Annotated in this window: 48 protein-coding genes (2 of these 48 cut by a window edge); 27 read left to right on the forward strand and 21 right to left on the reverse strand. The window is 58.2% G+C overall.

The genetic code is table 11. The annotated features are described in order from the left end of the window. Positions 1-796 carry the 5' portion of a DMT family transporter gene (locus tag CYR55_RS06585; protein ID WP_101815359.1) on the reverse strand. Its footprint begins 74 nt before the window's first position, so only the first 796 of its 870 coding nucleotides appear in the window; the start codon lies at positions 794-796; its stop codon lies beyond the left edge, outside the window. 395 nt (positions 797-1,191) lie between these two features. Here CYR55_RS06585 and CYR55_RS06590 point away from each other — a divergent pair, with 395 nt between their 5' ends. Next, the gene (locus CYR55_RS06590) at positions 1,192-2,136 is read left to right on the forward strand and encodes an ABC transporter substrate-binding protein (protein ID WP_101815360.1); all 945 of its coding nucleotides are present in this window, start codon (positions 1,192-1,194) and stop codon (positions 2,134-2,136) included. Between the two features lie 159 nt (positions 2,137-2,295). After that, positions 2,296-3,012: a YnfC family lipoprotein gene (locus CYR55_RS06595; protein WP_101815361.1), complete on the forward strand. Its 717-nt coding sequence runs from the start codon at positions 2,296-2,298 to the stop codon at positions 3,010-3,012. On the opposite strand, the gene CYR55_RS06600 is transcribed toward CYR55_RS06595, so the two are convergent. Both CYR55_RS06600 and CYR55_RS06605 read right to left on the reverse strand, forming a co-directional pair. Beyond that, entirely contained in the window at positions 3,006-3,581 is a 576-nt protein-coding gene (locus tag CYR55_RS06600) for a nucleotidyltransferase family protein (RefSeq protein WP_146000959.1), read from the reverse strand. The two genes, CYR55_RS06595 and CYR55_RS06600, sit on opposite strands and share 7 nt — an antisense overlap. Before the next feature lie 163 nt (positions 3,582-3,744). Then, positions 3,745-4,500, reverse strand: a complete 756-nt coding sequence (locus tag CYR55_RS06605; RefSeq protein WP_101815363.1) for a MerR family transcriptional regulator — start codon at positions 4,498-4,500, stop codon at positions 3,745-3,747. A 528-nt stretch (positions 4,501-5,028) separates the two neighbouring features. Here CYR55_RS06605 and CYR55_RS06610 point away from each other — a divergent pair. Next, on the forward strand, positions 5,029-7,161 hold the full coding sequence (locus CYR55_RS06610; RefSeq protein WP_101815565.1) for a TonB-dependent siderophore receptor: 2,133 nt from the start codon (positions 5,029-5,031) through the stop codon (positions 7,159-7,161). Positions 7,162-7,212: 51 nt separating this feature from the next. On the opposite strand, the gene CYR55_RS06615 is transcribed toward CYR55_RS06610, so the two are convergent. Beyond that, a complete protein-coding gene (locus CYR55_RS06615) occupies positions 7,213-9,597 on the reverse strand; it encodes a glycoside hydrolase family 3 N-terminal domain-containing protein (RefSeq protein ID WP_101815364.1) in 2,385 nt (794 codons plus the stop codon). A gap of 11 nt (positions 9,598-9,608) precedes the next feature. Next, positions 9,609-11,003: an MFS transporter gene (locus tag CYR55_RS06620; RefSeq protein WP_101815365.1), complete on the reverse strand. Its 1,395-nt coding sequence runs from the start codon at positions 11,001-11,003 to the stop codon at positions 9,609-9,611. A 536-nt stretch (positions 11,004-11,539) separates the two neighbouring features. On the opposite strand from CYR55_RS06620, the gene CYR55_RS06625 reads away from it, so the two are divergent. The 7 genes from CYR55_RS06625 to CYR55_RS06655 all read left to right on the forward strand — a co-directional run bounded on the left by CYR55_RS06625 (position 11,540) and on the right by CYR55_RS06655 (position 21,031). Then, positions 11,540-12,616: a L,D-transpeptidase family protein gene (locus tag CYR55_RS06625; RefSeq protein WP_101815366.1), complete on the forward strand. Its 1,077-nt coding sequence runs from the start codon at positions 11,540-11,542 to the stop codon at positions 12,614-12,616. Between the two features lie 122 nt (positions 12,617-12,738). Next, entirely contained in the window at positions 12,739-13,188 is a 450-nt protein-coding gene (locus CYR55_RS06630; RefSeq protein WP_101815367.1) for a DUF4385 domain-containing protein, read from the forward strand. A 719-nt stretch (positions 13,189-13,907) separates the two neighbouring features. Beyond that, positions 13,908-14,318, forward strand: a complete 411-nt coding sequence (locus CYR55_RS06635) for an H-NS family histone-like protein (protein ID WP_101815368.1) — start codon at positions 13,908-13,910, stop codon at positions 14,316-14,318. A gap of 949 nt (positions 14,319-15,267) precedes the next feature. Next, positions 15,268-16,428, forward strand: coding sequence for a M20 aminoacylase family protein (locus CYR55_RS06640; protein ID WP_101815369.1), 1,161 nt, complete (start codon positions 15,268-15,270; stop codon positions 16,426-16,428). A gap of 1,419 nt (positions 16,429-17,847) precedes the next feature. Continuing rightward, positions 17,848-18,474, forward strand: a complete 627-nt coding sequence (gene parA / locus CYR55_RS06645) for a ParA family partition ATPase (RefSeq protein ID WP_101815370.1) — start codon at positions 17,848-17,850, stop codon at positions 18,472-18,474. Between the two features lie 2 nt (positions 18,475-18,476). Then, positions 18,477-18,677 carry a plasmid partition protein ParG gene (locus tag CYR55_RS06650; protein WP_241522107.1) on the forward strand — a complete coding sequence of 67 codons (201 nt, stop codon included), beginning with the start codon at positions 18,477-18,479 and terminating at the stop codon, positions 18,675-18,677. A 1,361-nt stretch (positions 18,678-20,038) separates the two neighbouring features. Next, positions 20,039-21,031: a replication initiation protein gene (locus tag CYR55_RS06655; RefSeq protein ID WP_101815372.1), complete on the forward strand. Its 993-nt coding sequence runs from the start codon at positions 20,039-20,041 to the stop codon at positions 21,029-21,031. A gap of 190 nt (positions 21,032-21,221) precedes the next feature. Here CYR55_RS06655 and CYR55_RS06660 read toward each other — a convergent pair whose 3' ends face one another. Together CYR55_RS06660 and CYR55_RS06665 are read right to left on the reverse strand one after the other, a co-directional pair. Beyond that, positions 21,222-21,854: a LysE family translocator gene (locus CYR55_RS06660; RefSeq protein WP_101815373.1), complete on the reverse strand. Its 633-nt coding sequence runs from the start codon at positions 21,852-21,854 to the stop codon at positions 21,222-21,224. A gap of 125 nt (positions 21,855-21,979) precedes the next feature. Further along, positions 21,980-23,152 (reverse strand): YbfB/YjiJ family MFS transporter, encoded by a 1,173-nt coding sequence (locus CYR55_RS06665; RefSeq protein WP_241522101.1) that lies wholly within the window; start codon positions 23,150-23,152, stop codon positions 21,980-21,982. Positions 23,153-23,248: 96 nt separating this feature from the next. Between CYR55_RS06665 and CYR55_RS06670 the strand changes: the two genes are divergently transcribed. Together CYR55_RS06670 and CYR55_RS06675 are read left to right on the forward strand one after the other, a co-directional pair. After that, a complete protein-coding gene (locus CYR55_RS06670; protein WP_101815374.1) occupies positions 23,249-24,121 on the forward strand; it encodes a LysR family transcriptional regulator in 873 nt (290 codons plus the stop codon). A gap of 270 nt (positions 24,122-24,391) precedes the next feature. Then, complete coding sequence (locus CYR55_RS06675; RefSeq protein ID WP_101815375.1) at positions 24,392-25,291, forward strand: alpha/beta hydrolase; 900 nt, start codon at positions 24,392-24,394, stop codon at positions 25,289-25,291. Positions 25,292-25,299: 8 nt separating this feature from the next. On the opposite strand, the gene CYR55_RS06680 is transcribed toward CYR55_RS06675, so the two are convergent. Genes CYR55_RS06680 through CYR55_RS06705 form a run of 6 tightly spaced genes read right to left on the reverse strand, consistent with a single transcriptional unit; the run spans position 25,300 to position 30,714 of the window. Continuing rightward, on the reverse strand, positions 25,300-26,238 hold the full coding sequence (locus CYR55_RS06680) for an HpcH/HpaI aldolase/citrate lyase family protein (RefSeq protein ID WP_101815376.1): 939 nt from the start codon (positions 26,236-26,238) through the stop codon (positions 25,300-25,302). A gap of 12 nt (positions 26,239-26,250) precedes the next feature. Next, positions 26,251-27,330: a cysteine protease StiP domain-containing protein gene (locus CYR55_RS06685; protein ID WP_101815377.1), complete on the reverse strand. Its 1,080-nt coding sequence runs from the start codon at positions 27,328-27,330 to the stop codon at positions 26,251-26,253. A gap of 9 nt (positions 27,331-27,339) precedes the next feature. Beyond that, a complete protein-coding gene (locus CYR55_RS06690) occupies positions 27,340-28,152 on the reverse strand; it encodes an HAD family hydrolase (RefSeq protein ID WP_101815378.1) in 813 nt (270 codons plus the stop codon). Between the two features lies 1 nt (position 28,153). Continuing rightward, positions 28,154-29,284 carry a phosphoribosyltransferase domain-containing protein gene (locus CYR55_RS06695; RefSeq protein WP_101815379.1) on the reverse strand — a complete coding sequence of 377 codons (1,131 nt, stop codon included), beginning with the start codon at positions 29,282-29,284 and terminating at the stop codon, positions 28,154-28,156. After that, positions 29,277-30,311, reverse strand: a complete 1,035-nt coding sequence (locus CYR55_RS06700) for an ATP-grasp domain-containing protein (protein ID WP_165699539.1) — start codon at positions 30,309-30,311, stop codon at positions 29,277-29,279. The genes CYR55_RS06695 and CYR55_RS06700 overlap by 8 nt, the downstream gene beginning before the upstream one ends. 16 nt (positions 30,312-30,327) lie before the next feature. After that, positions 30,328-30,714: a transposase gene (locus CYR55_RS06705; RefSeq protein ID WP_101815381.1), complete on the reverse strand. Its 387-nt coding sequence runs from the start codon at positions 30,712-30,714 to the stop codon at positions 30,328-30,330. Positions 30,715-31,385: 671 nt separating this feature from the next. Between CYR55_RS06705 and CYR55_RS06710 the strand changes: the two genes are divergently transcribed. The 14 genes from CYR55_RS06710 (at position 31,386) to CYR55_RS06775 (ending at position 43,636) form a co-directional block, all read left to right on the forward strand. Beyond that, on the forward strand, positions 31,386-31,970 hold the full coding sequence (locus tag CYR55_RS06710) for a TerD family protein (protein WP_101815382.1): 585 nt from the start codon (positions 31,386-31,388) through the stop codon (positions 31,968-31,970). Positions 31,971-31,972: 2 nt separating this feature from the next. Beyond that, positions 31,973-33,142 carry a TerD family protein gene (locus tag CYR55_RS06715; protein WP_101815383.1) on the forward strand — a complete coding sequence of 390 codons (1,170 nt, stop codon included), beginning with the start codon at positions 31,973-31,975 and terminating at the stop codon, positions 33,140-33,142. A gap of 69 nt (positions 33,143-33,211) precedes the next feature. Further along, the gene (locus CYR55_RS06720; RefSeq protein WP_101815384.1) at positions 33,212-33,658 is read left to right on the forward strand and encodes a tellurite resistance TerB family protein; all 447 of its coding nucleotides are present in this window, start codon (positions 33,212-33,214) and stop codon (positions 33,656-33,658) included. 13 nt (positions 33,659-33,671) lie between these two features. Then, entirely contained in the window at positions 33,672-34,712 is a 1,041-nt protein-coding gene (locus CYR55_RS06725) for a TerC/Alx family metal homeostasis membrane protein (RefSeq protein ID WP_101815567.1), read from the forward strand. Positions 34,713-34,778: 66 nt separating this feature from the next. Beyond that, positions 34,779-35,357 carry a TerD family protein gene (locus tag CYR55_RS06730; RefSeq protein ID WP_101815385.1) on the forward strand — a complete coding sequence of 193 codons (579 nt, stop codon included), beginning with the start codon at positions 34,779-34,781 and terminating at the stop codon, positions 35,355-35,357. 72 nt (positions 35,358-35,429) lie between these two features. Then, positions 35,430-36,005 carry a TerD family protein gene (locus CYR55_RS06735; protein WP_101815568.1) on the forward strand — a complete coding sequence of 192 codons (576 nt, stop codon included), beginning with the start codon at positions 35,430-35,432 and terminating at the stop codon, positions 36,003-36,005. Positions 36,006-36,194: 189 nt separating this feature from the next. Next, the gene (yhfZ, locus tag CYR55_RS06740; protein WP_101815386.1) at positions 36,195-37,100 is read left to right on the forward strand and encodes a GntR family transcriptional regulator YhfZ; all 906 of its coding nucleotides are present in this window, start codon (positions 36,195-36,197) and stop codon (positions 37,098-37,100) included. A gap of 18 nt (positions 37,101-37,118) precedes the next feature. Beyond that, positions 37,119-37,475: a PRD domain-containing protein gene (locus CYR55_RS06745; RefSeq protein WP_101815387.1), complete on the forward strand. Its 357-nt coding sequence runs from the start codon at positions 37,119-37,121 to the stop codon at positions 37,473-37,475. Positions 37,476-37,554: 79 nt separating this feature from the next. After that, positions 37,555-38,730 carry a YhfX family PLP-dependent enzyme gene (locus CYR55_RS06750; protein ID WP_101815388.1) on the forward strand — a complete coding sequence of 392 codons (1,176 nt, stop codon included), beginning with the start codon at positions 37,555-37,557 and terminating at the stop codon, positions 38,728-38,730. After that, entirely contained in the window at positions 38,723-39,964 is a 1,242-nt protein-coding gene (locus CYR55_RS06755) for a phosphopentomutase (protein WP_101815389.1), read from the forward strand. Before CYR55_RS06750 ends, CYR55_RS06755 begins: the two co-directional genes overlap by 8 nt. Further along, positions 39,957-40,847, forward strand: a complete 891-nt coding sequence (locus CYR55_RS06760) for a phosphotriesterase-related protein (RefSeq protein WP_101815390.1) — start codon at positions 39,957-39,959, stop codon at positions 40,845-40,847. The genes CYR55_RS06755 and CYR55_RS06760 overlap by 8 nt, the downstream gene beginning before the upstream one ends. A 9-nt stretch (positions 40,848-40,856) precedes the next feature. Next, positions 40,857-41,210: a DUF2620 domain-containing protein gene (locus CYR55_RS06765; RefSeq protein ID WP_101815391.1), complete on the forward strand. Its 354-nt coding sequence runs from the start codon at positions 40,857-40,859 to the stop codon at positions 41,208-41,210. An 11-nt stretch (positions 41,211-41,221) separates the two neighbouring features. Next, entirely contained in the window at positions 41,222-42,526 is a 1,305-nt protein-coding gene (locus CYR55_RS06770; protein ID WP_101815392.1) for a YhfT family protein, read from the forward strand. Between the two features lie 24 nt (positions 42,527-42,550). Beyond that, the gene (locus CYR55_RS06775) at positions 42,551-43,636 is read left to right on the forward strand and encodes an aminotransferase class I/II-fold pyridoxal phosphate-dependent enzyme (RefSeq protein WP_101815393.1); all 1,086 of its coding nucleotides are present in this window, start codon (positions 42,551-42,553) and stop codon (positions 43,634-43,636) included. A gap of 5 nt (positions 43,637-43,641) precedes the next feature. Here CYR55_RS06775 and CYR55_RS06780 read toward each other — a convergent pair whose 3' ends face one another. The 8 genes from CYR55_RS06780 to CYR55_RS06815 are packed head-to-tail and all read right to left on the reverse strand — an operon-like array spanning position 43,642 to position 56,332. Continuing rightward, positions 43,642-44,820, reverse strand: coding sequence for an alpha/beta hydrolase (locus tag CYR55_RS06780; protein ID WP_101815394.1), 1,179 nt, complete (start codon positions 44,818-44,820; stop codon positions 43,642-43,644). Next, positions 44,817-47,033 (reverse strand): glycoside hydrolase family 2 protein, encoded by a 2,217-nt coding sequence (locus CYR55_RS06785; protein ID WP_101815395.1) that lies wholly within the window; start codon positions 47,031-47,033, stop codon positions 44,817-44,819. The genes CYR55_RS06780 and CYR55_RS06785 overlap by 4 nt, the downstream gene beginning before the upstream one ends. Beyond that, positions 47,030-49,747 carry a hybrid sensor histidine kinase/response regulator gene (locus CYR55_RS06790; protein WP_101815396.1) on the reverse strand — a complete coding sequence of 906 codons (2,718 nt, stop codon included), beginning with the start codon at positions 49,745-49,747 and terminating at the stop codon, positions 47,030-47,032. Before CYR55_RS06790 ends, CYR55_RS06785 begins: the two co-directional genes overlap by 4 nt. Then, entirely contained in the window at positions 49,744-50,193 is a 450-nt protein-coding gene (locus tag CYR55_RS06795) for a Globin (RefSeq protein ID WP_101815397.1), read from the reverse strand. Before CYR55_RS06795 ends, CYR55_RS06790 begins: the two co-directional genes overlap by 4 nt. Beyond that, a complete protein-coding gene (locus CYR55_RS06800) occupies positions 50,190-51,590 on the reverse strand; it encodes a DUF3131 domain-containing protein (protein WP_101815398.1) in 1,401 nt (466 codons plus the stop codon). The genes CYR55_RS06795 and CYR55_RS06800 overlap by 4 nt, the downstream gene beginning before the upstream one ends. Further along, the gene (locus CYR55_RS06805; protein ID WP_101815399.1) at positions 51,575-53,149 is read right to left on the reverse strand and encodes a DUF3131 domain-containing protein; all 1,575 of its coding nucleotides are present in this window, start codon (positions 53,147-53,149) and stop codon (positions 51,575-51,577) included. Before CYR55_RS06805 ends, CYR55_RS06800 begins: the two co-directional genes overlap by 16 nt. Then, complete coding sequence (locus tag CYR55_RS06810) at positions 53,146-54,507, reverse strand: DUF3131 domain-containing protein (RefSeq protein WP_101815400.1); 1,362 nt, start codon at positions 54,505-54,507, stop codon at positions 53,146-53,148. The genes CYR55_RS06805 and CYR55_RS06810 overlap by 4 nt, the downstream gene beginning before the upstream one ends. A 1-nt stretch (position 54,508) precedes the next feature. Further along, entirely contained in the window at positions 54,509-56,332 is a 1,824-nt protein-coding gene (locus CYR55_RS06815; RefSeq protein WP_101815401.1) for a glycosyltransferase family 2 protein, read from the reverse strand. 389 nt (positions 56,333-56,721) lie between these two features. On the opposite strand from CYR55_RS06815, the gene opgC reads away from it, so the two are divergent. Then, a protein-coding gene (gene opgC / locus CYR55_RS06820; protein WP_101815402.1) for an OpgC domain-containing protein crosses the window boundary here: on the forward strand, positions 56,722-57,671 show its 5' portion. It continues 262 nt past the right edge of the window; the window shows 950 of its 1,212 coding nt (coding positions 1-950); it begins with the start codon at positions 56,722-56,724; the stop codon falls past the right edge of the window.

Here is a 57,671-nt window from a genome sequence, read left to right on the forward strand (position 1 = left end):
CTGACCACGGCAGCGCATTCCCCAGCAACAGGTAATCCAGTGCGGCGGTGATCACCGGCACCAGATAGAACAGGCTGGTCACGTTCACAATGCTCCCGGCACTGAGCAGGCGGTAAAGGAGCAACTGGGCCACCACTGAGATCAGCACCCCCAGAAACAGCACCGAGAGCAAAAACTCGCGGTTCAGCGTGACGTGCAGGCTGCCTGTGGGGAGCAACAGCAGGCACAGCAACAAACTGACGCCATATTGCAGCGGCAGTACGTCAGCCGGTGCCTGCGGGGTTTTCTTCTGCATGATGGCCCCGAAGGTCATGAACAGCAGGGCGGCCAGCGCAAAGAGTATGCCGGACACCGGCAAATGCGAGGCCGCCAGGCTGCGCCAGACCAGCAGAATCAGGCCGGAAAGCGCCACCAGCAGGCCCAGCAGCCGGGTGCCCTGCATCCTGCGCTCCACCAGGCAGAGCGTCAGGATCGGCTGGATGCCCATGATAGTGGCAATCAGGCCCGGCGTGATGCCCTGCGCCATCGCCTGAAAATAGCAGACCGAATAGCCGCCAATCAGCAGCAGGCCGGTCAGCGCCACCTGTTTGCGGGTACCCTGCCTGGGCAGCCAGCGGCGGCGGAAACAACCCACGATCAGCAGTGCCGCCAGCGCAATCACAAAGCGGCATACCAACAACATAATGGGTGAGGCGTTATCCAGCCCCAGACGGGTAAAAATAGCGGCGCTGCCCCAGAGCAGCACAAAGCCGGACGTCGCGCCCTGCGACGCCAGCGTGGAACGGGTAAAAGACATAACACTCTCCGGAATACCAGAATCTGCGTGTAACCGGCACAGGGATGCACCGCGCAAAAAATGCGCCGGGCGAAGGCCGGTTAATAAAGGAAGCTATCAGCCCTTAACGGGCACAATTCCGGGAGGTGGAGGCGGCGGGCAGGTGACGGCGTAAACAGGATGCAATGATGGCGCAGCGCAGCCTACCGGAGAACCGGTATCCACGTCAGCCTGCATAAAAGTCATCATCATCTGTTCAGCCTGTAAAAGGATCGTCCGTAAAAGTTATCAAAATGTGTATTTATTGTCATGTTTTTTATCCGGATCGCCGGTTTCCTCAAAAGCACATGCAAGATTGTTATTTCCCCCGGGCATAACCGCTTTGCCATAGTGGGCTAACTCCCCTGACAGGATGCATGCCCTTGAAAACCTTTACCCTGAGTACCCTGCTGCTGGCGCTGTCGTTTGGCGCAGCCCAGGCAGCACCCGCGCGCATTGATCTGGCGGCCAACCAGCAGGTTATCCATACCGCCAAAAACAGCGCAGCGGTGGCGCTGTTGCCGCCCGGCTTTACCTTTGCCGTGCCGGGCAAACTTACGGTGGTGGTCAGCGCGCTGAACTCCCCGCCGCTTTCCGTGCTGGCGGAGGATAACCGCACCCGCATCGGCAGTGATATTGACATCGCGCGCCTGCTGGCAGACAGCCTGGGGCTGGATCTGAACCTGGTGCCCGCCTCCTGGGAGCAGTGGCCGCTGGGGATTGCCTCCGGCAAATATGATGTGGCGCTGTTTAATATCGCCGTGACGCGGGAGCGCAAAACCCGGTTTGATTTCGCTACCTACCGCACCGACACGCTGAGCTTCTCGGTGCGCAGCCACAGCCCGGTTCAGACGATCAACAAACCCGCGGATGTCGCCGGGCTGAAGGTGATTGTCGGCTCCGGCACCAATCAGGAGAACATCCTGCTGACCTGGGACAAACAGAACCGCGCGCAGGGCCTGCCGGCGGCGTTGCCGGTGTATGTCACGGATGACGCGGCGGCCAGCCTGGCGCTGCAATCCGGGCGGGTGGACGCTTTTTTTGGCCCCCACTCCACCGCCGTGTATAAAGCGGCGCTCACCGGCACCACCCGCGTGGTGGGCAACGGGCCGCGCACCGCCTGGGTTGCGGCCACCACCCGCAAAGGAAACGGGCTGGCGGCCGCGCTGAGCGAGGCGATTAACGGGACGATACGCAGCGGGGAGTATGCGCGGGTACTGGCGCGCTGGGGGGAAAGTGATGAACAGGTAACGCAGTCACAGGTGAATCCGCCCGGCATGGGCGACGGCCCGGCCGATGCCTTGCCGGATAAATCGGGCTGAAAATTTTGCTTAACAGCGGACAAACCCAAGCCTTAACAGCAATTTTCTGGTAATGATTTTTTCTGATTGAAAAATAAAAACCTGCTCAAAAGATACGCTACGTGCCTGAAATTCCGCATGTTATGATGCGCGACGCTCTCTTTTGAAAAGGACAGGAACGTGAATAAGGCTGTACTTCTGATCGCTGCCGCGAGCGCGCTGGTGGCCTGTGACGCCCGCGGGCCGGAGCCGGTCAATCCCTCACTGGCAAGCCTGGCCAATATTTTTGGTTTTGATGCACTGCGCGGCAAGGTAAAGCACTTCACCCAGACCCAGAAAGAGGAGAGCGGCAAGATCTCCGCACAGGTCAGCGTCACGCTGGATAAACAGGGCTGCGTACAGCAACTGCGCTCATTCCAGCCGGCGATGAAAGTGGATGTCGATCTGGTTAAAGAGGGCGATTACTTCGTTGACCGCACCAGCCGCAAAAAAATGTACCAGCTGGATGCGCAATGCCGGCTGGAGCGCACCGTGGACGGCAGCCTGCGCTATAAAAAAGATGCCCAGGGCTTTATTACGGATGTGATAAGTACCGAAACGGATGACGCCTTTGCCGGCTACCGTTACGACGCGCTCGGTTACCCGCGCCACACCCTGTTCCAAAATGCGCAGGGCAAAACCGAGATCGACGTGAAAGAGGATGCCCCGGACACCCGGAGAACGGATGCCACCCTTGAAGCCAGGGTAGACGGCAGGCTGGCCGGGATCACCAAAACCCGCTGCCATTATGATGCCCATTTCAACCCGGTGCAGTGCGCCGCGGCCGTGGTCGCTGAAGGGGATTACGGCAGCGCCACCCTGAATTACACCCAGACCTATCAGACCACCTACTACTGAGCCGGGCGCGGCAACTGCTCCGGCAGGTCGATGTCCCACACACAACCGGGGTCATCCACCGGCACCGGGTGCGGCGGTGTGCTTAGCAACAGCGCCCGCGCGCCCTGGTCGCCGCTCAGCGCACAGAGCGCCTGCCTCATCTCCGCCCGGAACCCCACCGGATGCCCGGCCTGTTCACCGTACACCGCCCGTGCGCACGCCGCGTGCATGAGCGCTGCATTCACCTGAAGGTAAGTCTCCGGTTTCAGCAGCGGCATATCCGCCAGCGCCACCAGCCAGCCCGGCCATGTGGCTGTGGCCGCGACCCCGGCCGCAATCGACTCGCCCAGCCCCCCACTTGCCACACAGTGAAACGCCGCCCCGGCGCGCGCGGCCAGCGCCTGTAACCCGGCATCTTCCGGCCGCAAAATCACCATCACCTGCAGGCCGCTCTGCTGCGCATGGCGCAGACTCTGCTCAAAGACCGTGCTGCCGCCCGGCAGCAGGCCGGATAATTTATGCTGCCCGCCCGATGCAGCGCGGTAGCGGCGGCTCAGCCCGGCGGCCATCAATAAAATGCCTGCGTTCAACAGAGGTGCTCCCGTTCTTGAGGGGTATTACGCCAGTGTACGCGGGGTGGCAGAGAAAAAGAAAATTCAGGCACGCTACCGGCCGCCCGTGGGCCAGGAGCCAGGGAAAAGAGGGGATAGTGGAAAGCAGGGGAAATAGCCGCAGGGTGGCCGGTGAGCAGGCTTAATTCCTGGAAGGGGGATATTCCTGGGTATCCGTGCCGCACAGCATGACCGGATAGTCCTGGTCGAGCTTGCGTTTAAAATACTGCTTCATATCGCGGCTGATGCCCGCGCCGCACCAGACCAGATGGTGCTCATATTTTCGCGTCGGTTCTGCCGGTACCTGGGTGACATTGGGTGAGATTTCTACCCGGCAGCCCTGGCCGGTCAACCTGATGGCTTCCAGCCAGATTTCAGTCTCATTGGTGGTGCTGGCCGTCTCCAGAAAAATCGGCACACTTTTCTGCCGTTCTGATAACGCCATGACGCGCCCGGCATGCTGAAGCACGGCCGCATGAAAGCGGGCCAGGCGGAACACGGCGCCGGGGCTGTTATCACTTCTCAGCCACAGGTTCAGCGGCCTGAGCAGGTAATTGACGAACGCTTCACCACTGTAATGGGTACCCAAAGTACGCAGCAGCCGGTTCAGCTCCTCGGTTGAGCGGGGGCCAAGCTGTGTGAGCACTTCGTCAGTACGGCATTGCCAGCCACTGCGGCGATAGCGATGCGGGGCGTTCAGCAACCGGTGGATCTCGGGCAGCGTATCGCCCGCATTGGTGAGATCCAGCACATAACGCACGCGGTCGAAGGTCTGGCTGCTATACGTGCCTTCACTGTTCGCAGTATGAGGCACCAGCCCCGCACGCCGCCAGCTGCGCAGGGTCGCCGGCAGAATGCCGATCATCGCGCACAGGGTTTCCGTTGTATAAAGCGTCATACATGTCCCATTTAGAAAATATCATCCTGATAATTTGGGGTAGTGAAGAGATAGCCTGCGCGCTAGCGTTGAAAAAAGATACTTTTTTCCCGTAAAGATTTATCAAGGCCATAACATCTGGCAGCGGGAGAAAAGCAGGCAATTGTTATCCTGAAAGAAAGGGCCCCATGGCACTTACCCCTCTTTTTTATTTCCCTCCTCTTCAGAAAATGGTTTAGCGCTTTTTATCAAAGACTATTGTGGGGACAGCATGAGCCTTGCCAGAATGGCACTTTTCCTTAACTTTTATTTAACAATGGAAATTATCCTTTTTTCATCATGCGGATAAGCCACGGTTTTCTCCGGCAATATCTTGATACATGCTCTTGAACCGAACTAACAATAATGATAATAATTATCATTAGATTTACACTACGTGACTTTATCTCATCTTCCAGGCGTAAAAAGGCCGGCAGATGAGATTTTTGTATGGCTCACACGCGTTGCTCTTTCTCTTAACTGTAAAAGATTTTTATAGGGATTATGAATATGTTGTCGGCTTTTAACCTGAAGCGCTCCAGCCTGCTGTGTTCCCTTGCGCTGTTTGTTCCCCTCGCTTCCCTTGCTGAAGATACCGTAGTCGTCACTGCCCAGCCGGCAGAAACAGCCGATACGCCGACCCAGGGCTACAGCGCCAAAACCAGCCGGAGCGCCACCAAAACCGACCAGCCTCTGATCACCACCGGCCAGGCGGTGTCTGTGATTACCCGCCAGCAGATGGATGACCAGAACGCCACTACCGTCAACGCGGCGCTGAACTACACGCCGGGCGTGTTCACCAACTTCGCCGGCGGCGCGACCCGCTACGACACCGTCTCCCTGCGCGGTTTCCACGGCGGCGATGTGAATAACACCTTCCTGGATGGCCTGCGCCTGTTAAGCGACGGCAGCAGCTATAACGCCCTGCAGGTTGACCCGTGGTTCCTGGAGCGCATTGATGTGCTGAAAGGCCCCTCCTCTGCGCTGTATGGCCAGGGCATCCCCGGCGGTGTGGTGATTGAGAGCACCAAGCGCCCGCAGTTCGCCCCTGAAGGCCATGTGCGCCTCTCCGGCGGCAACTTCAACACCAAGGGCGGCGCGTTTGACTACACCGACGCGATCAATGACCAGTGGGCCTACCGCATCACCGGCATGACCCGCAGCAGCGACACCCAGTACGACAACCAGCGCGAAGAGCGTTACGCCATCTCTCCGCAATTGCTGTGGCAGCCGGATGAGAACACCTCGCTGCTGTTGCGCGCGTACCTGCAAAAAGATCCGTCCGGCGGCTACCACTCAGCGGTACCGGCTGACGGCAGCCTGTATGGCGATCGCCTGAGCCGCGGCTTCTTCGACGGCGAAAGCAGCCACAACGTCTTCAAACGCTGGGAGCAGATCTACAGCTATGAATTCCAGCACGCGTTTAACGAAACCTGGTCATTCCGCCAGAACGCCAGCTACACCCACTCCAACACCAAGCTGGAGCAGGTGTACGGCATTGGCTGGAATGCCGACCGCAGCGAGATGAGCCGTTACTACTCCGGGGAAGACTCCTCGCTGAACGCCTTCGCGATTGATAACCAGCTCGAGGCCGATTTCGCCACCGGGATGCTGGAGCATAAGGTGGTGGTGGGCTTTGACTTCCAGCACTTCACCAATGACACCTCGTCTGAGAGCGGCTACGCCACCAACCTTGATCCGTATACCGGCGCAACCGGCGGCGATACGCTCTACCAGGACGGCGCATTCACTATCCCCGGCGTGTTCGGCAGCCACGTTAAACGCAAGTACACCCAGACCGGCGGGTATTTGCAGGATGATATGAAGCTCGACAAGTGGCACCTGACCCTGTCCGGCCGCTATGACAACCTGAAGTCCAAGGCCACCACCTATGAAACCGACGTGACCGATGAGCGCAGCGACGATCATGTGACCGGCCGCGCCTCGCTGTTGTACGCGTTCGATAACGGTATTTCGCCGTACATGAGTTACAGCACCGCCGTGACCCCGGCGACGTTGACGGACATAAACGGCAACCTGCTGAAGCCGACCACCAGCGAGCAGTATGAAGTGGGCGTGAAATACCAGCCGGTGGGCAGTGCTTCGCTGTACTCCGCCGCGCTGTATGACCTGACCCAAAAGGATGTGGCTAACCGCATCGTTCAGGGCAGCTACTATGTCCCGGCCGGGAAAGTCCATTCCCAGGGGCTGGAACTGGAAGCACGCACGCCGATTACCAAACGTTTCAACGTGATTGCCGGGTACACCTATAACAAGGTGAAATTCAAAGACGCGGTTGACGGCAACGACGGCAACACCCCGTACGTGACGCCGAAGCAGATGGCGTCCCTGTGGGGCCAGTACAACTCCGCGATTGGGGTGGATCTGGGCGCGGGCGTGCGTTACATCGGCACCCAGTGGGCGGATAACGAAAACACCCTGCACATGCCGTCCGCCACGCTGTTTGACGCCTCCTTGCGCATGAACCTGGCGCAGTTCAGCCCGGAGCTGAAAGGGGCCTTCGTGCAGCTTAACGTCAACAACCTGACCGACAAGAAGTACGTCGCTGCCTGCTACGGCACCGGTTACTGCTACTGGGGCCAGGAGCGCACCGTGGTCGCAACCGTCGGTTACGATTTCTGATTGTCACTCCCTGACAAAAAGCCCGGCCTCTGCCGGGCTTTTTTATGCGCGTCAGTCACGCCCCATCGTGACCTCACACCCGCTTTCCATCCGCCAGTATTTGGGCAGCACCCAAAGCGGGCCGGTGACGTTTGCCACCACGCGGGCGCGGATGTCCGCGCTTGACGCCCCTACCTGAATCTCAAACTCGCCCGGCTCCACCACCCGGCGGCCCTGCGCGTCAGTAAAGTTCAGCATGTCCGTGGGCAGCGAGAACGTCAGCCGGGCCGTTTCGCCGGGTTGCAGCGTCACGCGCTGGAACGCTTTCAGCTCATGAACCGGCCGCACCAGCGAGGCCAGCCGGTCTTTGACATACAGCTGCACCACCTCACTGCCTGCCCGGTCACCGCTGTTGGTAATGCGGACGTGCACCACCAGTGTGCCGTTCTCGCCGGGCACCGCCGGTTCCGCCAGGTGCAGATCGTCATAGCGGAACGTCGTGCCGCTCAGGCCATAACCAAAGGGGTAACGCGCGCCGAATGAGAAGGCGATCGGCGTGCCGCCGCTTTTCAGTTTATGGTTGTAGTAGTAAGGCATCGCCCCGGCGCTGTTCGGCACCGACAGCACCAGGCGGCCTGACGGCGGCTCGCGCCCGCTGAGGATGTCGGCAATGGCGCGCCCGCCCTCCTGCCCCGGCGCAAACGCCACCAGATAACCCGCCAGTTCCTCTTCCAGCCCGTTCAGGAAGTAAGGGCGGCCGCCGGTCAGGATGGCGATGGTCGGGGTGCCGGTCGCGACCACCGCTTCCAGCAACTGCTGCTGCACGCCCGGCAGTTGCAGGCTGTCGGTGTCTGACCCTTCGCCCACCGTGCCGCTCTGGAACAGCCCGGCCAAATCGCCGACAAACACCAGCGCCACCTCGCTCTGCCGCGCCAGCGCCACGGCACCCGCAATCAGGCCGGTATCCTGTGACACCGGCGAGTGTTGCAAGGGTTTGCCGCTGTCGCCCGGAAACACCGGCGCGCCCGCCGTGCGCTGCTCCAGAATGTGGCACCCTTTGGCGTAACGGATCGCCGCCTCCCCATAACGGTGGCGCAACGCCTGTAACGGCGTGGTGATCTCGGTTTGCGCGGTCATGTCACTGATGATCAGATGTACCGGGAAACTGTACCCGCTCAATAACGCCAGCGGATCGTCAGCGGTCGGGCCGATCACCGCGATCTTCTGCCCGGCCTGCGGCACCAGCGGCAGGATGCCGTTATTTTCCAGCAGCGTTACCGACCGTACTGCCGCCTGCCACGCCAGTTGCCGCGTGCTGTCACGTTGCAGTACTACCGCATTTTCATCGGCATACGGGCGCTCAAACAGCCCCAGCCGGAATTTCTCGTGCAGGATGCGCGCCACGATTTCATCAATCTTTTCAGCGGAAATCAGCCCGCGCTGCCGCGCCTCGGCCAGATGGCGGGCGCAATCATCCTTCGGCAGTTCGATGTCCAGCCCGGCATTAAAGGCCAGCGCGGCGGATTCGGCCGCATCCGCGCTGACGCCGTGGTGCTGGTGCAGCAGGCTGACGCCGCCATAGTCCGCCACAATCAGGCCGTCGAAACCCCAGCGCTCACGCAGCACCTCCGTCAGCAGGAAGGTGTCGCTGTGGCACGGCTGGTTGTCGATGTCGTGATACGCGGGCATCACCGATCCGGCATTCGCCAGTTTGACGGCCATCTCAAACGGCAGCAGGAAGGTATCATTCAGCTCACGGAAGCCCAGATGCACCGGCGCATGGTTGCGCGCGCCCTCGCTGAAGGAGTGGCCGACATAGTGTTTCAGCGTCGCCAGCAGATCGCGGTCTGGCCCCTGTAACCCGCGCACATAGGCGGTCGCCATTTTTCCCACCAGATAAGGGTCTTCGCCAAAAGTCTCTTCAGTGCGCCCCCAGCGCACATCCCGTGAGACATCCAGCACCGGGGCCAGCCCCTGATGGCAACCGACGCTTTGCGCCTCTGCGCGGATGGCGGCCGCCACCTGTTCAATCAGATCCGGGTCCCAGGTTGCGCCATAGCTGAGTGACGAGGGAAACAGCGTTGCGTCTTTGCACAGCAGCCCGACCAGACACTCCTCATGGAACATTGCCGGGATGCCGAGCCTCGTCTCTTCCACCAGCGTTTTTTGCAGCCGGTTGAGCGCCCGCACGCCCTCTTTCGCCTCCACAATATGGGTGCCGAGCGGGCGGGTTACCTGGCCGATCCCGGCAAACAGGCGCGTCGCGAGATCATCCTCCCCAGCGGCACCGGCGAAATCATCGCTGAGGTCGCGGCGGCTGCGGTGCTGGCCGTCCGGCGAGAGGATCAGCCAGAAAGCATGCATCTGGGCATATTTTTCTTCATCGGTCATGCGGGACAACAGATCCTGTACGCGTGCCGCAACCGGCTGCGTCGCATCCTTATAAACACAGGGCATGGAGACTCTCCTTATAAAGCGTGGGCGGAACCGGGGGCCGGCAACGTATCCGGCGCCTGGTTATCGCGTTTTTTCGCCAGCTGGGCGGCGATTTCCCGCACATACCGGCTGTTGAGTTTGCAGGCAAACAGCAGCAGCGCCATGGCGATAAACAGCACCGACGGCACCAGGGTAAACAGCGCGTTAATGGTCGTTATCACCCCGGCAGGCTGCTGGGCGGTGTTCGGCAGATAATCCACGAACCCGAGCACCCAGCCCACCAGCGCCCCGCCCAGTGCCAGGCCGAATTTGATGGCAAACAGGGCGGTGGAGAAGACCAGGCCATCCAGGCGGCGGCCGCTGCGGTGCTCCTCGTAGTCCACCACGTCGGAGAACATCGCCCATTGCAGGGGGGTAGAAAGGTTCTGCACAAAACTGAACACGATGTTAATGGTGAAAATCAGCCAGACGGCAGAAGGCGGGATAAAGAAGATCAGGCTGCCGATCACCACATAGGCGGCGATGGTCCACTGGTAGGCGCGTACCCGGTCAAATTTGCTGAGCAGCGTTTCTGAGAGCAGCGCGCCGAACAACGCCGCCAGCATGCCGGAGACAATAAAGGCAAACACCAGCTCAGGCCGCATCATCACATATTTCACATAGTAGATGGTCGCCGAGCCGCGGGTGACCACCGCCACCAGTAACAGAATGTTAAAAACAAACACCAGACGCCACTGGCGGTTTTGTGCCAGTACCCGCAGGTCGCCCAGCAGGCTGTGGCGTGCATCCTGTGGGGAGTGGTAGCGCTCTTTGGTCAGCATAAAACAGGCAAAAAACAGCACCACACCGAGCAGCCCCATCAGGCCCATGGCATAAAAATAGCCGTGCTGCGGGTTGCCGCTGCCCAGCCAGTCCACCAGCGGCAGGGCCACCACGGTGACCACCAGCCCGCCAATAAAGGAGAGCGCAAACCGCCACGATTGCAGCGAATGCCGCTCGCGCGGATCCAGCGTCAGCGAGCCGGGCATCGCGCAATAGGGCACATTAATGGCGGAGTAAACCAGGCTCAGCAGGCTGTAGGTCAGGCAGGCGTAGACAATTTTCAGTGTGGCGGAGACCGGCGGCACATAGAAGGTGATCAGGCAGCAGACGCCGAACGGGATCGCCATCCAGAGCAGCCAGGGGCGGAATTTGCCGTGGCGGGTCTGGGTGCGGTCTACCAGCGTGCCGATGCAGGGGTCGATCAGCGCATCAACCGCGCGCACCACCAGAAACATGGTGCCCATGATGGCGGCCGGCAGGCCAAAGACATCGGTATAGAAGTAGGCCAGAAACAGCGTGGCGGTTTGCCAGACCAGGGCGCTGGCCATATCGCCCAGGCCATAGCCTATTTTGTCAGTGACGGAGAGTGCAGGGAAACGGGTCATGTTTATCTTCTCAATTGAGGTCAAAAAGATAACGGCCACCGGCCACTGCGTTATTTTTTGACGGCATACCGGGTGCCCGGCGACGCGTTGGTGACAGACGTGCGCTATCACCACAGAACAGGCGGGCACGCAGCCCGGCTTTTCTGCCGGAATGAGTATGGTGGGGCGTGGGAAAAGGGGAAATTGAGAAAATTAACAGGTTATTTACGTAATCTTACTTTGTCCGGAGTTTGTGAGCCGGGGCAAATTTTACAGCTTTTTCCGCAGCCGGGCGGGGCACCTGCACAATTTTGTGCAGCCCATTAAGGCAAATTACCGCCGTCGAAAATAGATAAGAAAAATGGCATGATCTGTTTGTTTAACAAACAGTGGCGGCCGGGCAATAATTCTTTATAATCACAGCCCAAAAATGTGATTGGTTACACATCTTTATTTTTATCGGAACCTTGTAAAACTACACTACACAGCTGGCGCCTTGCGCCCGGCCATGACTTCAACCCCCTGCCAATTGGCATAACAATCAACGAAACGACAATATGAGCATACGCGCATTATTCACAGTAATTTTCGCAGTGGCCGCCTATAGCCAGGCTGCCTTTGCGGTCGTGTATCCGCTGCCGGCCAAAAACAGCCGTCTGGTGGGTGAGAACATCGTCATTGATGTGCCGAAAGGCAGCACCGATCCGCTGGAGCACTTCGCCGCACAGTTCCAGATGGGCCTGAGCAACATGATGGAAGCCAACCCGGGCGTCGATCCGTTACTGCCGCTGCCGGGCAAACTGGTTATCCCGCATCAGCTGATCCTGCCGGACGCCCCGCGTGAAGGCATCGTGATCAACAGTGCCGAGATGCGCCTCTATTACTACCCGAAAGGCACCAATACCGTGGTGGTGTTGCCTATCGGCATCGGTGAGCTGGGCAAAGACACGCCGGTTAACTGGGTGACATCGGTACAGCGCAAGAAAGATGGCCCGACCTGGACGCCGACCAAAGCGATGCATGCCGAGTATGAAGCGCGCGGTGAAACCCTGCCGGAAGTCTTCCCGGCCGGCCCGGATAACCCAATGGGCCTGTACGCGCTCTATGTGGGCCGCCTGTATGCGATTCACGGCACCAATGCCAATTTCGGCATCGGTTTGCGCGTCAGCCACGGCTGTGTGCGCTTACGTGCTGATGACATCAAATGGCTGTTTGATAATGTGCCGGTCGGCACCCGCGTGCAGTTTATTGATGAACCGGTAAAAGCCACGGTAGAGCCGGATGGCTCCCGCTACGTTGAAGTACACAACCCGCTTTCCGTGACGGAAGAGCAATGGAAATCGACCCAGCCGGTGCCGATTACCCTGACGCCGGTAGTCAGCCAGGTGTTGAGTGACGCCAGCGTCAACACCAGTGACGTGGATCAGGCGATTCAGGCCCGTACCGGGATGCCGGTGAAGGTGAACGGCCCGCAGGAAGCCCAGCCGCAGGCGCAGCCGGGTGAAACTGAGCAGCCGCAGGCTGAGCCTCAGCCACAGGTGGTACCGCAGCCGCCGGTGATCCAGCCGGTGAACGGTGAAGCCACCGCGCCGGCTGAGAGCCAGCCAGCGGCCACTGAGCCAAGCGCAGGCTAACGGCCCGCCTTTTTGTATGACCTGTAACGGGAGCCTTGATGGCTCCCGTTTTTTTTGTGCTGGTGCCGGTTTGCTACGCTTAGGTTATGCCTTTTCATTCAGGAGCCGTTGATTTTATGCCTATGCCGCCGTTCAACTATGAGCAGGACTTCACTACCCTCGATTTCCGCCTTCACCCGGAATGCTATCAGGTCGGGCGCGGAGAACAGGGGGTATTGCTGGTGGAACCCTATAAGAGCGAAATTCTGCCTTACTGGCGTTTCCGGACGGTACCGGTCGCCAAAGCGTCCGCTGAGGCGATTTATCAGCTGTTTGAACAGTACCGCCGGCAGGATGACTTTGTCGGCATGGATATGGCCCGTAAGTTTATTCAGATGGGGTATACGCGCGCACGCCGTTACGCCAATCACAAAGGCGGCCGCAAATATGATGAGGCCGGTAATGTCCTGCCTTATAGCGTCAATGAGGAGAAGGCCGCCGCTGCGGCCATTTTTAAGGCCTATTGGGATCGGCTGCGTGAAGATGAGGATTACCTGCGCCGGAAGAAAGCCCACCAGCTGCAATATGGCTAGGCAGACCTGTGGGGCAGTGGGTTTCTCCTGCCCTTCCTGCCGTTGAAGATGTTTACTATTAATCAGTTACCGTACTCTTTTTTTCCTGGCAGTCTGCGTGCTGAAAAAAACTCCTGAACATTATTCTCAGGGAAATAGGTCACAGGCTTTCAGATAATTTGTGTTAAAACAGAATCTGTTTCTCAGATTACTCTGTGCGTATCCGCCAAAAAACGGGGCGAAATAGGGATTTTCCGGCCGCTGGGCAGTGCTGATTTTCTATTGCTGCATGGCCGGTGGCATTATCACGTGCGCCTGCTGACACCTTTGCTTGCTACGGCTGTATTGCGTTAAGAAAAGAGCACCAATAAGTAAATCCACTCAATGCAGCCTCAACGCCCGGTAAAATTCTCTGGATTAACCGTGCTAATTCGCACACATTGCTAAAAGGCGCCGGGACATAAACATCCCGCGCCCGCTTTGGCAAAACAGGCAGGTAGTGCAATATAGCCAGGTGTCACAATGAATGCTGTGTTTCTATAAATTCCCAAGATTAAGTGATACGGCCGGTGCTATATAATCCGGCAGGGAGTAATAGAATTTTTTACGTTTTTTTTTACAAACATCCTTTGCCTAATAGGCCAAGTTATGTTTACAATTATAATCAAAGAAACAACGCGGCATCGGTCAACCAATAGTATGCGCGTTATAGCTGGTTTAACTAAACTAATGGATATGATATGAGCGATACTTTGAAGGTTCTGAACAACATTCGTACTCTGCGTGCGCAAGCCCGTGAAGTTTCTTTGCAAGATCTGGAAGAGATGCTCTCCAAATTGGAGTCCGTTGTCTCTGAGCGTCGTGATGAAGAACAATCCATGATCGCAGAGCAAAAAGAGCGTGAAGACAAATTAGCAAAATACCGCGAAATGCTGCTGGCAGACGGTATTGATCCAAGCGACCTGATGGCTGTTGAAGCCAGCAAAAGCAAAACCGGCAAAGCTAAACGCGCCCCGCGCCCGGCTAAATATGAATACAAAGATGAGAAAGGCGAGCTGAAAACCTGGACTGGCCAGGGCCGTACTCCGGCAGCGATCAAAGAAGCACTGGATGCAGGCAAGACCTTAGAAAGCTTCCTGATTAAGCAGTAATTCTGAGATACCAAGGCAGCCTTTCTGGTACTGACTTTCTGGTACTGATTAGTACCGATGCCTCATATCATTGTTCAGAGACAGCGTTTTTTTGTGACCCTGAACGAATTAAACGGCCTGAGATAATCAGGCCGTTTTTTTTATGGCTGAGCGATAAGCTAAATTTCTGCGTATATAGGTGCGTCTCACGCATACGCGCGCACTATTACGCTACACAGCGTTAATCATGCGGTGTTACCCCACAGCGTTAAAAAACAGTTTTTGCATCGTGTTCACAACATTTCACTGAATGTGTGCACAACCTGGCTGGCTTATAGTATGAAGCCTTGCACCGGTTAGGGTTAATCTTAATTTGACCTGATTTACAGGATCCATTACTTCCGCCTGAGGATTCTGTGCTGAACATCATTCCCTTCTCCGCGATAATGTGCGGAAAGCGGCAACTCCCCACCAAATGGGTGCAAAGCTTGCGCCCCCTGTTTCCGGCACGATAATTATAAATCTCTGTTCCGGGCTATAACCGAAAGCAGTACATCGCGGTGTCGCGCCATTAGCGCCAGCATCACATTTTTATAAATTTTTCCTGAAAATCATCTTGCTAAATCTGTTAATGCATCGCCCGGCAATACCCGCCAGCCCAAAATCCGCAGATGCATTTCGCAATATCCTCCCGGCTCCTGGCGTTATCCCGTCTTCAGGAAAAGCGTTCACCGGAAAATCGCGATCGCATAAGGTGATATAAGCAGAGAGTGTTATATAAGCAACCGGCTTTTCCTATGGAGGAAAAATCGCCATAGTACTATTTTACATAAATTCTTTTCCCGCCTGTTTTCACGTACTCTATGCTTGATGCATTGCAATGAAGTGAGCTTACCCTTGCCCTCACCTTTGCCACGCCATTCACCCTGCCCTTTCCCGGGCCTGATAATATTCAGACAGGAGCCTTGCCATGACACTCTCTCGTGCGCTGATTGATGAAGCCATTGCCTGGCGCCACCAGTTTCATGCCTGGCCTGAGCTCGGCTTTCAGGAGCACAAGACTGCTCAGCATGTCGCGGCCCTGCTGGAAACCTTTGGGTTTGAGGTTTATAACGGCCTGGGCGGCACAGGCGTGGTCGGCACGTTGCGTAATGGCCCAGGCCCGTCTATCGGCTTCCGGGCGGATATGGATGCTCTGCCGATTACCGAAAACACAGAACATCCCTATGTTTCGCAGATCCCCGGGCAGATGCACGCCTGCGGCCATGACGGCCATACCGCGATGTTATTAGCCGCCGCAAAACACCTTAGCCAGACCCGGCGTTTTAGCGGAACCCTGCACCTGGTTTTTCAGCCGGCAGAAGAGAACCTGGCGGGCGCACGCCGGATGATTGAGGATGGCCTGTTTCGCTTATTCCCCATGGATGCCATTTTTGGCCTGCATAACTGGCCGGGATTACCCCAGGGGCAGGTTGCGCTTAACAGCGGCGCGATGATGGCGTCTCTGGATACCTTTGAAGTAACCCTGACCGGTAAAGGCTGCCATGCCGCCATGCCGGATGAGGGGGCCGACCCCCTCGTAGCAGCCGCCGAACTGATCCTGGCGCTGCAAACCATTCCTGCGCGCCGGCTCTCCCCGCTGGATTCTGCGGTTATCAGCGTGACGCAGCTCAGCGCGGGGGAAGCGATTAATGTGATTCCGGAACGCGCAGTGCTTAAAGGGACGGTTCGATGTCTTCAGACGCCCGTGCGCGATCGGGTTGAAAAGCTGATTGGCGAGTTTGTTACTTACCTGCCGCAATCTTTTGGGGTGCGCGGCACCATGGATTATCAGCGGGGCTACCCGGTGACGGTAAATCATGCTTACTGGGCGGAACAGGTTTGCCGGGCAGCAAAACAGGCTGTTGGTGAATCTAAGGTGACGTTTGGGATTAATCCCTCTATGGCCTCAGAAGATTTTGCCTTTATGTTGCAGGCTTGCCCCGGCGCGTACTTCTGGCTTGGCACCGACGGCGCGCACCCCTCCCCTTCCCTGCACAGTTCCGCCTATGATTTTAATGATGCCCTGATCGAAACCGGTATTACGCTGTGGACGACCCTGGCTGAAAATCTGATGCCGGCCAACGGGTAATAATTTTTCGCACTTCGTAATCCTGTAATCCTGTAATCCTGTAATCCTGTAATCCTGTAATCCTGTAATCCTGTAATCCTGTAATCTCAGGATGGTATGGCCTTCTGGCCATGTCCAGTGCTTCTTCAACGGAAAATGTCTCCCTTACAGGAAATCTTTCCACATAAGCGTGGATGCGTTTCTCATAGCTACCGGAAGCCGCGATCGTTAAGCGACTGTGCCGCACCCAGGGCGATTGGCTTTCTAAAAATAGGTGGAAAGATTTCCTGTTATGTTTCTTAGTATCCTGGGATTCTGGAATCCTACAATCCTGGGATGCTGGGATACTGGGATGCTGGGATGCTGGGATGCTGGGATGCTGGGATGCTGGGATGCTGAACAGGATGAGTCTTTAACCCATAAAGCGGCAATAGCCTTTTAGGCAATACATTGAAAACAGAGAATCCTGTTATCTCATGATTCTGGGATTCTGGGATTCTGGGATTCTGGGATTCTGGGATTCTGGGATTATGCAAAGCGTGTGGCGGCCTGTGTCTGCCGGCAAGCGGTATCATTCATCGGGCCACAGGAAATTACTCCACATATCGCCATTGCACCCTTGGCAGTCAAAATATGCCGCGTTCATTCCCGCCTCATGGCTCGTGAATTTATGCAGGGTGAAAGCCTTAGTGATCAGCCCCTGCGGCGCGCTGCAATTACTGACCGGCACCGATACCCAGTAAAAATCCGCCGGCTTGCAGATCGGCTTTTCCCCTTCAATCCATACATGGTATCAATGATTTTGTACCAGAGGGCAGACGTTAACGTCTCTCCGCTCAGCTGTACACTAACCCTCGCGACACCGATGATAGTGGCCGTCATGATTTTAATGCTAAGGGATTACCGCACTCGTTGGGTGCCGGTATTTTGCTTCAGAGATTCTTAAAAAAGAGGCTTCCCGAGGCGCTCCTAAAATGCACAAAATTCCTCTCCTCTTTGCCCCATAACGCAATCTTTGATCAGCGCAGAAAACAGCTCATCCTGGGATTCCAGGATGACAGAATCCCAGGATTATCACGATGCCCGTCGTTACATATCATTTTCATTTTTCTTACTAAATCGCCTTGGCGGGCAGGAAATTCTCTTTCCAGAAGGGGGCTGATATGGTCATGAAAAAGGAGAACCTATTCCCCGATAAAACGGCGCGCAGTGCCTCTCTTTACCCCTGAACTTGCCGGCAACGCCATGCTGGTGATCAGCCGTGAAAAACCCCTCTTCAGGATTCCAGGATTCTGGAATCCTGTAATCCTGGGATTCCAGAATCATATGATTGAAGAATCCGTTAACTTTCATTATAGTGAGCACACTAATCCGGCATCCTGTAATCTCAGGATTCTGGAATCCTAGAATCCTGGAATCCTGAGATTATAAGGTGAGCTCATGGCAGCAAAAATCATCGCTTTCCTCAACGGAAAGGGTGGGGTAGGGAAAACCACAACCTCCATCAATATTGCGACCTGCCTTGCCAGGCAGGGGCACAAGGTTGTGATGGTGGACACCGACCCTCAGGGCAGCATCAGTAACTGGTACGAAGAAGAGAAATGCCTGTTTGATCTGGCGGAGGCAGCGTCTGAGAAAGAGGTCTATACCGTCCGTAAGCAACTCAAAGAGTATGACTACGTGGTCATCGACGGCGCAGCAGCGATCTCTGCCATTTCGTCTGCAGCGGTCATGGTGAGCGATTTGGTGCTGATCCCTGTTACCCCCTCACCGTTGGACTTTGCGGCCTGTGGTGCGATTCTGGCGGTGGTTGAGGCACGTGAAAACCTGCAACCTATCATCGCCCGTTTCCTGATCACCAAAAAAGTGGCCTCTGCCAAGATGCTGGATGTGCTGAAAGAGTCGATTGCGGATACCGGCGTTCCCGCGCTGAAGACCGGTACGACACAACGCCAGGTCTATATCCGCACCATGCTTGATGGCGGAACCGTGTTCGATACCACTGATGGCAATGCCAAAGGTGAAATTGAAATCATGACGAAAGAGATTCTGGAGCTGCTCAATTGAAAATGAAACTGGGCCAACACAAACAGCTGGCCACTGCACTGGATGCTGTTGCTAAGCCTTCTGCCTCGCAGAAGAAGCTGCAAACAAACATCGACGAGGATCTTCACCGCCGTTTTAAGACCACCTGTTTCATGAAGGATCGTGAAATGCGTGATGTGTTGACGGAGTTGATCCAAGGCTGGCTGGCTCATAACGAGCAGTGATCCCCCTTCAGGGCCGCGCTGGCCCTGATGTTTCAAAACACGCCTCTCCTCCCGCCCGGCCATGGATCCTGCCCTTAAGATCGCTGTTAGATCCAGGATCATCATAATGGTTTGTTTCTTTTTTAGTTTAGATCTTTCTCTTTAAGGCTCCTTTTTCGGTTTTAAGATCAACACATTAGAAGGTGATATGTGGAGAGATTTCATGCCACACGTGGAGAGATTTCATGTTTAATGTGGAGAGATTTCATGCTTAATGTGGAAAGATTTCCTGTGGATAACTTACTGATCTTGCTAAGCTTTTATATGTGGAGTTTTTTCCTGTTGATAACTTTTGGTTGATTCGGATCTTATTTACACCCTATTAGCATATTTGTCATTTTTCCACGCTTGCCCTGCCTGCCGCTAAGGTGGAGAAATTTCATGGTCTCTCTCTGTCTTAGCACTGTTCTTATCCCCTGATCCTGTTACAGCTTCTGCTTATCTAACTTCTTAATAAAAACTTAAAATTCAATAAGATTGCCGTCAGGGAAAGTCGGGAAAATTTCCCAATTTTTCTCAGATAGTTCTTATGTGGAAAGATTTCCTGTTGCGTTTTTTTTCGACACCCGGAGAAATCAAAAAGGATCTTTCTGCTTGTACACTAAGCCACGCCGCGCGTGATCTGAAGAAAAAGGTAATGTGGAATAATTTCATGTCTCATTTTATTGCTGAATAGGTGGAGAGATTTCCTGTTGATTCCCCTTTTTCCTGACCCGCCGGTCATGCGGTTACACGCTCAGGATACGTGGAAAGATTTCCTGTTAGTTGGCAGGCGTTTTACAGGGCATGTCCGGCTGTCGCTTACGTGGAAAGATTTCATGTTCCTCGCCCGTTCACGTGGCAGGGCCTTGCAAGCTCACCGGGGGAGAAATCCATAGGTGGAGAGATTTCATGTTGCTGTGCGGTCAATAAGCGCCGGCGTTATGGCAGCCCGGTATGGCACGCCGCTCCGGGTCTCGTTATGTGGAGAGATTTCCTGTGGGTGGCTGGGCGGGCTGCTGCTGCCGGAAAGAAAGGTGGAGAGATTTCATGCCCGGCGGTGGCTGCCGCGGAATGCGGGTGAAGCGAAAGGTGGCCGCCGTGTATGAGGAACACCGGCTAAAGGTGGAGAGATTTCCTGTTACGCCGGGGCGAAAAAAGGCCCTGCCGGATAACATCCTTTAAACATCCCAAAAACCTTATGTGGAATAATTTCCTGTTCAGGAAAAAAGATCATCTGGAAAAATAGTTTATATTCAATAAATTACCGTGACTGTTTTTACTTTACGCCGCTATTTTTTATGTGGAATAATTTAAAGACATTCCACTTAGGATCCTGCTTCATGGAACTCAACAAACTGACTGTGGTTCAGGGTAACGATCTCCTGGAAGGCGCCTACAGCGTCACGCTGGATGAGATGCGGTTGCTCAACCTGGCGCTGGCACAAATTGACAGCAGGAAACCTCAACCGGATACCCTTTACCGCCTTTTTCCACAAGATTATCAGCGTATCTATGGGGTCAACCCCTCCAGCAGCCACCGGCAGTTGCGGGAAGCGGCGGAAAGCCTGATGAAAAAACCGGTGACCATCTATAAGCCCGACGGTAAAACCGGCAAAATCCGTACGGTACAGCTTTCCTGGTTTTCCCGCCTGGAGTATGTCAGCAGCGATGACCACAGTGCCGTGGTACTGCGCTTCGGCCAGGATGTAGCGCCCTATCTCTATGAGCTCAAAGAGTCTTTTACCAAACTCAACTTCACCAATATTGCCAAGCTGGATACGCCGTTTTCCGTCAGGCTCTATGGCTGGTTGATCAAAGCGAAAAACCTGTATGGCCGCCGCAGCACAAAAGCCATTGAAGTCACGCTGGATCTTGCCTGGATGCGGGAAAAAGCGGGGCTGGCCGGGAAATATGAGGACTACCGCGACTTCCGCCAGAAATTGCTGGAGCCGACAATCAACCGTATCAATGCCAATACGGATATCTCCGTGGTCTGGGAGCCGATTAAAAGCGGCCGCACGGTGATTGCGGTGAAATTTGCGTATATGGATGAGTCCTGCCCGGAAGCAACCAAGCCTTTGCGGCCCCGGTTGCCTCGCCGGCCGCGGGCATCAGTCGGTTCTGATCTGGAAGGGGAGTGGGCGCGCAGCTGTATTGAGATTTTTGAAGAGTACCGCGTCAAGCTGCTGGATTATGACAAGGCTGAAAAGGTGGCCTTACCCGATTTGCGCAAGCTGGCCGGGTGGTACAAAACCATTGGCGATAAAGTCAGCCAGAAAGCGGTGATGGCTGAAGTAAATGCCCGCTGTAAACGCACACCTGCCAAGGGCTGACCGGCGCTTGTGTGGTGAGCAGGTAAATATCATGCAAGGTCTCACCCAAGTAACGCACAGAGTTATCCCCCGTTTCTGTGAATAACTTTTGCGAAACCGAAGAATTTCAGAAAATTCAAGTGAAATATCAGAAAGGGGGCACATCACTATTTTGTGCTGCCCCCCTGCTTTCTGACCCGCTTCTGCGCTATCAGGTACGGTTATCCGCCACCATCCGCAATGCCAGGGTCGCCAGAACGGTGCCCATCAGCCAGCGCTGTACACGCAGCCACACCGGCCGCCCGGCCAGGAATGCCGCCAGTGTCCCGGCGGATACCGCGATTAACGCATTCACCACGACGCTGATGGCAATTTGCGTCATTCCCAGGGTGATCGACTGCGCCAGCACATGCCCATGTGCGGGGACAATAAATTGCGGCAATAGAGAGAGGTAGAGCACCGCGGCTTTTGGGTTCAGCAGGTTCGTGACCAGCCCCATGGTAAACAGCTTGTGCGGGCTGTCCGGCGTCAATGTCCTGAGCTGAAAGGGTGACCGGCCCCCCGGTTTTACCGCCTGCCAGGCGAGATAAAGCAGATAGAGTGCGCCGCCGATGCGCAGTGTGTCGTAAGCAAAAGGAACCGCCATCAACAAGGCGGTGATCCCCAGCGCGGCGCACAGCATATAAAACACAAACCCCAGCGCCACCCCGGCCAAGGAGATCAGCCCGGCTTTTCGTCCCTGACAAAGCGACCGCGAGATCAAATAAATCATATTGGGGCCGGGTGTCAGCACCATGCCCAGCGCAATCGCCGCAAACGGCAAAAGTTTTGTCATCTCAATCATCTGCTTATCTCCTGAGTGAAAGGAATAGTTAAAGAGATTCTGAGCGTGGCAGGCAACCGCTTTTAAACGGGGCAGGGAAATACGCGATAAAAAAGGCCGCAACGGCGGCCTGAAAGCATTTATGGTTAATTGCCGGGCTGTTCACAGCGAACGACAGGTTCGGCGTTCACTACCGGGCGATTCCACGCCGTCACCCCCGCCGCGACCAACAGGCCCGCCGCCGCCACACCCAGTGCAGGGGAGAGCGATCCAAACAGGTGCACACTGGCTGACGATACCAGCGGCCCCACCAGCTGCCCGGTTGCGTAGCCGGTGGTCAGTATCCCTACCACCTGCGCTGTCTGGCTGGGGGCGATTTCGCGCCCCATCCGCATGGCAAGCTGCATAATGGCGAGGAAGCCTCCGCCGGTCAGCAACGTCCCCACCACCAGCCCGCCTGTGCCGGGAAGTGCTACCACAGACGCAACGCCCAGCGCCTGCAACACCAATGTCAGGGTCAGGCGCAGCTGCGTCGGCAGGCGGGTACCCAGAAACATCACGGCCATCACCCCGGCGATAGCGGCCAGACCAAACAGCGGCCAGAACAGGGCAGCCAGCGTGCTGTGGGGGAACATCACATTTGCCAGCTGAGATAAAAAGGTTGCGGGCAAAATGTAACCAAAACCGGCCAGCGTATAGGTGATCAGCAGCTTTTTCAGCGAAGGTGACCAGTGAAACGGCGCAGGGGTCGTGGCCTGCGCCCGGTGAATTTCATCCGGTAATGCGCGGCGTAAACAGAGGCCGATCAGCAGCGCGACGCCCCCGTACACCAGCCAGCCCTGCGCGGAAGAGGCGTGATAATGGGTCAGCACCAGGGCCAGAATCCCGGTCAACATGATGCCGGCCCCCGGCCCGCTAAACACAGCGGCCGACAGGCGGGGTGCCTGGGCGGCAGCCAGCCGGTCTTGTGTCCAGGCGGTAATCAGGATTAACGCCCAGGCTCCCCCGAGCCCGGCAATAAAACGCAGAATCGCCTGTACCACAAAGTAAGGCGTAAAGGCGGAAAGCAGCGTCGCCGCGATGGTTATCCATAATCCAACGCGCAGATACCAGGCATGCTGTTTACGCAGGCGCATCGCGTAAAGGGCGCCTGCCAGATAACCGATGTAGTTCATTGAGGCCAGCAGCCCGGCAGAAGACAACGACACGCCATGCTCCTGCAACATCAGGGGCAACTGCGGGGTCAGGGAAAAACGGCCCATTCCCATTACAGCGATAAGGGTAAAAAACCCGGTCAGGGCAACACGGATAGGTGACACAACGCTTCTCCAAAAAAGATGACTGCGGCAGACTATCCGTTGGAGTAATTCTTGTATAATGAATAATAATTAAAAAGTTGTTCTCTGGAGAAGAATATGGATTTTACACAACTTGAGTATTTCCGGGCGGCGGCGATGCTGGGTTCGATTACCGGCGCTGCCCGGCAATTGCATAAAGTGCCTTCCAATATCACCACCCGCATCCGCCAGCTGGAAGAGGAGCTGGGCTGCCAGTTGTTCATCCGTGAGAAACAACGCATCCATCTGTCGGCAGAGGGCAAAAATTTCCTTGGCTACGCCACCCGCCTGCTGGAACTGGCGGAGGAGGGGAGGCGCTCTATTCAGCGTCAGGAGCCGGGCGGCCTGTTCACCCTGGGCGCGGTAGAAAGCACGGCGGCGATTCGGCTGCCGGATGTGATGGCGGCTTATCACAACCGTTACCCTAACGTCACGCTGGAGCTGTTTACCGGCTTATCCGACGAGGTCACCGAGAGTGTGATTAACTGGCGCTATGCCGCCGCGTTCACCGATGTGATGAGCCTGCCGCCGGAGCTGGAGGGCATCCCGCTTTATAAAGAGAAGATGGTGCTGATCTCAGCGCGCGATCATGCGCCCATTCATGGCCCGCAGGATGTCACGGACGATGCGGTATTTGCATTCCGTAATACCTGCTCTTACCGGCGGCGGTTAGGGAAATGGTTCGACGAAGGCCATGTGCAGCCGAAACGGATTGTCGAAATTGAGTCTTACCACAGTATGCTGGCGTGTGTGAGCACCGGTGCCGGCATTGCGCTGATTCAGGAATCCGTATTACAGACGCTGCCGGGGGCGGCGCGGGTCACGGCCCACGCCCTGACCGGGGATAATACTATTGCCGATATCTGGTTGATTTGGCGCAAAGGTACCCGCAATACGAATCTGGACGCGCTGATCGGGTTGCTTGACCGCCAATACCCCAGCGATTCATAATCCTGTAATCCTGTAATCCTGTAATCCTGTAATCCTGTAATCCCAGAATCATGAAGTCCTGGGATTACAGGATTATGGGATTCTGTAGCCTTTCGCTTCAATCTAAATGAGAATTATTAGCGATATGCTGGTGCCCTGTGCTACTGTTTTGCCGCTGAAAAAACCGTTCAGCGCCGTACCTGACAGGGGCGGCCATTCACAATGTGGGCGAAAAGAGGTGGGCCTTAAGCGGGCATGACGTCTTGCCGCCCATCTACAGGGAGCAACATCATGCGCGCACTTTTCCTTCTGCTCGGGCTCTGCCTGACCACCACTGCACTGGCGGGGCAGGGCTATACGTTGCCCGGCTCACAGGTGGAAACCCTCTCTTCCGGCGGCGGCGACTATCAGGTGATGACCTATGTGCCGGAAGGGGCGCCCCCGGCCGCCGGCTGGCCGGTGATCTACCTGCTCGACGGCAACGCCACCTTCCCGCTGGCGGCCGGCATGATGTCAGCTGACAGCTGCGCACGCTGCGAGATGCAGCCGGGGGTGATTGTGGCGGTGGGGTACCCGGGCGCATCACGGCGGGATGTGGATTACCGCCCGGCGACGGAACAGGTCACGCTGGAGAGTAACCCTGCAGGCGGCACTTACCCACCGGGTGCGCCGGGTAATGCCCAGGCCTTTTATCACTTTGTTGAAACGGTGCTGAAACCGCATATTGCTGCCCAATGGCCGATTAACACCCACCAGCAGGCGCTGTTCGGCCACTCTTATGGCGGCTTGTTTGCGGTGTATACCGGCCTGACGCATCCGCAGGCGTTCCGGCATATTTATGCTGCCAGCCCGTCGGTGTGGTGGAATGATCGCTATCTGAACAAACTTGCTGCGCAAACCCTGAAACAGACCTCTCCGGTCTGGCCGGAAAGAATGCGGCTGACGGTCGGAGAGTTTGAGCAATCGCTTCAGCAGAGCGAAATGACCCTGCCGGAAAAACAGCGTGAGTTGCTGGCGAAACACCGTCAGCAACGGGCCATGGTGGACGGCGTGCGGGAACTGGCCTGGACTCTGCAAACGGCCCCGGCTGGGAAAGAGCATGTGAGTTTTATGCTCTACCCCGGCCAGTCACACCAGACGGTGATGCCTCTGGCATTACAGGATGCGCTGCTGGACCACTTTGCCCGCTGACCGGGTCGTTAGCCGACGTGGTTAATGCGCTCTGCATCAGGGGCGGAAGGGTCAACATAGCCATATTTCTGCCCCAGCTGAATGATGCGGTGCGCCCAGTTAACATGGGTGGCCGGTTCACACATCGCGCCGTCAGATTTAAAGACCGCGCTGTCTGCATTCAGGATGCGCAACGCTTCCTGATAGTCGCGCGGTGCCACTTTCAGCGCACCGTGAATAATCGCGATCTGGCTGGGGTGAATAGCCGTTTTCCCCACCATGCCGTGCAGCATGTCCTGTTTCAGTTCACGGATCAGCATCTCCGGCGAGTCGATCAGCTCACACACCGGGGAGGTGAGGGCGAAGCCGCGCGAACCAAACACGCTGACCAGCATTTTGATCACATACCCGAGCGGCCCTTCATACAGCGTATGTTCCCGGCTACGGCGCAGCCCCAGCACACTCATCAGATCGTTACCGCCAATACGTAAGGCCAGTACCCGGTCAGCCGCATGCGCACGCAGGGCATCGGCCAGCGCCTGCATCCGGCTGACGTCATACACCTGGGGATCTTCCAGCGTCGGCATCCAACGCAGATGGGTTCCGGCGGTCAGCGCCAGCCAGGTCTCCAGCGAATCCAGGGTAAATTTCGGCAAGACCAGCCCGTCTACGGCGGCCAGGCTCAGAGAGGCGTCGTTAATCAGTGCCGCGGCCATCTCTGCGTTACGCGGGCGGATAAACAGCAGCGGGCCGTCGTTGCCCGGCTGCCCGCTGCTCAGCGCCGTCAGGGTCCGGCGCAGGTTCGCCAGCGCCTGCGGAATATCGCGCTCCAGTACCGCATCTTCCAGGCAGATCACCATCGATAACAGCTCCGGGTATTTCCTGCCCTGCGTAATGGCGGTCAGCTCCGGATGGGTGGCAGGGACATACATGGTGGCACCCAGATCGTTTGGCGTAATCAGTTTCATCGTCCTCTCCTGTCAGGCTACTTTCCTGATGATGGTCACCGCACGGTAAACCCCCAGTGTGTCACCTGCCTCTTCCACTCGGATGCCGGCGCCCTCTGCCAGATGCACCAGCAGCGCCACATCCGCATCGTCCCGGTGACTCACCAGCACATGCTCCGGTACCCGGCGCATCACGGCCCGGGTCGCTTCGGCAATGCCCGGCTTGATGCGGTTAAGGGAATCCACCTGATAGGTCTCGGCCAGCATGGTGATCACGCGCTGGCTGAGATGGCGCAGCATGGTGCGCTGTTCCGGGTCGGGCCGTGCCGCGATGACCGGCTCATTGTGCGCAGCGCGTAACGCATCAATTTCTGCCACGAACGCCTGGCTGACATCGTGCTGTTGCAGGTGTTCACAATACATTGAGCCGTGAAAGCCGCTATCGCGCCAGAGTGAGCGGCTGACCAGCCCGGAGACCGGCGCGCCCAGAATGCCGAACGGCATCAGCCAGTCCTCGCCGGACGCGGAAAGCCAGGCGCAACCGCCGGGATCGGCCAGCACCGCCAGGCGTGAGGCGCGCCGGAAGGCCGGGTAACCGGCCAGCGAACGGGTCAGCTCGCGGGAAATCGCCCCTTTGCCGGTCCAGCCATCCACAAAGACCACGCCCTCGCTGCCGTGCCGGGCGGTGATGTAGTCCAGCGCGGCATGGTCGATGCCGCGATCGCGGATAATACTGATGCCGTAATGCACCGCCTCGATACCCTGTTCGCGCAGCGCATGCAGCAGGCAGACCCCGAGCGGCACCCCGGCGCGCACCAGTGACACCAGCACCAGCGGCCGGGCGCTGATCTGGGTGGCCAGCCCCAGCGCCAGGGCGGCAACCTCACCGGCCAGACGCGGGCCGAACTGGCTCATCGCCTGCCGGTAAATCGCCTGATGCGTCGCCGACGGGGCCGGCTCTTCGGAGAGCATGTCAGAATAGTGCTTCTCACCGCGCTGGATCAGGCGCTCTTTCTCCGCCACCGGGGTGTAGTCCACCGCCACGGGTGACAGCAAAAAATGCACATCATCCGGCGCATAGGCACCGGAAAAAGGGGGATGGGATAGGTGCATACTCTCTCCTTACGCTGAAGGGTGGGGCAATCCATTTTGCAGGGCGGCAAGCAACTGGCTGCGTTGCGGAAGCGCCAGAAAGTCACACTGCTGCATAAAGCTGAAATCGGTGAGGCTGTCGCCAAAGCCCAGCACCGGGCGATCCGGCGCGGCGGCACGCAGTCGCGCCAGCAAAAAGCGTACGGCGTTGCCTTTGTCGATGCAGGTGGGCAGCCAGGCCACATTATTGCCGTTCCGGTGGACATAGAATCCGTCCAGATTAAACGTCCCGGCCACCCAATCCGCGTAGCGGTTCAGCGCCTCAAGGTGCGCACTGTTTTTCACTTTCATCACCAGATAGACCGGGATGCCGTACTCTTCGTTCATCCGGCACCAGCCCGGCTCCACCGGCAGTGCGGCGTCAGCCGCCTGCGGATCGGCCAGCATCCCGCTGAGGTGCTGTGCCAGCGCTGCCAGGCGCGGCTGATAAGGGGCAAGGGCGGCAGTGATGTGGTGCTGCCACTCTGCATCCGCGTCACCCTGCGGGGTTAAAATCACCGCGCCGTGGGTGGTGACGGCATAAGAATCAAAGGGAATACAGACCCTGGCCAGTTCATCGGTGCCGCGCGCGGTGACCGGGATCGTTTCTGCCTGTGCCAGCATCCACTGCACCAGATTCGCCTGCCGCGCCATCATAAAACTGCGCGGGGCCAGCTCGCGATCCAGCGCGCCGGGCTGTGACTTGGCCTGCTCTGCTGGGTCAGTGATTTTGCGCATCGTCTGGAACAGCGTGTCATCCAGATCGGTAAAGATGATCGGGCGCGTTAAATGGTCGTGCAGCATGTCAGCCCTCATGGAGTTCAAGTTGTGGGAAGTGCGCCAAAAAAGCAGGGTCCCAGGCGGAGGCCGGGGTTTCTGAGCAGAGGATCACCCGGTCATAGTCAGCAGGATCGACGTTGTAGAGATACATCGGTACGCCCAGCCCGTAGTTGTCCTGGAAGCTGAAGGCGCTGCGCATGGCCAGCCCCAACGCCACCGGTGAACGGGTGGTGGAACCAAACCGCACACGGGCGCCCTGGCTCTCCAGCCATTCCGCCAGCATAAAGGGCTGCCAGACATACTCCCCGGAGCCGAGCACCAGGATCCGCTCGCCGGGCCGGGGGGCGGGAGTGTGCAGCAGGCGCGTCACCTCACGCACGCCCATCCGCCCCCAGCTGGCGGCCAGGTGGTTCAGCGGCTGACTGCCGCGGGCGGTAATATTGACCTGCGGCATGTCCAGCAGCGGCGGCTGTTCCGCCACCGTCCAGCGCCATTGGCCGGCCGCCAGCGAAACGGCGGTTACCGGCTGCGCGACTTTCTCAGCCAGCGCCCCGGCGGACCAGTCGGTCAGGGTGGCGGTCACAATCTGTTCAAGCTGATCCAGCCCCGCCTCCCGCAATGCCTGATAGAGATTGAGGAAGGTTTTACCGGTAGTGGCTTCGTCATCCACCATCACCAGGGTGCGGGCATGGCGCACGCTGTCCCGCAACTGCGGATCGGCCGGCTGGTGCACCAGATGGGCGGTGGCGTGGCTGTGCTCCTCTTCAAAGCGGCAGAGCAGTTCGCCGCCCAGCGGGTGGCGGGTGGTGGTCAGCAGAATCGCCTCCTCACCCCTGGCACGCAACACGGCATGAACCCCGGCAGCCAGGCCCACGGCCGTCTCTGCCATGCCGGTCACCAGAACCGGGCCAGGCAGCCCGGCGGGAATGCGATCCGCCAGATCGCTGAACGCTTTACGCATCAGGCTGGGCGGGCAGGGGATATGCCGCCCGAGCACTTTACTGACGAACAGGAACGCGCGGCGCGGGTTACGCCGCTGTGCCATTGAAAACAGGGTATCGGCGCTCCAGCCCGGCCGGCAGAACAGGTCGAGTGACATGGTGCCGGAGGGCAGCTGCGCCTGAAAATGTTCTTCATGGCCGTAAGGATTATGCATGGTGTGACTCACTGGCAGGAACCGGGATGGCTTCGTCAACAATACGTACCGTGGTGTGGCGCAGCTGTTGGGGCGGCAGGGGCAGGCCCAGCCGCCCGGCCATCATGATCGCCGGCAGGTTAATGCCGCTGTGCAGCCCGTAGCCGACCCCGCCGCTGGGGCGCAGGTTACACTCCAGCACGCGTGGGTTGCCCTGATCGTCGGCGCGGGTCTGCACATTAATCAGCCCGTCAGCCTCCAGCTGTTCCGCCACCCGGCAGGCCAGCTCAATCTCTTCACCCCGGTCAAACAGCGTCTGCATCGTGCCGTTTTTGCGCCGCCCCAGCGCGGCCATCACCCGGCCACCTTCGGCAACCAGATCAATACTGCACTCCGGGCCCGGCAGATAGGGCATGACAATCATCGGTTCTTTCAGCCCGCCGCTCTCTTCCAGGGCGGTGAGATAGGTTGAGGTACGGATACGGCGCTGGTCGGGGGCGCTCAGCATCAGGCTGGCCGGGGCGTCATCATCCAGCCGCCAGTAGCCCAGCCCGTAGATGCCGGTATTGGGCTTGATGCAGAGCCGCGGCCAGGTGCTTTTCATGGCGTGTAACGCATCGCGCAACGCCTCGAGGGTTTCCACCCGTACCGCCGGGGTGTGGGGAATCGCCTGCGCGGCCAGCATGTCGGTAAAGGCGGCTTTATCTTCTGCCAGCGTCAGGAAGCGGGCATCGCGAACGCCGGTGATGAGCGTGATGCCGGCGGCCCCAATGGCCTGCCGGTGACGTTCAAACCAGGCGGAGGGTTTGCCGGTATGAATCACGCTGACGCCGTAACGTTCTGCGGTGGTCAGCACGAAGTGCAGTTTTTCAGTGAGATCAGTGGGTTCACGCAGGGCGATGTCCGCGGCGGCGCTGATTTCCGGCCGGAACTGGCGGTGGGAGGCCAGCACCTGTAACGCCTGGCCCGACGCCCCGCACCACGCATTTTCCCGGATGGCGCGCCGTAGCCCTTGTGCAATCGTACGCTGTGATGAAAATCCTTCCATCAGCCATATCATGATGTTATTTCTCCCGCCGGTTTTTGGCGATTAACGCGGCCAGGGTGGTGGCAGCAGCAGGCAATTCGCCTAACGAATGTGCGCCGTAACCCCGCAGCCATAAGCCTGATTTACGGCGGCCGGTCAGCTCGCCGAGTTGTTTGGCACTGTGTGTTTTCAGCGCATTCACCAGCATGGAAATTTCCGTACCCGGCGACATAGTGAGCAGCAGTTCGACACCCTCTTCAAGCAGGGCAACCTGCTCGACAGTGAACGGTAAATTGCGGGCACAATGGGGGAGAATTTCTTGCAAAATCTGCCGTTCATCGTCCTGTACACTATCAGGCGAATCGAAGGCAAAAATAAGCTGCATTTTTATGTCAAAGATATTGTATCTGTTGGCTTTTAGCATTGTTGTCCCTGCTTGCAATAACAGGAAAATAATCTGCCAACCAAATAAATCCTTCGGGCGGGTTAACCAGGGATTATACTCAGCTGTAACAAGAATTTCTTTCCGCTGAAAAATGCGCTAAGAAGTGGCGTCCATCTTTATAGTTGGCGGGATAGTTAGCAGCTGGTGCAATGCTATTTACTTTTCTTTGCAAATTATGTCAATAAATGTAGAGATAATTCTATTTTCTGGAATATAAATTCCATTTTTAGGCCAAAATGAGATAGCTGAAGGCTGGATAATACATTTCTTATATGAATGCATTCGTAATTAATTAGATGATATACAACGTTTTCATCTTACTTTTTAAGAGTAAATGATTGGATTACATAGATTTACAATAACATCACCTATATTTATATTTGTTCGTAACGGGCGTGACTGTTTTCATGATTATTATTTCAAACATGGTCAGTTTTTATGGGTTAATCATTTGATATGTAAATCAATCAACCATGCCTAAACAAGTTAACGTAAATCTTGTAATACTGTCGCCAGCATCATGTTATTTGCCTGGCCATTGTAGGATTTTTGTTCATCTCTGCGGTGACGTTGTATGAAATAAAAAATTCACAAAGTGGCCACGTCAGCGGTTATTTCACCCGCTTATCTTTACAGCAAGGAGTTTCGCTATGGCTATTTCGCTGAGTAAAAACCAATCCGTGTCATTGACCAAGGAATCCGGGGCAACCGTCACTGCCGTGCATGTGGGCTTAGGCTGGGACGCGGTAAAAGGCAAAGGTATTTTCGGCATGTTTGGCGGCGGCGGTGATATCGATCTCGATGCCTCTTGCCTGATGCTCGACAGCGCCGGCCGGGAAGTGGACACCGTCTGGTTCCGCAAGCTGGAATCAAGCTGCGGCTCAGTGATCCACAGCGGGGACAACCGCACCGGAGCCGGTGACGGCGACGATGAGGTGATCACCATTAACCTGCGCCGCGTCCCGGCCGGGGTACATCACCTGGCGTTCACCGTGAACAGCTTTACCGGCCAGAACTTTACCAAGGTCGAAAATGCCGGTGTCCGTATCCTTGATCAGGCCAAAAAAGAGCTGGCGAACTATAACCTGGCGCAAAAAGGTGAGCACACCGCGCTGTTTATCGCCTCGCTTTCCCGCCACGGTGATGACTGGCAGTTCAAGGCGCACGGCACCCCTGCCAATGGCCGCACCGTTGAGAGCATGATCCCGATGATCGTCCGTGAACTGGTGGGGTAATCATGACAACCCAGCTTATCGCCGGCGGCAATGCCGCACTGCCTGAAACCACTGTGATTGTCCGCATCAAAAGCGGCGTGGCCGCTGATGTGGCTGCCTTCCGCCTGAACGAGCAGGGCAAAACCCGGGTCGATGATGACTTTGTGTTTTACGGGCAGAAGCAGAGCCAGGATCGCGCCCTGATCCTGCTGACGGAAGGCGCGGTCAGTGCCTTTTCCGTGAATCTGGCGGCGCTGCCGGCGGATGTACAGAAAGTCGCCTTTACCATTACCCCGGAGGGCAGCCAGTCCGTGCAGGCGCTGCGTTCACTGGCGGTAGGCGTGGAATATAACGGTCAGCCGCAGCTTAATGGTGACGTCGATCTGGCCGGGCGCAGTGAAGCGGCCCTGATCCTCGGTGAGCTTTACCGCCGCAACGGCGAGTGGAAATTCCGCTTCGTTGCCCAGGGGTTCAACGGCGGGCTGCAACCACTGGCCGAGCATTATGGCGTGACCATTGATGATACGCCGGAAGAGGCGGCGCCTGCTCCGGCCCCCGCACCGGTCGCTAAACCCCAGCCGGTCAACCTCAGCAAAGTGACGCTGACCAAAGAGCAGCCGACCATCAATTTGACCAAATCGGTCAACCTGAGCAAAAGCCAGGGCTTCGGCCGCATCCGCGTTAACCTGAACTGGAACCGCGGCAGCGGCGGCGGGTTCTTCAGCAAACTCAGTGCCGTTGACCTCGATCTCGGGGCCTATATCCGCTTTAAAAATGGTGAGAAAGAGCTGATCCAGGCGCTCGGCAACCGGTTTGGCCGTTATGACCAGTTCCCCTATGTGCATCTGGAGGGGGATGACCGCACCGGCTCTGTGTCTGAAGGGGAGTGGCTGAACATCAATGGTGCCCAGTGGGATGAAATCGCGGAAGTGGTGGTATTCGCCTTTATCTACAAAGGCGCGCCGAACTGGGCGAAGACAGACGGCGTGGTCACGCTGCAACTGCCGGAACAGCCACCGGTTGAAACGCGCCTCACCGAAGGCGGCACCCGAAATAATATGTGCGCCATTGCCCGCCTCGAAAACGTTAACGGCACCCTGAAGGTAGAGCGCCTGAACGACTACTTTGCCGGCCATGAGCCCATGGATAAAGCCTACGGTTGGGGATTCAACTGGCGGGCCGGCAGTAAATAACGATCCGCAGCGCATAACGATCAGCAGTACATAACGATCAGTAGTACATAACAATGAGAGGACTGAACCATGTTTGATTGGGCAAAGAATAAATTCAATCAGGGCCGTGACACCTTCCTGACTGAAGTCAGCCGGTATAAAGGCAAAGATTTCATGCAGGGCTGCGTGGCGGCCGGCACCTATATCGCCTTTGCTGACGGCGTGGTGACGCCGCAGGAAAAGCAGAAACTGGTCAAATATTTCGAGATCAGTGACGCCCTGAAAGTGTTCAGCACGGATGAAGTGATCCGTGAATTCCAGAAGCTGTCAGAGAAGTTTGATTTTGACCTGGATATCGGCCGCTCCGAGTGCCTGAAAATCATCGGCAAACTGCGCAATAAACCTGACGAAGCGCGGGCAGCGGTGCGGCTCGGGGTGATGATTGCCAAGAGTGATGCCAATTTCGATGACGCCGAAAAACGGGCGCTGATTGAAATTTGCAATGAGTTGGGCCTCAAGCCTGACGAATTTTTTTAACAGAGAGTAAATGATGGAATCTACCCTGATTGGTTTCCCCGCTGAGACGGTCATCGTCTTTGTGGTGCTGGCGGTTGCCGCGCTGCTGATTGACTTGCTGGCCCACCGCGGCGATAAGGCCATCAGCCTGAAAAGCGCGATGCTCTGGTCGGTGTTCTGGGTGGCGACAGCACTGGGCTTCGCCGCTTTTCTCTATTTCCACCACGGTAAAGAGGTGGCCAGCCTGTTCGTCACCGGGTATGCGCTGGAGAAAGTGCTCTCTGTCGATAACCTGTTTGTGATGATGGCCATTTTTGCCTGGTTCAAAGTGCCGGATGGCTACCGCCACCGCGTGCTCTACTGGGGCATCATCGGGGCCATCATTTTCCGTGCGATTTTCGTGGCGATCGGTGCCGGCCTGCTGATGCTCGGCCCATGGGTCGAAATGCTGTTTGCGGTGATTGTGGCCTGGACGGCGGTAATGATGCTGCGTTCCGGTGACGACGACGACGAGATCGAAGACTACTCCGATCACCTCGCCAACCGGATGGTGCGCCGTTTCTTCCCGGTCTGGCCGAAGCTGGCCGGTAACCGCTTCCTGCTGAACTCGCAGGAAGTCAGCGCTGAACTGGAAAAACCGGAGAACAAAGGCTTTGCCTTCACGGTGAAAAAGGGTGCCCGCTATGCCACGCCGCTGCTGCTGTGTGTGGCGGTGGTGGAGTTATCCGATGTGATGTTCGCGTTTGACAGCGTCCCGGCCGTGATTGCCGTAAGCCGTGAGCCGCTGATCGTCTACTCGGCGATGATGTTCGCTATCCTCGGCTTGCGTACCCTCTATTTCGTGCTAGAAGCGCTGCGTAAATATCTGGTGCATCTGGAGAAAGCCGTCATTGTGCTGCTGTTCTTCATCGCCTTCAAACTCGGCCTGAATGCCAGCGATCACCTCTGGCACCACGGTTACGGCATCAGCGCCACGGCCAGCCTTTACGTCGTGCTGGTGGTGCTGGCGCTGGGTATTCTGGCCAGCGTGCTGTTCCCCGGCAAAGAGGCACCGGCAGACGATCGCCAGGGCTGATCGAACCGGTAAACGTATTATCCGATGGGGGGATTGCCCCCATCACTCTACATAAAGGAGAACCACATGGGTGTATCACTTTCCAAAGGCGGCAACGTTTCTTTAAGCAAAACCGATCCGAGCCTGAAAAAAGTCCAGGTGGGGTTGGGTTGGGATGCCCGGTCAACGGATGGCCAGGATTTTGACCTGGATGCCTCAGCCTTCCTGTTGCAGGCCAACGGCAAGGTGGCACAGGACAACGACTTCATTTTTTACAACAACCTGCGTTCCAGCTGCGGTTCCGTTGTGCATCAGGGTGATAACCGCACCGGTGCAGGTGACGGCGATGATGAAACGCTGGTCGTTGATCTCGCCAGTGTGCCCGCCGGCGTGGATAAGATTGTGTTTACCGTCACTATCCATGACGCCAATACCCGCCGCCAGAACTTCGGCCAGGTCAGTAACGCCTTTATCCGGCTGGTTAACGCTGAAAGCAAAAATGAAGTGACGCGTTATGACCTGCAGGAAGACAGCTCCACCGAGATTGCGATGATCTTCGGTGAGCTTTACCGCCATAACGGCGAGTGGAAATTCCGCGCCGTCGGGCAGGGCTTCGCGGGCGGCTTGTCTGCCCTGTGCGGTAACTTTGGCATCAACGCCGCGTAAGGCGTTGAACAACGCTTTCTCCGTACCGCCATGCGTGCGGTACGTATTCAACTTAATGATAAGGAAGAGATTATGGCAGTTTCACTGAAAAAAGGCGGCAACGTCTCCTTAACCAAAGAAGCCCCGTCAATGAAAACCGTGCTGTTCGGCCTCGGCTGGGACTCACGTAAAACCGACGGCAGCGCCTTTGACCTGGACGCTTCCGCCTTTATCGTTGGCGAAGATGACAAAGTGCTCTCTGACGCCAGCTTCATCTTCTTCAATAACAAAACCAGCGCCTGCGGCGGCGTGGTGCACCAGGGCGATAACCGCACCGGTGAAGGCGCGGGGGATGACGAGCAGCTGCTGATCCACCTGGACAAAGTCGACGCCTCTGCCAAGAAAGTGGTATTTGCGGTGACGATTTATGAAGCAGAAGAGCGTAAGCAGAACTTCGGCATGGTCACCAACGCCTTTATCCGCGCGGTGAATAATGACGACCAGACCGAACTGGCACGTTATGACCTCTCTGAAGATGCCGCGACCGAAACCGCGATGATCTTTGGTGAACTCTACCGCCACAACGGCGAGTGGAAATTCAAAGCGGTCGGCCAGGGCTACGAAGGCGGCCTGTCGGCGCTGGCGAAAGGCTTTGGCGTCAATATCTGATCCTGTTATCAGCACTGAAAAACCCGGCGATGCCGGGTTTTTTTATGCCGCTAACCGGGAGATTTCCTCTCTTCACGTCTGCGCTATTCCCTATTATCTGTGATGCTATTCTCCTTTTGCCTCTTTCCCGTTTGCCTTTTATATTCAATTTTATGAAGATAAAAATATTCAATAAATTGAAGGTTAATAATGAGCCGTAGCTTTATCAAAAAAGAGGGCGTCGCCCAGGCCAGCCTGGCGCGTTATCTGTTGGGTGAGAAAGCCGGCAACCGGCTGAAAACCATCGATGAACTGGCGACCGAGTGCCGGTTCTCTGTCGGGCTGATGCAGGCGGCGTTAAAAACGCTGGAAAAGGCGGGCGCGATCGCCGTGGAACGGCGCGGGCGTAACGGCAGTTATCTGGTTGCGATGGATAACAAAGCCCTGCTGGTTTTCGCCGACATCGGCAATGTGGTATGCGCGATGCCGTTGCCTTACACCCGGCTCTACGAGGGGTTAGCCAGCGGCCTGAAAGCGCAGTTTGAAGGCATTCCCTTTTACTACGCACATATGCGCGGGTCAGATGTCCGCGTGGAATGCCTGCTTAACGGCGTATATGACCTGGCGGTGGTCTCCCGGCTGGCGGCCGGGAGCTACCTCAACAAAGGCAATGTATGCATGGCGTTGACGCTGGGGCCGCATACCTATGTGGATGGACATAAAGTGATCTGCCGCGCCGGGGAAATGCAGCAAATCAGGCGCGTCGGGCTGGATCCCCGTTCGGCGGATCAGCGCATCATGACGGAGATCGTGTTCTCCGGCAGGCCGGTTGAGTTGCGGGAAATCTCCTATCACGAGTCGCTGAACAGCATTGCCCGGCGCGAGATTGACGCCGTGATCTGGAACGTCAGCAATGAGGCGGATCTTCACGCCCAGGGGCTGGTCGCAACGCCGCTGGCAGGCGATCCACGCATTGAGCAGGCCACCGAAGCGGTGGTGCTGACCCGCGCCGACGATATTCCCCTTCAGCAGTTATTGCGCACGGTGGTGGACAAACACGCCCTGCTTGCCCATCAGCAACGTGTGGTGAGCGGGGAGCAGGAGCCGAGTTACTGATTCCGACAAGGAGAAGCGATGGAAAAGCGGCTGCATTTACTGTGTCAGGCCGGGTTACTCGATCAGGACATCCATGACGGCATGTTGCATGTCGTGAACCAGCTTGAAACCTGCTGGGCCATCCCGGTGCGCAACGCGCAGGGGGAGATGGCGATAACCCATATGGCGAACGCGCTGATGCGCAGCCGCCGGGGTGAAATCATCGCGCCGCTGGATGATGCCTTGCTCGGGGAGATAGCCGCCTCTGAGGCGTATGACGAGCTGTTGCGCATCCAGGAGGCATTGCTGGCGCCGTTTGCTGTCACGCTGCATGCCAATGAACAGGGCTATCTGCTGGCGAATCTGTTCAGCCTCTGGCAGGCGGGCCGGTACTGAGGGTGACTGTTTTATGCTAAATATTCAAAAAAATGATGATTTAAAGGCGTGTTTCCACAGGAAGTTGCGAGGCAAGGGCATGTTTATTGACGCACTCAAGGCACAAAACCCGGCACTGATTCAGGCTGCGCAGAGTTTATGGCGGCAGGGCGCTATTCTGCCGGACACCTATGTCATTGATGTCGATCAGGTGTTGGAAAACGGGCGTCGTTTACTGGCGGCCGCCGAGCGCCATGGCATCACGCTTTACCTGATGACCAAACAACTGGGGCGCAATCCCTGGCTGGCGAAACGGCTTATCGCGCTTGGTTTTCGCGGAGCCGTCGCGGTGGATTTTAAGGAAACCCGCATGCTGCGTCAGGCTGGTGTGACAGTGTCACATGCCGGCCATCTGGTACAGCTGCCGGACAGCCGGATAAGGGCAAGTGTTGCTTTGCCGACGGAGATCATCACCGTGTTCAGCCTGGAAAAAGCACGGGCGATCTCGGCAGCCGCCCAGTGCTGCGGGCGGGTACAGCCGGTGATGCTCAAAATCTATGCCGATCGGGACATCCTCTATCCGGGGCAGGAGGCCGGGTTTCCGCTCTCCGCACTTGATGAAGTGGCGGCCGCAATCCGTTCACTGCCGGGCGTGCGGCTGACCGGGCTGACGCATTTCCCCTGCCTGCTCTGGAATGAGGCCCGGCAGCAAACCGAGCCCACGGCCAATCTTCATACGCTGCTTTGCGCCCGCGACCGGTTACGCGCGCAGGGTTTTGACATCACCCAAGTCAATGCACCCTCCGCCACAAGCTGCCGTACGTTACCGCTGCTGGCGAAGTATGGCGTAACCCATGCGGAGCCGGGCCACGCGCTGACCGGCACCTTGCCTGCCAATCAGTACGGCAGCCAGCCGGAACGCATCGCCATGCTCTATCTCACTGAGGTCTCCCACCATTTCCAGGGGAAAAGTTACTGCTTTGGTGGCGGCTACTACCGCCGCGGCCACGCGCAACACGCGTTGGTTTACCCGCCCTCCGGCCAGTGTGCCGTACCGGCCCGCCTGCTGCCGGTGGATGAGCGCAGCATCGATTACCACCTCCCGCTGGCGGGGGAGTTCCCGGTCGGCAGCGCGGTGGTGATGTGTTTCCGGACGCAGATTTTTGTCACCCGCAGTGACGTGGCGCTGGTGAGCGGCATCAGCAGCGGCAACCCGGTGCTGACTGCGCTGTATGACAGCCTGGGAAACCCGGTAGCAGGAGGTGAACATGGGTAAGTGTGTGGTCGTGGTGATCGACAGTTTTGGCGTGGGCGCAATGGACGATGTGCCGGCGGTCAGGCCGCAGGATAGCGGCGCAAACACCTGCGGGCATATTTTGCAGCAGCTACCCACGTTGCGTTTACCGGTGCTGGAGCGGCTCGGCCTGATCAATGCGCTGGGCTACGCCGCCGGGGCGATGGTGCCATCGGCAACGGCGGTGTACGGCACGGCGGCCTTGCAGCACGAGGGCGGCGATACCTTTATGGGCCATCAGGAGATTCTCGGCACCCGTTCGCAACGCCCGTTGTGCCTGCCGTTTTCGGCGGTGATTGATAAGGTGGAACAGGCGTTGCGGGCGGCGGGCTACCGGGTAGAGCGCCGGGGTGATGGCCTGCATTTTCTGTGGGTCAATCAGGCGGTGGCAGTGGGTGATAACCTTGAAGCCGATCCCGGCCAGGTGTTCAACGTCAGCGCCAATCTGGCGGCGATCCCGTTCGACGAGGTGCGCCACATCGGGAGCCTTGTCCGGCGCGTGGTGCCGGTCGGCCGCGTGATTGCCTTTGGCGGCTGGCTGGAAAGCAGCCACCAGCTCCTGAATGCTACCGAAACTCTTGAGGCGACGTACATCGGCATCAATGCCCCGCGTTCCGGCGTTTACCAGCACGGTTTTCAGGTGGTGCATCTGGGTTACGGCGTCGATGCGGCGGTTCAGGTGCCGCAAAAGCTGCATGAGGCGGGCATCCAGACCGTGCTGGTGGGCAAAGTGGCGGATATTGTGCACAACCCGCATGGGGTGAATTACCCAAACCGGGTCGATACGCAGCAGATCATGGACATCACCCTGAAGGAAACCCAAAAACCGGGTGACCGGTTTATCTGCACCAATATTCAGGAAACTGATCTGGCCGGGCACGCGCAGGACGTGAAGCGTTATGCGGAGTGCCTGCAAATAACCGATAAAAACCTCGGCCGCCTGATGGGCGCGATGCAGCCCGGCGATTGCCTGATAGTCATGGCGGACCACGGCAACGATCCCACGATCGGCCACAGCAAACATACGCGCGAAAAGGTGCCGCTGCTGGTCTGGCAGCCGGGGATCGCCCCGGCCTGCCTGGGTGCCAGGAAGACCTTGTCAGACGTGGGCGCGACGGTCTGCGCCTTCTTCAGCGCGGCCGCCCCGCAGAACGGCACGTCATTTCTTCCCTTATTGCACACCTCTGCGGCGGGCGGGGGAGGTCACCATGGCTGAGCAACCGCGCATCGATGCATCAGGCTATACCTACGCGCATGAACACCTCTGCCTGGATCTCTCCGCCTTCAAACAGGATGACGATTGCCGCCTGGATCAGTACGACCTGATCTGCGCCGAGATGCGATCGCTCTACGCGCTGGGGGTGCGCAACCTCATTGAGGTGACTAACCGTTACATGGGGCGCAACCCCGAGTTTATGCTGGAGATTATGCGCACAAGCGGCATCAACGTGATCGCCTCGACCGGCTATTACCAGCAGGCGTTTTACCCGGCGCACGTGGCGGCCGCCCGTGTGGAAACCCTGGCGCAGGAGATGATAGACGACATCGAACGCGGCATTGACGGCACCGGGCTGAAGGCCGGGGTAATCGCGGAAATAGGCTCAAGCGCCGGGGTGATCACGCCGGACGAGGCGAAAGTCTTTAAGGCTGCCGCGATAGCGCACCGGGAAACCGGGCGGCCCATTTCCACGCATACCACCCTCGGCACGATGGGCCTTGAGCAACTGGCGCTGCTGAAACGGCACGGCGTCGATCCCGCCCGTGTGGTGATCGGCCATTGTGACCTGAAAGAGAACCTCGACACGATCCTGCGCCTGATCGGGCAGGGCGCGTATGTGCAGTTCGATACCATCGGCAAAAACAGTTACTACCCGGACATAAAACGTGTGGCGATGCTGCGGCAGATCGCCGCCCGCGGGCTGCTCGGCCACGTCATGCTCTCGATGGACATCACCCGCCGTTCCCACCTGCGCACCAACGGCGGCCCCGGTTTTGGTTATTTGCTGACAACGTTTGTGCCGTTAGTGCAGGAGGCGGGCTTTAGCCAGGCCGACGTTGAGTTGATGTTACGTGACAACCCCTCTCTCTTCTTTAACTAAGGATTCCCCATGAAAAAGATCGGTGTTGCTGGCTTACAGCGCGAACTGATGAAAAAAACCATTGAAACCGTCGCGCCGGGCCGCTTTGAAGTCGGGATGTATAACGACATGGAGGCTGCGCTGAAAGTGAAATCCGGCCAGCTCGACTATTACATCGGTGCCTGCAATACCGGTGCGGGGGCGGCGCTCTCTATTGCCATTGCAGTGATTGGCTACAACAAAAGCGGCACCATCGCCCGGCCGGGTATCAAGGCCAAAGAAGAGCAGATCGCTGCCATGGTCGCAGAGGGAAAAGTCGCGTTCGGCCTGTCGGTTGAACATATCGAGCACGCCATCCCGCTGTTGGTCGCCCATCTGAAATAGAGGCAACGCACATGGACTTCTCGGTTCAACTGATGGTGGTGGCCTGCCTGACCGGCATGACCGCACTGCTGGCGCACAAGTCCGCCGCCGTATTCCATGACGGCATCCGCCCGATCCTGCCCCAGCTTATTGAAGGGAATATGCATCGCCGTGAGGCGGGCAGCATCGCCTTTGGCCTGAGTATTGGCTTTGTGGCCTCGGTCGGGATCTCCTTTACCCTGAAAACCGGGCTGCTCAATAGCTGGCTGCTGTTTTTGCCTACCGACATCCTCGGCGTGCTGGCCTTAAACGGCTGGCTGGCGTTTGGCCTCGGCGCAGCCTGGGGCGTGCTGCTGCTCACCTGCCTGATCCCGGTCAATGGCCTGCTGACGGCCCTGCCGGTGGATGTGCTCGGCTCGCTGGGCGAACTCAGCTCCCCGGTGATCGCCGCGTTCGCGCTGTTTCCGCTGGTGGCGATTTTTTATCAGTTTGGCTGGAAAAGCAGCCTGCTGGCGACGGGGGTAGTATTGATGACGCGCGTCCTGATCGTGCGCTACTTCCCGCACCTGAACCCGGAGTCGATTGAGATTTTCATCGGCATGGTGATGCTGCTGGGCATCGCGATTACCCAGGATCACCGCACCCGTGGGGCGCGGGAGCATGAGCAGGCGGGCGTCTCGGTGTTTGAGGAGCGCACCGCGCGCATCATCAACAACCTGCCCTATATCGCCGTGGTGGGTGGGCTGATCGCGGTGGCCGCCAGCATGAAAATCTTTGCCGGATCTGAAGTCACTATTTTTACGCTGGAAAAGGCTTACTCGGCGGGGCTGGACCCGGCGCAGTCGCAGCGGCTGATCCATCAGGCGGCGCTGGCCGAAGTAATGCGCGGTCTGGGGTTTGTGCCGCTGATTGCCACCACGGCGTTAGCCACCGGCGTTTACGCCGTGGCGGGGTTTACTTTTGTCTACGCGGTGGGGTACCTGATCGCCCACCCGCTGGCGGCATTCGTGGCGGGGGCGGTGGTGATCTCCGCCGAAGTGCTGCTGCTGCGCTCCATCGGCAAATGGCTGGGGCGCTACCTCTCGGTGCGTAACGCCTCGGACAACATCCGCAACGCGATGAATATGCTGATGCAAATGGCGCTGCTGGTCGGCTCGGTGTTCGCGGCGATTAAAATGGCCGGTTACACCGGGTTCACCCTGATGGCGACGCTCTACTTCCTGAATGAGGCGCTGGGGCGGCCGGTGCAGAAAATGGCCTCGCCGGTGATCGCGGTGCTGATTACCGGGATCATCCTGAATCTTCTTTTCTGGTGCGGCCTGTTTATCCCGGCCTGACCCTCAGCCACAGGAGGTAACCCGATGAAAGCCTGGCCTTTGCAAAGCCTGACGATGGAGCAGGCACAGCGCAAACAGTTCCGGTTAGTGGATATTCTCTGCCGCCACTTTCCCGGCAGCGATTTTCTCAATACCGGCGATCTGGGGCTGGTACCCGGCCTTAACCAGCCGCTCACCACGCGGCGGGTGGAGGCGGTGCTGGCGGAGTTCTTCGCCGCACCGGCGGCGGCGTTGGTGCAGGGGGCCGGTACCGGGGCGATCCGCAGCGGGCTGGCGGCGTTGCTGGGCGCGGGCGGGCGTCTGCTGGTGCACGATGCGCCGCTTTACCCGACGACTGCCACGATTGCGGGGCAGATGGGCCTCACACTGATCCGGGCGGATTTCAACCGGCGTGACGCTCTGCACCAGGCGATTGTTCAGCACCGGCCGCAGGCGGTGCTTATCCAGCATACCCGGCAGAAAATAGAGGATGCGTATGCCCTGAACGAGGTGATTGCCTGCGTGAATGAGCACGGTTTGCCGTCGCTCTGCGACGATAATTATGCGGTGATGAAAGTGGAGGGCATCGGCTGTGAATATGGTGCGACGCTATCGACCTTTTCATGCTTCAAACTCTTTGGGCCGCCCGGTATCGGTGCGGTGGTGGGGGAGGAAAGCGCGGTCAATGCGGTGCGAAGCAGCCTCTATTCCGGCGGCTGTCAGGTACAGGGGGATCAGGCGATGGCGGCGTTGCGCGGGCTGGTGTTTGCGCCGGTAATGCACGCGGTGCAGGCGCAGGTTAACCATGAGCTGCTGGCAGTGTTACAGAGCGGGCTGATCCCGCAGGTCAAACAGGCGGTGATTGCCAACGCCCAGTCCAAAGTGCTGTTGGTGGAATTCCACCAGCCTATTGCCCAACAGGTACTGGCGGCGGCTCACCAGCGCGGCGCGCTGCCTTACCCGGTGGGGGCGGAATCCAAATATGATATTCCGCCGCTGTTTTACCGGGTATCGGGCACCTTCCGCGCCGCTGACCCATCGCTGGAGCAGCGGATGATCCGCATCAACCCCAACCGCAGCGGGCCGCAGACCGTGCTGCGGATTTTGCAGGAGAGCTGCGCCGGGTTATAGGTGCGTCACTTAAACACCCGCTGCACAAACTCACTATAGGCCGGGCGCCAGACGTCCATCTCATGCCCGAGTGTTGGGTAGCTGTGGAACTCGACGCGGATCTTTTTCTCATCGAGCTGCTGTTTCAGGCCGTTGATGTCTTTGCCGGTGACGTCATCCTCACTGCCCACCACCAGCGTGAAGTTTTTCAGCTGCTGGTTAATCATTTCCGGGTTCTCCAGCGCCTGCGCCACGCCGCTGTTGGGCACAGTCACGGTGGTCACGCCGCTGAAACTCGCCAGCCAGCGGAAGCGGTCGAGGTGGTTCAGCCCGGAGACCAGCGCCTGATAGCCGCCCTGGGAAATCCCGGCGATGCCGCGCCCTTCCGCATCGGTGCGTACCCGGTAACGATGCTCGATCAGCGGAATAATATCCTGCATCAGCTCCTGATCGGCGGCGGCCGCATTCAGCGGGTAAAAGACTTTACGCCGCTCCTGGCGTGGGAAGTTTTCCGGCACAGCGCCGGTGCTGTCGGTCTCGGTATCCGGGAACACCACCACCATCGGCTGCATTTTCCCCTCCGCCAGCAGGTTATCCATGATCTGCGGGAACCGCCCCTGCACAATCGAGGAACTCTCGGTGTCGCCGAAGCCGTGGTAGACGTAGAGCACCGGCAGCGGCGTGGTGCCGCGTTCATAGCCCGGCGGCAGCCACACATAGAGGTGGCGCTCTTTGTTCAGCGCCGCCGACGAGTAAGTCAGGCCATGCACCTCGCCGTGCGGCACCTTGCGTTCATCCAGCAGGCTGCCGGGCACCAGCACCAGGCTGGTGTTTACCTGCCGCTGGGGTTTGGGTATCGCGCTGCCGGTATCAATACTGCGGAAACCATCGACGTTGAAAAAGTACTCGTACAGGTTCGGCGCTTGCGGGGCCAGCCGGTAATGCCAGACGCCCTGCGCATCCTTCGTCATCGGGTACGCCACGCGGGTACGCGGCAGCGCCCCGACCACCACCGCCACCTGCCGCGCATCCGGCGCAATCAGGCGGAAGGTGATGCTGCGGTCGGGGTTCACCTGCGTCACTGCCTGGCTGAGCGGCAGGTTTTCATCAAAATCCGTGGGTTTGGTCAACGGCGCGGCAGTGCTGCGCAGCGCCAGCAGCATCAGCCCGGCACCCAGCCAGAGCAGGCGGGAAGGGCGCATCATTTTGCCTCCGGTGCGTTCAGCGTAAAGTCATGGTCGTTGGCGCCCAGCTGGTTACCGTGCCGGTCATACAGCACGCTGAACACCGTCACCGGGGTGTCACTGAGCGGTGTCGCGCTCGCTTCCACCTGTTTGCTGCCGCTGTCCGCGCCCATGTCGAGCCGGGTCTCGCCTTCGCTCAGCGTGCGGTTATCCTGTGTGATGCGCCAGACCAGCCGGGCATCGGGATAGGCGGTCAGGGTGTCGTTGATCGCCCAGAGGTTCACCCGGCCCGGCGTGCCGGTTTTCCAGTTCAGCGTGACCGGCTCAATCGACGGCAGCACCGGCTGGTAGGCTTTTTTCAGCGCGTAATAGCCGAGTTTCGGCTTACGTTGATAATCCATCACGCCCCAGTTAATCGACGGCCAGTTCTCCACAAACATAAACTGGAACAGCACCGTCACCGGCTGGTAACGCTGACGCCGGTAACTCTCCGCCGCCAGGCTGACGGAATCCGCCTGATAGCGCTGGGTGTTGGCGATAAAGGTCTCGATGTCCGGCCCGCGTTCAATTTTGGCGAACTGGAAGGTCTGGATCGGCTGGAAGTTATGGTATTTCCACACCACCCAGCCCGGGTCGCCCGGCTGGGTGGTGGCCGGCCAGAGATCTTTCTCCGGGATGATGGTTTTCAGGGTTGCGAGGGCCGGCAGGGCCTCGGCCCCAAACTCGGTGATGATGGCGCTTTTCGAGGGCTGCAGGAAGTCATTCAGGGTGCCGAAATACCAGCCCTGCCAGAAGTGCTCAGTGACGGAAGACCACGGGTGAATGATGCGGGTGGTGTCCGCCGCCAGGGCATCCGCCACCGCCTGCGCCAGCGGCTTGTTCATGTCCGGGTGCCAGTCCGGGAAACGTTTTTTCATCCAGAGGGAGTCAAACGGCGGCTCATTCTGCCCGCCCCAGACAATGATCGAGGGGTAATTACCATACTGGCGGATGGCATCGGTAGCCTGCCGCGCCGCTTCCCGGGCAAATTCCGGGCTGTCGTTATAGCCCCATTGCAGCGGCATATCCTGCCAGATCAGCATGCCGTGCGCGTCTGCCAGCGCATACAGCGCATGGCTGGCCAGGTGGCCGTGAACGCGGATGGCGTTGGCATTCATCCCCTCCAGCAACACCAGATCTTTCTCCCAGTCGGCGGGCGTCATGGTGCTCAGCCACAAGGTGCCGATGTAGTTGGTGCCGCGCAGGAAGATGCGCTTGCCGTTAATCTCCCAGCCGCCCTGATCGGGTTTGACGATCTGCCGCAGCCCGGTGCGCGTGGTGGTGCGGTCCAGCGTGCCGAGGCTGTCGCTTAACCGGACGTCCACGTCATACAGGTTCGGGTCGCCGTAGCCTTTCGGCCACCACAGCCTGGCCGCGTCCATCGGCAGCGTCACGTTCAGCACCTGTGCGCTGTGGCCGGTGTCGGCCAGCGTCACCGGCTGGTCGATGTCATAGCTTTTGCCGGAGAAGTTCGCGGGCTTCACGCGGATATGCAGCGTCGCCTGGCGGTTGCGGTTGGCCCGGTAATCAATCGCTACCGTCAGCGCCGGGTTCGCCAGCCCGTTCTGCCAGTCCGGCGTAGTCAGCACATTATCAATCACCGCACCGCGGCTGATGTGCACATTGACCGGTGCCCAGATGCCGCCGGAGTTGGCATCCTGTCCCTGTTTGGTCCAGGCCCCGCCGGGGCGCGCATCATGCTGGGAGAAGACGCCTTTGATCAGGTTCTTATGCAGCGGCCAGATGCTGTCCGGCGATTCAAACGGGCTGTCAACCCGCACGGCCAGCTGATTGGTCTGCCGGGCATCCTGGCTGATATCCAGCGCGAAATGCTGGAAATAGCCGGTATGGCTGCCGATGTGCTGCTGGTTCAGCCAGGCATCCGCCTGATAATCCACGCCATCAAACACCAGCGTGGCCATGTTGTCCGGCCGCAGCGGCGGCAGGTCGAACTGGGTGCGGTACCAGAGCGCGCCCTGGTGATCCAGCCCGGCAGCGTACCAGTTGGCGGGCACCCGCAACGTCTGCCACTGGCTGTCATCGTCGCGCCAGCCCTCCGTCTCCTGATGATTGGCATCGTGCACCCGCCATTGGCCGGCCAGCGATTGGGTTACCGGTTCGCCGGCGGAGTGGGAGCCGGCAGCACAGCCGCTCACCAGCAGGGCGGCGGCCAGGACGGCCAGGGCGTTGTTCATAACTTCTCCTTGATCTGCGTCAGGGCAACGGTGACATGGCGGCACATCTCATCGAGCCGGCTGTCCAGCGTGTTCATGGTGGCAAAGTCTCCGTGTTCAGCCGCCTCTTCCAGTTGGCTGAGCACCTGCACCAATGCCTCACAGGCGAACGTGGCGGCTTCGCCTTTCATTTTATGGGCATCGCGTTTTACGCCCTTGATGTCCTGCTGCGCCACCGCGCTGCGCAAACTGGCGAGCAAGCCCGGCAACTCCTCAAGAAACATGCCGATAACGATGGTCAGCAGCTCATGGTCATGGCCGACGCGCTCCATCATCAGCGGATAATTCACCGCCTCGGCGGGCGGCGCTTCCGGTTGTGCCGCTGCCTGCGCCTGCGGCTCGGCCATGGCTGCCATCACCCTGGCAATTTCGCCGGCCAGGGCGTCAATCATCACCGGTTTGGCGATATAGCCGTCAAAACCGTGCTCCAGGCAATATTCGCGGTCGCCCTGCATCGCATGGGCGGTCATGGCGATAATCGGCAGGTGGTGCGGCGGGGTGGCAAGCGCCTCTTGTTCGCGCAGGATCTGCGTGGCTTTCTGGCCGTCCATTTCCGGCATCTGCAAATCCATCAGGATCAGGTCATAGCGGTTTTGCGCAATCCGCTCCAGCGCCTCCAGCCCGTTATTGGCGATATCCGCCTGATGGCCCAGTTTGGTCAGGAAATGGATCGCCAGCTTCTGGTTCACCAGATTATCTTCCGCCAGCAGGATGCGGTAAGGCGCGCCTTCCATCTCAGGCGTGACGAGCGGGGCGGCCGCCGCCGGAACCGGGGGCTGCGCGCCGGGTGCCAGGGTCTGGATGATCACGCTGAACAGCTCGTTCTGGTCCACCGGCTTGTTCAGGAAATGCAGGATGCCGATCTTCTTCAGGATCGCCGTATCCATATAGCGCCCCATCGAGCTGAGCATGATCAGCTTGCTGTTGCGCAGTGCGGGGTTTGAGGTGATCTCCAGCGCCAGCGTCATGCCGTCCATGTCCGGCATCTGGGCATCGAGCAGGATCAGCGGGAAATCCGGTGAGGCGTCCAGCGCATCCAGCGCGGCCTGGCCGCTGCTGAAGGTCACGGCCTGTAACCCCATATGGCGCAGCATCTCCTGCATCAGCCGCAGGTTGGTCTGGTTGTCGTCCACTACCGCGACGCGCACCCCCTGAAGGCTGGCGGGCACATGCACCGGCCCGCTGATCGCCGGCACTTTTTTCAGCACCGGCAAGGCGAAGAAGAAGGTACTGCCGCTGCCGGGGGTACTGGCCACCCGCAATTCGCCGCCGAGCATCTCCACCAGCCGGGCAGAGATGGTGAGGCCAAGGCCGGTGCCGCCATATTTGCGGGTGGTGGAGGTATCCGCCTGGCTGAAGGATTCAAAAATAACGCGCTGCTTGTCTTCCGGGATGCCGATGCCGGTATCTTTTACCTCAAAGGCCAGGTGTTGGGCGGCGATGCCGTGCGAGATGCTCATCACCACCTCGCCCTCATGGGTAAATTTCAGGGCATTACTCATCAGGTTGGTCAGCACCTGCCGCAGCCGCACCGAGTCACAGTGGATGTACTCCGGCACGTCGGGCGCCACATCCACCAGCAGTTCAATGCCTTTCTCGGTGGCTTTGGGCATCAGCGGGCGCATGATCCCCTGCACAAAGGGGCGCAGCGCAAACTCTTCCATATCCAGGGTGATTTTGCCGGCCTCAATCTTGGAGAAGTCGAGGATGTCATCGATCACCCGCAACAGCACATGGGCGGAACTGTGCGCCATGGTGATGTAGTCCCGCTGTTCCGGCGTCAGGTCGGTATCCAGGCAGAGCTGGGTCATCCCGAGGATGCCGTTCATCGGCGTGCGGATTTCGTGGCTCATGTTAGCCAGAAAGGCGCTCTTGGCCTGGCTGGCCGCTTTCGCCATCTCCACCGCCTGCCGTGAGGCTTCCTCGGCTTTTTTACGCTGGGTGATGTCCTGCATGGTGCCGATCACGCGGGCGATTTTGCCCTCGGTGGTAAGGCTGATCACCTGGCCCAGCAGCAGGCACCAGCGGTAGTTCTGGTCATGGTGCAGAATGCGCAGCTCGCATTCAAACACCGCCAGCCGGTCATTGCCCGCCTCCTGCAACAGCCGGGCGGCGGTCGGCAGGTCGTCGGGGTGGATCAGGTGCCGCCACATCTCCGCGGTGTATTTCCAGCTGCGGCGTGGGTAACCGAGCAGCGTCAGCAGCGCATCATTGACCTGTACCAGATCCTGCAGGTAGTCCCAGTCCCAGATGCCGATGTGGGTCGCTTCAGCCGCCAGGATAAAGTCATCATGCAACTGGCGGCGGGAAGCGAGGATATCGGCAAAATGCGTGACGTCCGTATGCAGGCTGATGATGCCGCCCTCCGGGGTACGGTTATGCTGCACAAACACCGTGCGCCCCGGCAATTTACGGATTTCGTAATGGTTGTCCATGCGGCAGCGCTCGGCAAGCGTGGTGGCCAGCGCCTGGCGGTCAGTGTTTTCGGAGATATAGCCGGAGGTAATAAAGGCTTCAATCAGCACCGTCAGCGGCGTGCCGGGCACCAGATAGTCACGCACCGCCGGGTAATACTCAAACGCCTGGTTGTTAAAGGCCACCAGCTTTTCGTCGGCGTCGTAGATCATCAGCGCCGCATTGATGTGGTCCAGCGCCGCAAAAATAGCGTTTTTCATGGCGAAACTCCTGCCGGCGGCGTGGAGTGGAACAGCTCCGCCTGCCGGCGCATATACTCCAGGCCGGGGGCGATCACCATCGCCCAGGCGGTGATAATCTCTTCATCACACTGCGGGTCGAGCTGCCGCACCGTTTGCAGCACCGCCCGCCGCCAGTGGGCATAAAACGCGGGCGGCAGCTTGATCCCTTCGGCATCCTGGGTGCGGGAAATGGTCATCAAATAGTTAGAGACGCTGTGGGTACTGGAGACCGAGATCATAAAGAAAAAGGTTTTGTAGACGATTTTGCGGATCTGGGCTTCGTCCTGCTCCAGGAACGTCGCCTCAATTTCCGCCGTGCTATGAATAAAGAGCTGGTAAAAGTGGTTGAAAAAGCGCTCCCCGCCGTCGCTGTCGGTGATCCGTGCATAGCTGTCGTTAAAAACCGTGTCATAGGAGAAAGTCATGGCTGGGGTCCTCCGGGTTTACGCTCTTGCGGCATACACAAGCGGGGTGGATTAAAGACATCGCTCAGGCGGGTGTTGAAATAGCTCTCCTGCGGGAGTGACCGGATCAGCGGGCCATAATTGCTTTTGTACATCAGCGCCTCCAGCACCATCGCATTGGTGGTCAGGGTGATCATCCGGTTATAGCCGCCGGTGGCCTCAAACCGCCCCTCATACCAGCCGCGCTGGTTGTCCCGCGTCAGGCGGGTCATCGCCATCAGCGCATCGGTGAACCCGGTGTCCCACAGCGTCCAGAGGCCGAACACCGCCCGCGTCGAGACCAGCGCCCGCGATGGGTAGAAGTTGCCGTCATCCCCCAGTGTGTTCCACGCATAGCCATTCCCGAAAACGGTGTCGTAGATATGCCACGGGGCGGCATTGAGGTTGTACTCATCGCGGGCGGTCAGGATTTTCAGCGTCTGCCAGCGCTGCTCCTGCACGCGGTAGATGTTTTGCGCCCGCTGGCGCTGGGCGGTGAGCAGGGTGGTGTCATTGCCCGGGGTCTGCCAGCCATACTCCAGCCCGCCCAGCACATAGGGGGTATTGGTGACCACGGCGGGTGTGTAGGTGGTGCGGGGGTCGCGGGCGTCCACATCAATCGCGATGCCGTCCACAATCACTGACTGGTAGGGCGGCGTCACCGATTTTTCAGAGGGAAACCCCCACAATGCCAGCGCGGCCGCACCGTATTCACTGTAGCCGAGCCGCCCCTCTGGCTGCGGCGTCAGCTTGCCGTCACGCATACCGCCGCGCAGCAGCTGGCCGTTGTTATCTACCACGTTACAAAAATTCCAGCGCAGGATAATGCGGTCCAGATACTCGCTGTAAATCGGGTGCCACAGCGCCACGATACGCAGGCCGGTCATCAGCCGGGCGATGTCCTGTGCGGACCAGCCCAGGGTGGCGGGTTTGTTGCTGTAGTCCACCATCGCGGCATTGGTGGTGTTGTAGAGCAGGTTGGGCGTTTTCAGGCCGGTGAGCGGCAGCTGGTTGAGGGTGGCGAGCAGGCGCGTCAGCCGGTCATCAAACTCCACTTCATCCACCAGCCCCAGCTGGCGTGCTGCCGTCAGGGCAATCAGGGAATCGCCAATCTGCCACAGGTTGGTGACCGGCCGGTTATCACTGGCGTTAGTCAGCCCGGTGCCGGCCTGGGTGTTGTTTTTAAAATAGCGCCACGCCACCTCCGCCCATTGGCGCTCCTCGTCCGTGAGGTCGCCCATCCGCCCCGGATAGTGCCAGGCCCCGCTGCTGACATAGCGGACGCCCGGCGTGCGGTTCAGCCATGCGAACCCGAACGCCAGTGCCGCCGCAATCAGCAGTAACAGGGCCAGCCTGAAGATTCTCACGGTTTTAAGCATGACATCGCCACCGGAGGCAGTTTGATCGGCGCATCTTCATTCTGGCATGCGGCACATTTACAGGCTTTACAGGCCGGTGCACTGCGCACCGCCACGCCGGTCTGCTCACACCAGTTTTTGATGCCCGGCGTCACGCTCATAAACGGGCGGTTGCGACGGGTGTTGTTATCCTCAAAGGCATCCACCAGCCGTTTTTCCCACAGCGACGGCGCGAAATCGCGGGATTTCGGTTTGTCGGTGTTGAATTTCAGTAAACGTCCCTCTTTTTTATACAGCAGGGACTCCAGCATGATGCCGTTATTGTTGCCGGTGAACTCTTTGATCGGGCCGTCGCCGTTTTCGTAGATCCCCTCGTAGTAGCCGCTGCCTTTCTCATTGGCGTTTTCGATCGTGTTCAGCAGCCGGTCGGTGTAGGGCGAGTCCCACAGCACCCACATTCCCAGTGCCGCTTTCAGTGAAATGGCCGCCGTTTCCGGCACATACTTGCCTTTGTCGGTGATGGTGTTCCAGTTAAAGCCATCGGCGAAGACTGTGTCATAAACGAAATAGGGTGCCTTATCGAGCTGGTGTTCCGAGCGCGCTGTCAGGGTACCGGTGATCATGTAGCGGTTCTCCTGCGCCTGGTAGACCCGGTCAGCGAAGTTTTTCATCCACGGGTGGGAGTAGTTATTGAGGTTGTCCTCGCGGTCGTCGGACTTGTCCCAGCCCATCTCCAGCCCGTGCAGCAGGTAGGATTCTGTGACCACATAGTTGTGCTGGCTGGTCAGGCGCGGGTCACGGGTGTCATAAGGCACCAGCACGCAGTAGATGTTGGCAAGGGCATAAGGCTCCGGGCGGGCCGCCTGGCAGGTGGAGAAGCCCCAGAGCTGGAAACCGGCGGAGGCGTACTCCTCATACCCCAGCCGCCCCTCCTGCGCATAGACGGTTTTTTTATTGCCGTCGAGGTAGGCACCATACAGCGTGCCGCAGTCATCCACCGTGTGGGTGAAATCCCAGCCGAGCACGATGTTATCAACGCTGTTGCCGTACTCCGGGTAGCGCTCCTTTACGATTTTCAGCCACAGCAACATGCGCCCGATGTCGATGGCGGAAAACCCGATCTCGCCCGGTTTGTTCAGGTAGTTTACTTTTTGCGCGGTGATGGTGTTGTACACCTTGTTGGGCATCTCATTCTGGAACAGCACCAGGGTATTGAGCGTCTTGAGGAGTTTGATCATCCGCCGGTCAAACTCGGCCTTGTCAATAATGCCCAGTTCACGGGCGGCCACCATCGCGGCGATATAGGAGCCGGTGTCCCACATGGTGGTGGAGGGGTATTTGTTTACTGCGTTGACCAGCCCGGTGGTGGGCTGGTAGTTGGCGACAAAATATTGCCAGGCGTTGACGGCAATCGCCTGCTCCCGTGGCGTAAGCTCGCCGTGGCGCACCGGGTAGTGCTGTGCCGGTAATTCAACCTCCGCCTGTACGCTGCCCACCGCCAGCCACAGCCCGAGCAACAGGGGCAACCAGGCGAGCCAGCGCCGGGCAAAAACAGAGACGATAACGAACGACGGTCTCATGGGAGTACTCCTTTATTCCGATCGGTCATCGGCATGGGTGAAGGGGAGACGCAGGCGAGGCACATCATTTGCCCATGCGCGATATAATTTAAGCTTTCCAGCACCACCGCATTGGTGTCTGCGCTGAGAGTCCGGTTGACGTTCTGGTTACCGCTGTAGCCCTCATACCAGCCCTTGCCCGGCTCCAGCAGCGGCACCGCCTGCGCCCGCAGGGTCTCGCTCCAGGCATTGCGGAACAGGGCATACCAGCCAAAAGCCGATCGGGTGGAGAGCAGGCGCGCGGGTTCCAGGTCGCTGTGCGATACGGTGGCATCCTGCACCGGTTGCTGGCCGGGCAGGGCGGCGATAAAGTCCGGGGCCTGTTCGGCGTAATCGGTGTTGACGGAGGTGTAGTTGCCGGTGGCTTTGTGCAGGCTCTGCTGGATGCGCACGATGCGCCAGGCGAACTCGGCGGTGCGGCTGTCAAAGCCCAGCTCCAGCCCGGTCAGCACATAGGGCAGGGTGATGATGGTCGGGGCAGCCTGATCCACCCCTTTGCGGAAGCCGTCGCTGGGAATGGCGTAACCGTCAATCTGCACCAGCTTGATCCCTTCAGGCGGCTGGGTCACGGCGATACCGGCTGACGGGCTGACCATGCGCAACGTACCGGCGGTATAGAGCCGGAAGCCATAACCGCTGCGGGTCTGGCTGGCGCTGAGATCCCAGTGTGATACCTCAATGCTGGTGGCGGTCGACGGCGCGCTGCTCTCAAACAGCGCCCCGAGGTTCCATTGTGCCAGCACCTCCTGCACCTGGGCCGCGTGCGCCGGGTAGCGCCACACCAGCAGGGTCAGCGGTACCAGCAACCGCCCCATGTCCACCGCCGAGCCGGTGGCCGGCTCTTTCTGCTCCGGGTCAACAATCATCGACAGCGTCTGGGTGTGATACCAGCTGCCCGGCACGCCGGTGGGCAGTAGCGGCAACAGGCTCAGGGCGGTCAGGGTTTTGGAAATCCGCTGGTTGAATTCATCCTCCGGCACAATGTCGAGCTGGCGGGCGGCAATCAGGGCCATCAGGTAGCTGCCGGTGTCCCAGAGTGAGGTGTAAGGGCGCTGGTCCTGTGCATTCGCCAGCCCGGTCAGCTGGGTATTATTGGCGAAATATTGCCAGGCAACGCGCGCCCAGACCGCCTCATCAAAGGTCAGGTCACGCCGTTGCGGCAGAGGGGGGAAATCTTTGCTCAGGGTATACCCCGCCTTCTCCTCCACCACCGGCGGCATATGTTTTTCCACATACAGCACGATGCTGAAACCAATCAGGAACCCGACAAGAATGGTGATGTAACTGCGGGTGGGCAGCAGGCTCGCTTTCCAGGACATGTCAGGCCACCTCTTCGTCAGACACTGCAGGGTCGGGTTTCCACATGGCGGCCAGGATCATCGGCATCATCGCGGCAATATTCACCCCGCCCCAGAAGATGTTGATGATGTAACCGGAGGGGTCTTCAATGTCGCCGTTAAACACTTTGATGCCGCCCCAGAGAAGCCCGAGCAGCGTCAGCACCACAATCGCAATCTGTGGTTTGACGAGGTAAAGGAACCGCCCCTGCTGGCGCTCTTTCGGCGTGACATGGAACTTGATTTTCTCGCCGCGCAGCACTGTGTCCAGCGCGCGCAGGTTCATCGAGTAGAGCGACAGGTACGAGGTGCGCCCATCCCATGCGGACAGGCCCCAGGTGCCGAACATAAACGCCAGCTCCGAGGCGATAAAGAACGGCAGGAAGTGCAGGTAAAACGGCTCGGAATAGGCGGAGACCGGCGGGATGTTGGTAAACAGATAAATAAGCGGCGAGATCAGGAACATCGTATTCCACAGACACGCCAGATAAGACCAGAAGGTGGTGCCGTACATCAGCGTTTGCGGCAGGCTGAGTCTGAAGCGCTTGCGGCTGAAGATCGGGTCATGCAGCAGGATGTCCATGGAGCCGGCCGCATATTTGAAGCGCTGGATCATCCAGGTCAGCAAATCCTGCGGGGAGAGCATTTTGGATTCCACCCGCGGGTGCATCACCGATTTCCAGCGCCGCTCGGTATCGCCATGCAGCACAATCGAGGTGTAGATGTCCTCTGAGACGTGGAATTTATAGGGCGTCAGCTCGGTGTCCATGATCACCTGCGGGCGCATCGCCTGCTCCAGCGCCTCGCGGGTGTCGGCGTCAGGAATATCTTTGGTAAAGCGCGCCACTTCTTCATCCACAGTCCAGACGTAGCTGCGCAGTGCCGCCTGCATCACCGCCTCGCGCCGGTGAATGGAGGCCGCGCCGCAGCAGAAAGAGGCGTTGGCCCAGTTGCGGCGGCGTAAAATCACTTCATAGAACATACGGGCGTCGTTGAAAAACGGGTCACGCCCCAGCACGATCGGGCCGACCAGCGCTTCGGTGGCCTTGCCGAGGCCATAGCCGATGCGCCCGAGCTTACGGCGCATCAGATCCGGCAGCCGGTTGCCTTCCGGCAGATCGTAAAACCACTGCGGCGTCTGCACCCAGGCGACATCCGGGTCACGGAAATAGCCCATGGTGTGGGTCAGCAGCGTGGGGAAAACGCGTGTGTCCGCATCACAAATCACCATGAAGTCGCCGTCGGTCTGTTCCATGCCGTTACGCAGATTACCGGCCTTGTAACCGATATTGTTGTCACGGGTGATGTAATTCACCCCTTCCTGCTCGGCCACTGCCCGCATCTCCGGGCGGCGGCCATCGTCCAGCACATGAATTTTGTATTCAATCGGCGCGGGGTAGGTGACTTTCAGCGCATCCTGGATCGAGATACGCACCAGTTCCACATCTTCCGAATAAGTGGCGATAAACAGATCAACCCGCAATGGGCGCGGTTCAGTCTGCTCATCCGGCCCAAGGCATTCGTTGACGTCCACCGGGGCGGGGCGTTGGGGAATATCCCACTCTTTCCACAGGTTAATGGTGAAAAATACCGTGCCGATATAGGCCAGCGTTTCGGCAATCACCAGCGGGACGGAATACCACAGCGCGTCATAATTCAGGGAGGACATCCAGCGCCAGCGGATATAGTTTCCGCCCAGAATGAGGGCAGCCACCGCCAGGCATTGCCACAGCACCTGAATAAACCAGGGGGTATTTAAGGGTTCCGGCGGTTTCCGGTGTTCAAAATGGGAAAAATAAAAAGCCATGAGCATTCCTGTTCATCAGTTCACAAGAACAAATGCGCCTGCGCGCTACGTTTCCCGGTGTAAAAAACAGAAATGCTGCTGAATTATAAATAGTTATTTATCTGGTTTACGTTCAGCGCCGTTAACCGGTCACCGCGTAATGTCATTTGAGTCTAGTGCAGCAAAAAAAGGTTTCAAGGCCATTTTTCATCGAAACTACCGCGACATAGCGGATTTATCACCTATTATTCTGTGAGACGACGCACGTTACTCAGGGTGAATCGGTTTCCTGCCTATTACCGGAATGAAGTCGTCTACACTCATTGAAACAGTAACCTCCCTAACGTGAGTCTCTCCGGCAAGCGGAGATATTGTGATCATAGAAAGTGCATTGATCAGGCGGAGAAATTATGGCGGTACAGGATACGGTATTAACAGAAGCCCCGGCTGCGGTCTCCTGGCGCTATGCGGTGCCGGGCCGCCGCGATCTGCGTGTGGATATGCTGCGTGGTATCGCACTGGTCATGATGGTGGTGGCCCACACGGAGGTGATGTCAGTATTTAATATCCTTACCTGGGAACGGCTGGGATTAACCACCGGGGCCGAGGGGTTTGTTATTATGGCGGGCTTCATGCTCGGTATGCTGAACCGCACGCGCCTGCAAAAGGAGTATTTACTGACGGTCTCTTATACGCTGGTCAGGCGTGCCTGGAAGATATATCAGGTTAATATTGTGATTATTCTTTCGATGCTGCTGCTCTCCCATATCCCGTTCATTAATACGTTTGAGGTAACCCATTTTACCGACCGCTACGCCGGGATCTCCTATTCCCTGTTGCCGGTCACCGCGCAGATCCGGGAGACCTGGTTCAATATTATTCTTTACCTGCAAATAGGCCCGCATCAGACCCAAATCCTGGGGTTATATGTCTTTCTGCTGCTGACCAGCCCACTGATGTTATGGATGTTGTCACGCGGCAAGGTTATTTGGCTGCTGTTACTCTCGCTTGGGCTTTACCTCTGCTACCAGTTCACGCATATGCGGCTGACAGTCTCGCAATTTGAATTCGCCTTTCCGCTGCTGGCCTGGCAATTTATTTATGTGCTGGGCATGAGTTGCGGCTGGTATAAGGATGAGCTGACCTCGCTGGCGCGGCTGCCATTCGGCCATGTGGTGATTGGCGCGATGGTGGTATTCGCCCTGGTAATGATGTTTATCGCCCAGAACCATACCAACCCCTTTATGCCGCGCGGGCTGATGATGCATGTGATCCCGCCTGCGGACTTCAACTGGTTCTACCGGAATTTTGCTGCCAAAAATGCCCTCGGCCCGATGCGCGTGCTGGATGACTTCTGCCT

Origin of the sequence: Chimaeribacter californicus, from assembly GCF_002858675.1 — a bacterium.
GTDB classification, from domain to species: domain Bacteria; phylum Pseudomonadota; class Gammaproteobacteria; order Enterobacterales; family Enterobacteriaceae; genus Chimaeribacter; species Chimaeribacter californicus.

Coding starts and splice junctions, on each gene's coding strand:
- CYR55_RS06800 (WP_101815398.1), bottom strand. CDS start 51,590: ATGCTTAAAACCGTGAGAATCTTCAGGCTGGCCCTGTTACTGCTGATT.
- CYR55_RS06795 (WP_101815397.1), bottom strand. CDS start 50,193: ATGACTTTCTCCTATGACACGGTTTTTAACGACAGCTATGCACGGATC.
- CYR55_RS06760 (WP_101815390.1), top strand. CDS start 39,957: ATGGCTGAGCAACCGCGCATCGATGCATCAGGCTATACCTACGCGCAT.
- CYR55_RS06755 (WP_101815389.1), top strand. CDS start 38,723: ATGGGTAAGTGTGTGGTCGTGGTGATCGACAGTTTTGGCGTGGGCGCA.
- CYR55_RS06715 (WP_101815383.1), top strand. CDS start 31,973: ATGACAACCCAGCTTATCGCCGGCGGCAATGCCGCACTGCCTGAAACC.
- CYR55_RS06675 (WP_101815375.1), top strand. CDS start 24,392: ATGCGCGCACTTTTCCTTCTGCTCGGGCTCTGCCTGACCACCACTGCA.
- CYR55_RS06790 (WP_101815396.1), bottom strand. CDS start 49,747: ATGAAAAACGCTATTTTTGCGGCGCTGGACCACATCAATGCGGCGCTG.
- CYR55_RS06670 (WP_101815374.1), top strand. CDS start 23,249: ATGGATTTTACACAACTTGAGTATTTCCGGGCGGCGGCGATGCTGGGT.
- CYR55_RS06780 (WP_101815394.1), bottom strand. CDS start 44,820: ATGATGCGCCCTTCCCGCCTGCTCTGGCTGGGTGCCGGGCTGATGCTG.
- CYR55_RS06615 (WP_101815364.1), bottom strand. CDS start 9,597: ATGCCCTGTGTTTATAAGGATGCGACGCAGCCGGTTGCGGCACGCGTA.
- CYR55_RS06810 (WP_101815400.1), bottom strand. CDS start 54,507: ATGTCCTGGAAAGCGAGCCTGCTGCCCACCCGCAGTTACATCACCATT.
- CYR55_RS06635 (WP_101815368.1), top strand. CDS start 13,908: ATGAGCGATACTTTGAAGGTTCTGAACAACATTCGTACTCTGCGTGCG.
- CYR55_RS06685 (WP_101815377.1), bottom strand. CDS start 27,330: ATGCACCTATCCCATCCCCCTTTTTCCGGTGCCTATGCGCCGGATGAT.
- CYR55_RS06735 (WP_101815568.1), top strand. CDS start 35,430: ATGGCAGTTTCACTGAAAAAAGGCGGCAACGTCTCCTTAACCAAAGAA.
- CYR55_RS06750 (WP_101815388.1), top strand. CDS start 37,555: ATGTTTATTGACGCACTCAAGGCACAAAACCCGGCACTGATTCAGGCT.
- CYR55_RS06700 (WP_165699539.1), bottom strand. CDS start 30,311: ATGGAAGGATTTTCATCACAGCGTACGATTGCACAAGGGCTACGGCGC.
- CYR55_RS06765 (WP_101815391.1), top strand. CDS start 40,857: ATGAAAAAGATCGGTGTTGCTGGCTTACAGCGCGAACTGATGAAAAAA.
- CYR55_RS06705 (WP_101815381.1), bottom strand. CDS start 30,714: ATGCTAAAAGCCAACAGATACAATATCTTTGACATAAAAATGCAGCTT.
- CYR55_RS06775 (WP_101815393.1), top strand. CDS start 42,551: ATGAAAGCCTGGCCTTTGCAAAGCCTGACGATGGAGCAGGCACAGCGC.
- CYR55_RS06730 (WP_101815385.1), top strand. CDS start 34,779: ATGGGTGTATCACTTTCCAAAGGCGGCAACGTTTCTTTAAGCAAAACC.
- yhfZ (WP_101815386.1), top strand. CDS start 36,195: ATGAGCCGTAGCTTTATCAAAAAAGAGGGCGTCGCCCAGGCCAGCCTG.
- CYR55_RS06590 (WP_101815360.1), top strand. CDS start 1,192: ATGCCCTTGAAAACCTTTACCCTGAGTACCCTGCTGCTGGCGCTGTCG.
- CYR55_RS06690 (WP_101815378.1), bottom strand. CDS start 28,152: ATGCTGCACGACCATTTAACGCGCCCGATCATCTTTACCGATCTGGAT.
- CYR55_RS06710 (WP_101815382.1), top strand. CDS start 31,386: ATGGCTATTTCGCTGAGTAAAAACCAATCCGTGTCATTGACCAAGGAA.
- CYR55_RS06770 (WP_101815392.1), top strand. CDS start 41,222: ATGGACTTCTCGGTTCAACTGATGGTGGTGGCCTGCCTGACCGGCATG.
- CYR55_RS06650 (WP_241522107.1), top strand. CDS start 18,477: ATGAAACTGGGCCAACACAAACAGCTGGCCACTGCACTGGATGCTGTT.
- CYR55_RS06655 (WP_101815372.1), top strand. CDS start 20,039: ATGGAACTCAACAAACTGACTGTGGTTCAGGGTAACGATCTCCTGGAA.
- CYR55_RS06620 (WP_101815365.1), bottom strand. CDS start 11,003: ATGACCCGTTTCCCTGCACTCTCCGTCACTGACAAAATAGGCTATGGC.
- CYR55_RS06605 (WP_101815363.1), bottom strand. CDS start 4,500: ATGACGCTTTATACAACGGAAACCCTGTGCGCGATGATCGGCATTCTG.
- parA (WP_101815370.1), top strand. CDS start 17,848: ATGGCAGCAAAAATCATCGCTTTCCTCAACGGAAAGGGTGGGGTAGGG.
- CYR55_RS06630 (WP_101815367.1), top strand. CDS start 12,739: ATGCCGCCGTTCAACTATGAGCAGGACTTCACTACCCTCGATTTCCGC.
- CYR55_RS06720 (WP_101815384.1), top strand. CDS start 33,212: ATGTTTGATTGGGCAAAGAATAAATTCAATCAGGGCCGTGACACCTTC.
- CYR55_RS06640 (WP_101815369.1), top strand. CDS start 15,268: ATGACACTCTCTCGTGCGCTGATTGATGAAGCCATTGCCTGGCGCCAC.
- CYR55_RS06610 (WP_101815565.1), top strand. CDS start 5,029: ATGTTGTCGGCTTTTAACCTGAAGCGCTCCAGCCTGCTGTGTTCCCTT.
- CYR55_RS06785 (WP_101815395.1), bottom strand. CDS start 47,033: ATGAACAACGCCCTGGCCGTCCTGGCCGCCGCCCTGCTGGTGAGCGGC.
- CYR55_RS06680 (WP_101815376.1), bottom strand. CDS start 26,238: ATGAAACTGATTACGCCAAACGATCTGGGTGCCACCATGTATGTCCCT.
- CYR55_RS06625 (WP_101815366.1), top strand. CDS start 11,540: ATGAGCATACGCGCATTATTCACAGTAATTTTCGCAGTGGCCGCCTAT.
- CYR55_RS06815 (WP_101815401.1), bottom strand. CDS start 56,332: ATGGCTTTTTATTTTTCCCATTTTGAACACCGGAAACCGCCGGAACCC.
- CYR55_RS06725 (WP_101815567.1), top strand. CDS start 33,672: ATGGAATCTACCCTGATTGGTTTCCCCGCTGAGACGGTCATCGTCTTT.
- CYR55_RS06695 (WP_101815379.1), bottom strand. CDS start 29,284: ATGCATAATCCTTACGGCCATGAAGAACATTTTCAGGCGCAGCTGCCC.
- CYR55_RS06805 (WP_101815399.1), bottom strand. CDS start 53,149: ATGAGACCGTCGTTCGTTATCGTCTCTGTTTTTGCCCGGCGCTGGCTC.
- CYR55_RS06660 (WP_101815373.1), bottom strand. CDS start 21,854: ATGATTGAGATGACAAAACTTTTGCCGTTTGCGGCGATTGCGCTGGGC.
- CYR55_RS06745 (WP_101815387.1), top strand. CDS start 37,119: ATGGAAAAGCGGCTGCATTTACTGTGTCAGGCCGGGTTACTCGATCAG.